42 protein-coding genes and 1 pseudogene are annotated in these 42,411 nt (G+C 73.6%); 23 read left to right on the top strand and 20 right to left on the bottom strand.

What is annotated here, in order from left to right; all coding sequences use genetic code 11:
* Together HCJ92_RS04875 and HCJ92_RS04870 are read right to left on the bottom strand one after the other, a co-directional pair.
* Positions 1–227: hypothetical protein (locus tag HCJ92_RS04875; protein ID WP_167932157.1), on the bottom strand; the 227-nt coding region annotated here is incomplete at its 3' end.
* Positions 228–576: 349 nt separating this feature from the next.
* Positions 577–756, bottom strand: a complete 180-nt coding sequence (locus HCJ92_RS04870) for a hypothetical protein (protein WP_167932156.1) — start codon at positions 754–756, stop codon at positions 577–579.
* A 183-nt stretch (positions 757–939) separates the two neighbouring features.
* On the opposite strand from HCJ92_RS04870, the gene HCJ92_RS04865 reads away from it, so the two are divergent.
* Positions 940–3,813 carry an SNF2-related protein gene (locus tag HCJ92_RS04865; protein WP_167932155.1) on the top strand — a complete coding sequence of 958 codons (2,874 nt, stop codon included), beginning with the start codon at positions 940–942 and terminating at the stop codon, positions 3,811–3,813.
* Positions 3,810–5,162, top strand: a complete 1,353-nt coding sequence (locus HCJ92_RS04860; protein WP_167932154.1) for an SWIM zinc finger family protein — start codon at positions 3,810–3,812, stop codon at positions 5,160–5,162. Before HCJ92_RS04865 ends, HCJ92_RS04860 begins: the two co-directional genes overlap by 4 nt.
* A 167-nt stretch (positions 5,163–5,329) precedes the next feature.
* Here HCJ92_RS04860 and HCJ92_RS04855 read toward each other — a convergent pair whose 3' ends face one another.
* The 4 genes from HCJ92_RS04855 to HCJ92_RS04840 all read right to left on the bottom strand — a co-directional run bounded on the left by HCJ92_RS04855 (position 5,330) and on the right by HCJ92_RS04840 (position 8,345).
* A complete protein-coding gene (locus tag HCJ92_RS04855; protein WP_167932153.1) occupies positions 5,330–6,133 on the bottom strand; it encodes an SGNH/GDSL hydrolase family protein in 804 nt (267 codons plus the stop codon).
* Positions 6,134–6,363: 230 nt separating this feature from the next.
* Complete coding sequence (locus HCJ92_RS04850) at positions 6,364–7,167, bottom strand: SAM-dependent methyltransferase (RefSeq protein ID WP_167932152.1); 804 nt, start codon at positions 7,165–7,167, stop codon at positions 6,364–6,366.
* A 71-nt stretch (positions 7,168–7,238) separates the two neighbouring features.
* Positions 7,239–7,475 carry a DUF397 domain-containing protein gene (locus HCJ92_RS04845; RefSeq protein WP_167932151.1) on the bottom strand — a complete coding sequence of 79 codons (237 nt, stop codon included), beginning with the start codon at positions 7,473–7,475 and terminating at the stop codon, positions 7,239–7,241.
* Positions 7,476–7,478: 3 nt separating this feature from the next.
* Positions 7,479–8,345: a helix-turn-helix domain-containing protein gene (locus tag HCJ92_RS04840; RefSeq protein WP_338054024.1), complete on the bottom strand. Its 867-nt coding sequence runs from the start codon at positions 8,343–8,345 to the stop codon at positions 7,479–7,481.
* Between the two features lie 135 nt (positions 8,346–8,480).
* On the opposite strand from HCJ92_RS04840, the gene HCJ92_RS04835 reads away from it, so the two are divergent.
* The 5 genes from HCJ92_RS04835 to HCJ92_RS04815 all read left to right on the top strand — a co-directional run bounded on the left by HCJ92_RS04835 (position 8,481) and on the right by HCJ92_RS04815 (position 12,852).
* Entirely contained in the window at positions 8,481–8,936 is a 456-nt protein-coding gene (locus HCJ92_RS04835; RefSeq protein ID WP_338054023.1) for an ATP-binding protein, read from the top strand.
* A gap of 231 nt (positions 8,937–9,167) precedes the next feature.
* Positions 9,168–9,482 (top strand): SGM_3592 family protein, encoded by a 315-nt coding sequence (locus tag HCJ92_RS04830; RefSeq protein ID WP_167932150.1) that lies wholly within the window; start codon positions 9,168–9,170, stop codon positions 9,480–9,482.
* Positions 9,483–9,764: 282 nt separating this feature from the next.
* Complete coding sequence (locus HCJ92_RS04825; RefSeq protein ID WP_167932149.1) at positions 9,765–10,538, top strand: hypothetical protein; 774 nt, start codon at positions 9,765–9,767, stop codon at positions 10,536–10,538.
* 39 nt (positions 10,539–10,577) lie between these two features.
* Complete coding sequence (locus HCJ92_RS04820; RefSeq protein ID WP_167932148.1) at positions 10,578–11,336, top strand: bestrophin-like domain; 759 nt, start codon at positions 10,578–10,580, stop codon at positions 11,334–11,336.
* Between the two features lie 253 nt (positions 11,337–11,589).
* Positions 11,590–12,852 carry an extracellular solute-binding protein gene (locus tag HCJ92_RS04815; protein WP_245240596.1) on the top strand — a complete coding sequence of 421 codons (1,263 nt, stop codon included), beginning with the start codon at positions 11,590–11,592 and terminating at the stop codon, positions 12,850–12,852.
* Positions 12,853–12,939: 87 nt separating this feature from the next.
* Here HCJ92_RS04815 and HCJ92_RS04810 read toward each other — a convergent pair whose 3' ends face one another.
* Positions 12,940–13,920: an acetylxylan esterase gene (locus HCJ92_RS04810; protein ID WP_167932147.1), complete on the bottom strand. Its 981-nt coding sequence runs from the start codon at positions 13,918–13,920 to the stop codon at positions 12,940–12,942.
* A gap of 181 nt (positions 13,921–14,101) precedes the next feature.
* Here HCJ92_RS04810 and HCJ92_RS04805 point away from each other — a divergent pair, with 181 nt between their 5' ends.
* The gene (locus tag HCJ92_RS04805) at positions 14,102–15,298 is read left to right on the top strand and encodes a thiolase family protein (RefSeq protein ID WP_167932146.1); all 1,197 of its coding nucleotides are present in this window, start codon (positions 14,102–14,104) and stop codon (positions 15,296–15,298) included.
* Between the two features lie 82 nt (positions 15,299–15,380).
* Here HCJ92_RS04805 and HCJ92_RS04800 read toward each other — a convergent pair whose 3' ends face one another.
* The 6 genes from HCJ92_RS04800 to HCJ92_RS04775 all read right to left on the bottom strand — a co-directional run bounded on the left by HCJ92_RS04800 (position 15,381) and on the right by HCJ92_RS04775 (position 22,204).
* Positions 15,381–16,370, bottom strand: coding sequence for an alcohol dehydrogenase catalytic domain-containing protein (locus HCJ92_RS04800; protein WP_167932145.1), 990 nt, complete (start codon positions 16,368–16,370; stop codon positions 15,381–15,383).
* On the bottom strand, positions 16,367–17,227 hold the full coding sequence (locus HCJ92_RS04795) for an ABC transporter permease subunit (protein ID WP_167932144.1): 861 nt from the start codon (positions 17,225–17,227) through the stop codon (positions 16,367–16,369). Before HCJ92_RS04795 ends, HCJ92_RS04800 begins: the two co-directional genes overlap by 4 nt.
* A complete protein-coding gene (locus HCJ92_RS04790) occupies positions 17,224–18,204 on the bottom strand; it encodes a carbohydrate ABC transporter permease (RefSeq protein ID WP_167932143.1) in 981 nt (326 codons plus the stop codon). The genes HCJ92_RS04795 and HCJ92_RS04790 overlap by 4 nt, the downstream gene beginning before the upstream one ends.
* Positions 18,204–19,559 carry an ABC transporter substrate-binding protein gene (locus tag HCJ92_RS04785; RefSeq protein ID WP_167932163.1) on the bottom strand — a complete coding sequence of 452 codons (1,356 nt, stop codon included), beginning with the start codon at positions 19,557–19,559 and terminating at the stop codon, positions 18,204–18,206. The genes HCJ92_RS04790 and HCJ92_RS04785 overlap by 1 nt, the downstream gene beginning before the upstream one ends.
* Before the next feature lie 137 nt (positions 19,560–19,696).
* Positions 19,697–20,458, bottom strand: coding sequence for a DeoR/GlpR family DNA-binding transcription regulator (locus HCJ92_RS04780; RefSeq protein ID WP_167932142.1), 762 nt, complete (start codon positions 20,456–20,458; stop codon positions 19,697–19,699).
* A gap of 753 nt (positions 20,459–21,211) precedes the next feature.
* Positions 21,212–22,204 carry an aldo/keto reductase gene (locus HCJ92_RS04775; RefSeq protein WP_167932141.1) on the bottom strand — a complete coding sequence of 331 codons (993 nt, stop codon included), beginning with the start codon at positions 22,202–22,204 and terminating at the stop codon, positions 21,212–21,214.
* Between the two features lie 53 nt (positions 22,205–22,257).
* On the opposite strand from HCJ92_RS04775, the gene HCJ92_RS04770 reads away from it, so the two are divergent.
* The 10 genes and pseudogenes from HCJ92_RS04770 (at position 22,258) to HCJ92_RS04720 (ending at position 30,276) form a co-directional block, all read left to right on the top strand.
* Entirely contained in the window at positions 22,258–22,686 is a 429-nt protein-coding gene (locus HCJ92_RS04770) for a MerR family transcriptional regulator (RefSeq protein WP_167932140.1), read from the top strand.
* A 207-nt stretch (positions 22,687–22,893) separates the two neighbouring features.
* The gene (locus HCJ92_RS04765; RefSeq protein ID WP_167932139.1) at positions 22,894–23,397 is read left to right on the top strand and encodes a cysteine dioxygenase; all 504 of its coding nucleotides are present in this window, start codon (positions 22,894–22,896) and stop codon (positions 23,395–23,397) included.
* On the top strand, positions 23,394–23,819 hold the full coding sequence (locus tag HCJ92_RS04760; protein WP_167932138.1) for a rhodanese-like domain-containing protein: 426 nt from the start codon (positions 23,394–23,396) through the stop codon (positions 23,817–23,819). The genes HCJ92_RS04765 and HCJ92_RS04760 overlap by 4 nt, the downstream gene beginning before the upstream one ends.
* A gap of 173 nt (positions 23,820–23,992) precedes the next feature.
* Positions 23,993–24,649 (top strand): prolipoprotein diacylglyceryl transferase, encoded by a 657-nt coding sequence (locus HCJ92_RS04755; protein ID WP_167932137.1) that lies wholly within the window; start codon positions 23,993–23,995, stop codon positions 24,647–24,649.
* A gap of 116 nt (positions 24,650–24,765) precedes the next feature.
* A complete protein-coding gene (locus HCJ92_RS04750) occupies positions 24,766–25,578 on the top strand; it encodes an alpha/beta fold hydrolase (protein WP_167932136.1) in 813 nt (270 codons plus the stop codon).
* Positions 25,579–25,604: 26 nt separating this feature from the next.
* On the top strand, positions 25,605–27,023 hold the full coding sequence (locus HCJ92_RS04745; protein WP_420824670.1) for a PP2C family protein-serine/threonine phosphatase: 1,419 nt from the start codon (positions 25,605–25,607) through the stop codon (positions 27,021–27,023).
* Positions 27,020–27,373 carry an STAS domain-containing protein gene (locus HCJ92_RS04740; RefSeq protein WP_167932134.1) on the top strand — a complete coding sequence of 118 codons (354 nt, stop codon included), beginning with the start codon at positions 27,020–27,022 and terminating at the stop codon, positions 27,371–27,373. Before HCJ92_RS04745 ends, HCJ92_RS04740 begins: the two co-directional genes overlap by 4 nt.
* Positions 27,374–27,672: 299 nt before the next feature.
* A pseudogene (locus tag HCJ92_RS25760) lies at positions 27,673–29,027 on the top strand (NAD(P)/FAD-dependent oxidoreductase).
* Positions 29,028–29,142: 115 nt separating this feature from the next.
* Positions 29,143–29,529 carry a DUF2795 domain-containing protein gene (locus tag HCJ92_RS04725; protein ID WP_167932133.1) on the top strand — a complete coding sequence of 129 codons (387 nt, stop codon included), beginning with the start codon at positions 29,143–29,145 and terminating at the stop codon, positions 29,527–29,529.
* 237 nt (positions 29,530–29,766) lie between these two features.
* Entirely contained in the window at positions 29,767–30,276 is a 510-nt protein-coding gene (locus HCJ92_RS04720) for a DUF5709 domain-containing protein (RefSeq protein ID WP_167932132.1), read from the top strand.
* Positions 30,277–30,375: 99 nt separating this feature from the next.
* Here HCJ92_RS04720 and HCJ92_RS04715 read toward each other — a convergent pair whose 3' ends face one another.
* From HCJ92_RS04715 to HCJ92_RS04705, 3 genes are read right to left on the bottom strand one after another with little or no spacing between them, the layout of a single operon-like run.
* Positions 30,376–31,404: an iron-containing redox enzyme family protein gene (locus HCJ92_RS04715; RefSeq protein WP_167932131.1), complete on the bottom strand. Its 1,029-nt coding sequence runs from the start codon at positions 31,402–31,404 to the stop codon at positions 30,376–30,378.
* Entirely contained in the window at positions 31,401–31,604 is a 204-nt protein-coding gene (locus tag HCJ92_RS04710) for a CDGSH iron-sulfur domain-containing protein (RefSeq protein WP_167932162.1), read from the bottom strand. Before HCJ92_RS04710 ends, HCJ92_RS04715 begins: the two co-directional genes overlap by 4 nt.
* A gap of 37 nt (positions 31,605–31,641) precedes the next feature.
* Positions 31,642–32,301: a HemK2/MTQ2 family protein methyltransferase gene (locus HCJ92_RS04705; protein WP_167932130.1), complete on the bottom strand. Its 660-nt coding sequence runs from the start codon at positions 32,299–32,301 to the stop codon at positions 31,642–31,644.
* Between the two features lie 313 nt (positions 32,302–32,614).
* Here HCJ92_RS04705 and HCJ92_RS04700 point away from each other — a divergent pair, with 313 nt between their 5' ends.
* From HCJ92_RS04700 to nrfD, 4 genes are all read left to right on the top strand, one after another.
* Positions 32,615–33,238 carry a flavodoxin family protein gene (locus HCJ92_RS04700; protein ID WP_167932129.1) on the top strand — a complete coding sequence of 208 codons (624 nt, stop codon included), beginning with the start codon at positions 32,615–32,617 and terminating at the stop codon, positions 33,236–33,238.
* A gap of 86 nt (positions 33,239–33,324) precedes the next feature.
* Positions 33,325–36,606, top strand: coding sequence for a formate dehydrogenase (fdh, locus tag HCJ92_RS04695; RefSeq protein ID WP_209310735.1), 3,282 nt, complete (start codon positions 33,325–33,327; stop codon positions 36,604–36,606).
* On the top strand, positions 36,603–37,592 hold the full coding sequence (locus HCJ92_RS04690) for a 4Fe-4S dicluster domain-containing protein (RefSeq protein WP_167932128.1): 990 nt from the start codon (positions 36,603–36,605) through the stop codon (positions 37,590–37,592). The genes fdh and HCJ92_RS04690 overlap by 4 nt, the downstream gene beginning before the upstream one ends.
* Before the next feature lie 101 nt (positions 37,593–37,693).
* Complete coding sequence (gene nrfD, locus HCJ92_RS04685; protein WP_167932160.1) at positions 37,694–38,605, top strand: NrfD/PsrC family molybdoenzyme membrane anchor subunit; 912 nt, start codon at positions 37,694–37,696, stop codon at positions 38,603–38,605.
* Between the two features lie 409 nt (positions 38,606–39,014).
* Here the strand turns inward: nrfD and HCJ92_RS04680 are convergent, their stop codons facing one another.
* The 4 genes from HCJ92_RS04680 to HCJ92_RS04665 form a co-directional block, all read right to left on the bottom strand.
* Positions 39,015–39,770: a polysaccharide deacetylase family protein gene (locus HCJ92_RS04680; RefSeq protein WP_167932127.1), complete on the bottom strand. Its 756-nt coding sequence runs from the start codon at positions 39,768–39,770 to the stop codon at positions 39,015–39,017.
* Entirely contained in the window at positions 39,767–40,780 is a 1,014-nt protein-coding gene (locus HCJ92_RS04675) for a glycosyltransferase family 2 protein (protein WP_167932126.1), read from the bottom strand. The genes HCJ92_RS04680 and HCJ92_RS04675 overlap by 4 nt, the downstream gene beginning before the upstream one ends.
* Positions 40,781–41,015: 235 nt before the next feature.
* A complete protein-coding gene (locus tag HCJ92_RS04670; protein ID WP_338054021.1) occupies positions 41,016–41,405 on the bottom strand; it encodes an aldo/keto reductase in 390 nt (129 codons plus the stop codon).
* Between the two features lie 131 nt (positions 41,406–41,536).
* A complete protein-coding gene (locus tag HCJ92_RS04665; protein ID WP_209310734.1) occupies positions 41,537–41,974 on the bottom strand; it encodes a VOC family protein in 438 nt (145 codons plus the stop codon).
* 171 nt (positions 41,975–42,145) lie between these two features.
* Here HCJ92_RS04665 and rpmF point away from each other — a divergent pair, with 171 nt between their 5' ends.
* Complete coding sequence (rpmF, locus tag HCJ92_RS04660; protein WP_167932158.1) at positions 42,146–42,316, top strand: 50S ribosomal protein L32; 171 nt, start codon at positions 42,146–42,148, stop codon at positions 42,314–42,316.
* Positions 42,317–42,411 lie beyond the last annotated feature (95 nt).

The following is a 42,411-nucleotide window of genomic DNA, read 5'->3' as shown; positions in this document are numbered from 1 at the left end:
AGCCACGCGACGGTGGCGCGGCGCTCGGCCTGGAGGGCGCTGACGACCGCGGCGGGGGCGTTGGCGGCCTCGGCCGCGTCGGCGGCGGCCCGGGCCCCGGCGATCTCGTCCAGCGCGGCCCAGGCGGTGTGGCCCCAGAGCAGCAGCAGCGCTGCGAGAGGGGGGACCAGCAGGGCGAGCAGGTGGTTCCGCAGGGTCCGCGGTGGGGGCGGTGGCTTGTCGGTCATGGGGGTGTCGTGGCTCCCGTGCTCCGGTGGCGCGCTCGCCGGAGACTCGTCCGGCGCGTGAGGGCGGCGTGCCTGGTGGGCGCGTCGCCACGGACGCTAGCCGTGCGGCCGTACCGTTTCTGCAGCTGTTTGCAGCTGGCTGGAAACTGGCGCGGAGGCGGTTACCAATGACCGTTCGCGATCGCGCAACGAACTGTGCCGCGCAACATTGATCGAAGACGTCGTCCGTCGATCGCGGGAAGCAACGCCCCTCGCGCGGCTCCCACGGAGAGCCCGGGGCCTGCCGGCGGTCGCCACCGACGCGCCCCACCCGGCACGACGGGCCGAGGGGGCGCGACGGGTCACATCGTCAGTTCAGCTCCTTGCGGGAGACTCGGCGCAACCGCCGCCGCTGGGAGGGGTCGAGCGTCAGGTAGGCCACGGCGGGCACCCCGAACATCACCACGGCGGCGATCCAGAAGTTGGTCAGCCACCACAGCACCAGGCCCACCGCCACGCCACCGACGGCGATCTTCGCACCCTTGGACATATCGCTCTCCTCTCCCGGCGGGAGGCCCCCGCGCACTGTTGAGGACGTACTTCCCCGTACGCCGGTTGCCTACCGCCTCGTCTGCCCTCAAGCCTCCCACGTCAGCGGCGCGCGGCTCCGGCGGCGGTGGGGTACGGTCGGCCACCGTCCACCCCCGCCACCCGTGAGGAACCTCCCGGAGCCGTGTCCCCCTCCCCCTCGCCGCCCGCCGGGACCCCGCGCACGCGGCTGACTCCCGCGCAGGTCACCGCCCTCGCCGCGTGTTCCGCGGTGCCGCTGCCGGCCGATCCACCGCGGCTCTCCGAGGTCGCGTTCTGGCGCGCGGACGGCGCCCCGCCCCTCGCCGAGCCACCGGAGCGGGGCTTCGACCCCCTGCAGGTCGTGCTGCCGACCGCGGACGGGGACGTCGGCGTCCGCGAGGTCACGTCGCTGCGACTGCCGGTCGGCGAGGCCGTCCCGGTCCTCAGCCGGGCACGGGTCGCAGGCGACGGCACGGCCGCCTACTGGGGCCACGCGGTGCTGCTGGCGTTGCAGCTGGCGGCACGGGGCAGACTGCTGCCGGGGCTCACCGCGGGCGACCACGATGCGTGGCGGCTCGGCCCGCTGGAGGCCGAGGACGCCCGGCGGCTGGCGGAGCTGGCGGATGCCATGCCGCCGCAGGCGCACGCCGTGCCGCTGCCCGCCTCCGCCTCGGACGACGGTCCCCGCCTTCCCGAGCCGGCCGGGCTGCTGCGGGACTTCCTCACCGCCGTGGCGGACGGTCTGCCCCGCTCCCCCGCCGCGGTGCCGGCCGCGGGCGGCGCCGCGTTCGCCGCCGTGCGACCCCGGCGGCTGCCGTCCCACCGGGAGTGGTCGGAGGCCGTGGCCGCCGGCCACGACGCCGGAGTCCGGCTCTCGCTGCGCATGGAACCGGTCGGCCCCGAGGACGACCCCGCCGGGCGCCTCCACGCCGTCCTCCAGGCGCACAGCCTCGCGGACGCGGGCCTCGTGGCGGACGCGGCACGGCTGTGGGACCCGACCCCGCCGGCGGGGTTCGGCACCGCGGCCCGGCGCGAGGCCCTGCTGGCGCTCCGCCGGGCCGCCGCCGCTTGGCCGCCGCTCGACCCGCTCCTGCGGTCCGCCGTGCCCGACACGATGGAACTGTCCGAGGAGGAGACCGCGCAGCTGCTCGGCGCCCCGGCGACGGCGGCGCTCCGGGCGGCGGGTGTCGAGCTCCACTGGCCGCGGAGCATGGTCCGCAGGCTCATTGCCCACGCGGAGGTGGGGCCCGGGCCCCAGGAACGGGGCGGCCCGCCCTCCCTGCTGTCCCCCGACGCCCTGCTGCGGTTCGACTGGCGGTTCACGCTCGACGGTGAGCGGCTGAGCCGCGAGGAGTTGCACGGCCTGGCCGAGGCCGGCCGCCCCGCGGTCCGCCTGCGGGACCGCTGGGTGCTGGTCGACCCGGCCGACGTGCGGCGCGCACTGGACCGGCGGGACTCCGAGGTGGCGGTCCTCCCGGCGCTTCGGGCGGTGCTCAGCGGAAGCACCGGGGAGGCGGCGGACGCCGCCGAGGTGCGGGCAACCGGCTGGCTCGCGACGCTCCGCGACCGCCTCACCGATCCCGACCGCGCCCCGACCGCCCAGCTGCCGCAACCGGCCGGGCTGGAGGCGACCCTGCGCGGCTACCAGCGCGAGGGGGTCACCTGGCTGCACCGCCTGACCTCTCTGGGGCTGGGGTGCGTGCTCGCCGACGACATGGGGCTGGGAAAGACCCTGACCCTGATCGCGCTCCACCTCCACCGTGCGGCGGAGGGGGTTCCCCCGGGACCCACGCTGGTGGTGTGCCCGACGTCGCTGCTGGCCAACTGGGAGCGGGAGATCGGCAGGTTCGCCCCGGGAACGGTTGTGCGGCGCCACCACGGCTCCGCACGCGACCTGGCCGCGCTGCCGGAGGACGGTTTCGTGCTCACCACCTACGGCACCATGCGCCGGGACGCGCAGCGGCTGGCCGAGGTGCGGTGGGGGCTGCTGGTCGCCGACGAGGCGCAGCACGTGAAGAACCCGCGGGCCGCCACCGCGCGAGCGCTGCGCTCCGTCCCGGCCGCCGCCCGGGTGGCGCTGACCGGTACCCCGGTGGAGAACAACCTCACCGAGCTGTGGGCCCTGCTGGACTGGGCCACGCCGGGCCTGCTCGGCCCGCTGCCCGCGTTCCGCTCCCGATGGGCGGAGGCGGTGGAGAGCGGCGAGGACCCGGAGGCGGCGCGGCAGCTCGCGGCTCTCGTCGGCCCGTTCCTGCTCCGGCGGCGCAAGGCGGATCCCGGTATCGCGCCGGAGCTCCCGCCGAAGACCGAGACCGACCGGGTGGTGGCGCTCGGTCCGGAGCAGCTGGCCCTGTACGAGGCGGTGGTACGGGAGGGGCTGGACGCGGTCGCCGGCGCGGCCGGCACGGCGCGCCGCGGGCTGGTCGTGAAGCTGCTGACGGCTCTCAAGCAGATCTGCAACCATCCGGCGCAGTACCTCAAGGAGAGCGAACCGGTCCTTGTGGGCCGGTCGGGCAAGCTGGAGCTGCTGGACGAGCTGCTGGGGACGATCCGGGCCGAGGGCGGCTCGTCCCTGGTGTTCACGCAGTACGTCGCGATGGCGAGGCTGCTGGAGCGCCACCTCGAGGAGCGGGGGACGCCGACGCTGCTGCTGCACGGCGGGACACCTGTCCGACGCCGCGAGGAGCTGGTGCGTGAGTTCCAGGACGGCGCGGCCCCGGTGTTCCTGCTGTCGCTGAAGGCCGCGGGCACCGGTCTCAACCTGACGCGCGCCGAACACGTCGTGCACTTCGACCGGTGGTGGAACCCCGCGGTCGAGGAGCAGGCGACGGACCGCGCGTACCGCATCGGGCAGGACCGCCCGGTCCAGGTCCACCGGCTGATCGCGGAGGGGACGGTGGAGGACCGCATCGCGGCGCTGCTGCGCCGTAAACGGCGGCTGGCGGACTCGGTGCTGACCGGGGGTTCGGCGGCGCTGACGGAGCTGAGCGACGCAGAGCTGGCCGACCTGGTGCTGTTGCGGGGTGACGGCTCGTGAGTACGACCGGCGAGGACCCGGCGGCCGGCGGCGAGGAGGCGCGGGTGACGGAGCGCGTGGTGTCACCGCCGCCCGTTCCCCGGGGCCGAGCGCTCACGACGACCTGGTGGGGGCGGCGCTGGATCTCGGCGCTGGAGGACAGCGCGCTGGACTCCGGTCGGCTGCCGGTGGGCCGACGGTTGGTACGGGGCGGGGCGGTCGGCGCGGTGATGCTCCGGCCCGGCCGCGTCACCGCGGTGGTCTCCGGCAAGGACGGCACGGCGCACCGGTCGGACGTACTGCTGCGTACCTTCGGTCCGGCGGAGTGGCAACGGTTGCTGGACGCGGTCGCCACCGAGGCGGGGCACCTGGCAGCGCTGTTGGACGGGGAGATGCCGCCGGGGCTGGTGGCCGACGCCGAGGCGGCGGAGGTGGAGCTGCTGCCGGGCGTCGGTGACCTGGAGCCGGAGTGCGAGTGCGGCGCCTGGGACCACTGCGAGCACACCGCCGCGCTGGGGTACCAGGTGGGAAGGCTGCTGGACGTCGACCCGTTCCTGTTGCTGCTGCTGCGCGGCAGGGACGAGCGTGAGGTCGTGGCAGGGCTGCGTCCGGCGCCCTCGACGGGCGCGGCGGGCGGGCGGGACGGGGTGGACGCGAGGTCGGCGTACGCGGCGCCGCGGCTGCCGCTTCCGACGCTGCCGCCGTGGCCGTCCGTGCCGGGCGGCGCTCCTTCGCTCCCACCGGAGACGTCGGTGGAGGGTGTCGACGCCGTGGGACTGGCCTACCTGGCGGCGGTGGCGGCTCGTCGGGCTGCCAGAACGCTGGACGCCGAACTCGGCCGGGCGGCGCCGCACTCCGGTGCAGGGCACGGGGACGGCGAAGGAGCCGGTGGGCGGGGGTCGGACGCGGTACGGGTCGACCCGTTGTGGCAGGACGCGGCGGCTATGGCCGCGGCGGTCCCCCCGGGTCCCGTTGTCGGTGACCGTCTCGCCGCGGGCTGCGGGAGGACAGCGGCCGAACTGGCGATGGCCGCCGCGGCCTGGTCGGTCGGGGGCGCGGTGGCGCTGGCCGTGTCGGAGACCGGCCACGGGCGCCCGGCGGCGTGGTCGGGGCCCCGCTCGGAGCCTGCGCTCGCGGATGCGGCGGAGGCCTGGGAGGAGGCGGGCGGTCGACCGGTGCTGCGGCGGTCCGGGGTGGCGTGGACGGCCGTCGGCGAGGGGGCGCAGATCCGCTACGGGCCCGACGGCCGCTGGTGGCCGTTCGTTCGGCGCGGCGGTCGCTGGTGGCCGGCGGGAGGGGCCGAGCCCGGACCGGCCGCCGCGACGGCGGTTGCGCGCTCGGTCGCGGCAGAGGCGGCGCAGGACCGGTGAGCTCGGCGTTCGGCACAGCGGGGACGGGTGAGCCGGGGTGTCGGACGCCGACCCGGTACCCGGGGCCGGCCGGTGCGCGGTGCGGGTTCACGGGCCGTGGCACGGGTCGCGGCCGTCGGTGCCGTGTGAGGACGGCACCGACGGGCGCGGCGTTCGCGACGGGCCGCTCAGGCGAGCCCGGCGAAGACCGGCAGGTAGCCGCTCCCCTGACCGGCGGCGTTGGGGTGGTAGGAGTTGCCGATGGGGAAGGTGACGCTGTGGAGCCACGGGCTCGACGAGCAGATCTCGTGGCCGGTGAAGGCCCCGCGGACGTCGCCGTAGCTGAACCCGTGGTCGGCGGCGCGCTTGGCCGTCACGTCGCTGAGCGTGTCGGAGGTGGCGTTGATCGCCGCACGGGCCTGCTCGCTGAGGCCGACCGCGCAGGAGCCGTTGAGCTGGTACATGCGCGGGTAGCCGAGGACGACGACCCGGGCCTGGGGGGCGCGTGCGCTGATCTCGTTGTACACGGCGTCGAGCTGGGCGGGCAGGTTGTTGTTGATGTAGTTGTTGGCCTGGCCCATGCGATTGACGCAGGACGCGGTGGACTGGAGGACGCAGGTCTGCATCGCGTCCGCGAACCCTGCGTCGTTGCCGCCGATGCTGATGCTGACCAGCGTCGTCGAGGAGTTCAGGGGGCCGAGCTGCCCCGAGAGCACGTCGCCGGTGCGCGCACCGGAGCAGGCGGTGAAGTGGAAGGCCGACGGCCCGTTGGCGTCGGCCCAGCGCTGCGGGTACGCGTTGTTGCTGCGGCGGCAGTCACCGCTGGCCGAGTCGTAGTTTCCGGCACCGACGCCGGAGGAGTACGAGTCGCCGAGGGCGACGTACACCTCCGCCGCTTGGGCTTCCTGGGCGGACGCGGCTGTGGGGATCACTGACACGCCGAGGGCCAGCACCGCGGTGGCGGCACCGGCGAGAAGACGACGGAGCTTCATCAAGCCTCCTGAACAGGCTGTGTGTGGGGGTTACCTGCTGTGTTACCAGCTGGTAATTCATTTGAGAAGTGTCCATGCCAATTAATTCTGGCCAACACACTCTCAGGAACGACTCACAACCGGACAGGTGACGCATCGTTCGCTGCGGCAGTCGAGACACGGCGGGGCGCCGGCATCCCCGAAGGACACCGGCGCCCCGCTCCGGCTCGGACCGCGACCGGGTACCGTCGTCAGCGCTTGACGGCCAGTCCGCCGTACACCGCGACGCGGCCGTCGTCCTCGTCGGGTTCGCGCTCGGGCCGCCAGTGCGAGACCTGCACGACGCCCGGCTCCTCCAGCTCGAACCCCTCGAACAGCTCGACCACCTCGCCCCGGCTGCGCAACCGCAGGTTGGCCGTGGCCCGCGAGTAGACCTCGGCCCCGCGCTCGCCCACCTCCCGGGGGTGGAAGTCCGCGGTGGCGTGGGAGATCACCAGCCGGCTCCCCGGGGCCAGCCGATCGGTGAGGGCGCGCAGCAGTCCCTTCGGGTCCTCGGCGTCGTCGACGAAGTGCAGCACCGAGACCAGCAGCACCGCCACGGGCTCGTCGAAGTCGATCAGCCCGTTCAGCGCGTCACTTCCCACGATGGCCGCCGGGTCACGCAGGTCGGCGAGGAGGAAACCCGTGCCCGGGGTGGCGGTCAGCTTGGCGCCCGCGTAGACCGAGACGATCGGGTCGTTGTCCACGTACACGACGCGGGTCGCGGGATCGACCGCGTGCGCCGCCTCGTGGGTGTTGGGCGAGGTGGGTATCCCGGTACCCACGTCGAGGATCTGCCGGACGCCCGACCGGACGACGTCCCCGACGACCCGCTGGAGGAAGGCGCGGTTGGCGCGCGCGCTGCGGCGCACGTCGGGGGTGGCTGCCATCAGCTGCTCCGCCGCCGCGCGGTCCACCTCGTAGTTGTCCTGACCCCCCAGGTAGTAGTCGTACATCCGCGCCGGGTGCGGACGGCTGGTGTCGATGCTCTCGGCGGTGAGGCCCTGCTCGGTCACTGCTGCTCTCTCTCGTCTGGTGAGGTGCTGCGGGAGGGCGCGCGGCGGATCACGGCGCGCCCGCGGGCGGGTCAGACCAGCAGGAAGTCGGCGTCGCCCGACTTCACCCCGGCGATGAACCGTTCCATCTCGTGCGGCGTGTAGATGAGCGCCGGGCCCTCGGGATCGGTGGACTGCCGCAGCGCCACGCGGCCGTCCCGCAGCCGCATCGCCTCCACGCAGCTGCCGCCGTTCCCACCGCTCCAGGGCTTGTGCCAGCCCTCCGTCCCCAGCAGTGCGGCGGGCATCCCGTTGTAAATGCGATCCATGGTTCAGATCTCCTTGCGAAGTTCACCGAGTATCGACTCGGTTTGGTGCACTGGTGCGGCCTGGGCGCACATGCGGTCCAGGGCCTCCCGGAAGACCGACACGTCGTCGCGCTGGTCGAAGTAGGCGGCGCCGACCAGGCTCTCCGAGCAGGCGACGTCGGAGAGTTCGGGGACCGGGAACCGGAAGAGGTGGAAGGGGCCGTACATCGCGGGGTGCAGCCCCGCCCCGAACGGCATCACCTGGAGACGGACGCACGACCGGGACGAGGCCGCCACGAGGTGGTCGAGTTGGCGCCGCATCACCCCGGAGCCGGGGACGGTGCGCCGCAACACGGTCTCGTCGATCACTCCCCAGAACAGCGGAGGCGTCGCGCGTTCCAGCAGCTGCTGGCGGGCCAGCCGCAGCTCGACCAGCCGGTCGACCTCCGCCGCCGGTGCCTGCGGCAGCCCCGCCCGGAGCACCGCCCGGGCGTAGTCGGCGGTCTGCAGCAGCCCGGGGACGTAGTGCGGCTCGTAGGCGCGGATCTGCTCCGCCTCGCCCTCCAGGCTGACGAACGCGCTGAACCAGCCGGGGAGGACGTCGCGGTAGTTGTGCCACCAGCCGGGCCGGTTGGCCTCGCGCGCCAGGCGGACGAACCCGTCGATCTCCGCCGGGTCGCGCACCCCGTAGAGGCGCAGCAGCTTCTCCACGTACGGGACCTTGAGTCCCACCTGCGCCTTCTCCATGCGCCGGACGGTGGCGTGGGTGACGTCGAGGTTCCGTGCGGCCTCCTCGAACGTCATGCCCGCCTGTTCGCGCAGATCGGCCAGGCGCCGCCCGAGGACCACTCTGAGCGCCGTCGCAGCCCCCGCGGGCCGGCTGCCGGGCACTACCGTCGGTCCTCAACTGCCGTCATGCGTACAGAGCTTGCCATGCACGCGGGCAATCCGACAGGCCGTACCGGGCATTCTGCAAATGACAGACTGCCCCTTGCCGTATGTGATCCGAACAACCACAGTAGAACCGTGGCTTCCTCCTCCCACGCTCAGCCTCTGGAGCGCTCCGACACCGCCGCGCCGTGGAGCGCCCGCGCCCGCTTCCTCCTGCCGGCGGTCGAGACCGCCGTCGCCGAGGCGCGAAGACGGACCCGCAGCCAGCTCTGCGAGTGGCACACCCCGGAGGACACCAGCGACAACGCGCAACTGGTGGTCTCCGAACTCGTCACCAACGCCCTGCGGCACACCCCCAGCCGCTCCGTGGGCTGTGAGTTGCGGGTCAGCGGCACCCTGCTGCGGGTCGCCGTGCTCGGGGAGGGCGCCGGGCCCCGGCGTGGCCCGACCGTCGCCACCGACGAGGACGAGGGCGGCCGTGGACTGCTGCTGGTGGTGGCGCTCTCGCTGGGCTGGGGCGTGCGACCCGCCGACGCGGGTCGACGCCACGTGGTCTGGGCGGACCTGCCGTTGCTCCCCCGGTCGGGCTGAGGGCGTGCTTGAGACACCGCCCACGGGCGCGCGTCCGCCGGGCGCGCGGGCGCGGAGCTGAACCAGGGGTCGCACACCGACCCCGTCCGCGCCCCGTGTCGGATACCGTTGCAGTGGGTGAGGGCGGCCGGGCCGCGGACCGCGCTGCCGGTCACCGCCGCCGGAGCAGTAAGGAGACGGCAGCCGCGGAGTCCCGTTCCGCGTGCCGCACGAGGCCGAGGGAGGCAGGCCATGGGGACCGAGCCGCACGACCGTGACGAGCCCCAGCGCGACGACTGGGACGACCTGGTGCTGGACGAGAACTTCGTCCGTGGGGCAGAGGTGAACGAGCCCACCGCGCGGACCCGCATGCTGACCGAGCGCTGGAAGAACGAGGCGCCGGCACCGCAGCCCTGGCGTTCCGACGAGCCGCCCGCCGGGTGGATCCACAGCACCTCTCCGAAGCAGGAGAAGCGGGAGAAGCGGGAGAAGCGCAAGCGGCGCGGCGGGAAACTGCGCGGCCTGTTCAGGAGACGGAAGGACGACGGCACCGACGAAGCGCGGTGAGTGCCGGCGGTAAGCGCGGGGCCCGGGAGCATCGAGCTCCCGGGCCCTTCGTCCGTGCGGCGGATGGGTGGGCGGGACCGTGCCGCCCGCGTCCGTCCGGTACCCGGCGCGCTCCCTGGGGTGAGCGCCTGCTCGCGCTCCCGCGCGTCAACCGCACCAGGCGCCCCGGCCCGCGCGCCAGAGGCGCGCGATCTGTCGTGACTCGCTTCTCTTTCACCCCATCAGGGCAGACCTTCCGCCAGTGGTCACGCGGGGGCGCCTGGGCACCACATTCTTCGAGGTGTGAAACCCAGCCCGGCGCCCGTGTGGCGCGCCGGCCGCGTGCGCCTCGCCGTGGTACCGGCCGTTGTGATCGTCCTGTTCGCCTCCACGGCTCCGGCCGGCGCCGCCGTGCACACACCGCCGATCCCCACGCCACCGCCGTACGACCTCGGTGCCGTCGGCGAGGCGGGCGGCCTCGGCGACGCCGCGGTTCCCTTCCCTCCCTTCCTGGGCGACGCCTCCCGGGTGGAGATCGTCGGGCCCGGGGGCCGGGTCTCCGCCGGCTTGGTGCCCGGCGGCTTCGAGGGTCGTGTCGAGGGGCCGGGCGGCTGCGTCGCGGGGGCCGTCACGGCGGAGGGCGTGGTCGGCCGGATCGGCCCGTGCGTTCCCGACGCCCCTCACCCGCCTCCCCCGGCTCCCCCGCCGCCCGCCGAACAGCCCCCGGAGCCACCGGCGACCCCCGCGCCGGAGCCACCGGAGCCACCGGCGCCGCCCGGGCCCGCCCCGGAGGTCGCCGCCCCGGTCAGGACCGCCCCTGAGCCGCCGGTCCCCCCGGCGCCTCGGCCCGAGCCGCCCCGTGAGGCCGACCGACCCGCACCCCGCCCCGGCCCGGAGCCCGATCCGCCGCCTGCGGAGGTCTCGTTGGCCATGGCACCCCCGCGGCCCACGCCCGGTACCGCGCCCCGGGAGAGCGGCTCCCTGGTCGGTCGCACCCTGCTGCTCCTCGCCCCGGCCGTGCTGGCCGCCGCCGCGCTGCGCCCGCGCGGGGGCGGCCCGCGGTCGCCCCAGGCCTGACACCGCTGTTCGCCTGCTTGCCCCGAGAGGAAACCCACCGTGCCGACCTGGCTGATTCTGACCCTGTGCACCGCGGGAACCTGCGCGGTCGTCCTGATCGTCGCGACGCTGCGCCGTCGCGGCGAAGAGGGCGAGGACACCTCGCAGACGCCGGACGTCATCGAGTACATCACCATGATGATCGGCGTGGTCTACGCGATCGTCCTCGGCCTGGCGATGGCCGGGGTGTGGGAGGAACGCGCCGCCGCCGAGGACTGGATCCGTGCCGAGGCCCAGGCGCTCCGCGAGGTCAGCACCCGGGCGGAGGCGTACCCGTCGCCGGTGCGTGAGGAGATCCGCGACCAGGTGGACGGCTACGTCACCCACGTGCTGACGGTCGAATGGCCCCACATGGTGGAGAACGAGGAACTGACCGAGGAAGGGGACGCGCTCCTCGCCGAACTCCGGCGCACCATCACGCTGCACGAGCCGGCCACCACGCTGGAGGCCCACGGGTACCACGGGCTGATGGACCGGGCCGCCGCGGTGGACGAGGCCCGGACCGCCCGCGCCCAGGCGGCGGAGCCCACGATGCCGGGCGTGGTGTGGTTCGGCCTGGTGGCGGGCGGCGTGGTGGCGCTGGGCATGATCTTCACGCTACAGATCCAGCGCTCCAAGCGGGAGTTGCTGCTCGCCGGGCTCTTCAGCGCCTTGATCGCCTTCCTGCTGTTCCTCATCTGGCACTTCGACGCGCCGTTCGCACGCGGCATCACCCAACCGACGGAGGCCTTCGAGATCCTCTTCCCCGAACTGGCCTGAAACAGCGGCGCGGACGGGCGTGGTCCGGCCATCGGCGGGTACTGCGACGGATGTCACCCCGGCTCCAGGGTGGACCCACGGCCGTATCGGGAGCAGACTCGTCGCCGTCCGTCAAGGTCAGCGGGGCCCGAGCCGGAACGCACCCCTCCGGTGAGGTGCGGCCGGACGGTCGCTATTGTCGATCACCCCCACACTTCGATCGTCAGTTCGTACGGGCGCCGCGGCGCCCGTACCTCTCTCCCGAGGGAAACCGTTGAAACCAACACTCACCGTCCGCGCCGTGGGGATCGGCGCGGCGGCGTCGCTTCTCGTCGGGTGCTCCAACCTCTCCTCCTCCGACGACGGCCGCGTCCTCGAGGTCTGGATGATGAACTACAGCGCCGGGGAGGAGTTCCTCGACCAGGTCGTGGCCGAGTTCGAGGAAGCCAACGACGGCGTCGAGGTCGAGGTCACCATCCAGGAGTGGGGCGGCATCGGTGAGAAGGTGACCGAGGCGCTCACCAGCGGCGACGGTCCCGACGTCATCGAGGTCGGGAACACCCAGGTGGCACAGTACGTCGCCACCGGAGGCCTCTCCGACCTCACCAACCAGGTCATCAGCCTCTCGGGCGACGACTGGATCCCCGGCCTGGCCGACCCGGGCCAGTTCTACGGCCACCAGTACGGCATCCCCTTCTACGCGGCCAACCGCGTGGTGATCTACCGCAAGGACCACTTCGCGGACGTCGGCATCAACGAGCTTCCGACCGACCGCGAGGAGTGGCTGGAGGCCACCACCCTTCTCAACGACGTCCCGGGCCGCCAGGGCATCTACCTCCCCGGAAAGAACTGGTACGTCCTGGCGGGCTTCATCTGGGACGAGGGGGGCGACCTGGCGGTCGAGAGCGCCGGCAACTGGACGGGCACGCTCGACACCCCCGAAGCCGCGGCCGGCATGGAGTTCTACGCCGAGTTGCAGGCACTCGGCAACGGACCCGCCGACGCGGACGAGGCCGACCCGCCCCACGAGGAGGTCTTCGCCGAGAACGAGGTCTCCCAGCTCATCTCGACGCCGGGTTCGGCGGCTGCGATCCTGAGCGCCAACCCCGAGCTGGAGGACCAGCTGGGCTTCTTCCCCGTCCCGGGCAAGGAGTCGGACACCCCCGGCGCGGTCTTCACCGGCGGTTCCAACCTGGTCATCCCGCACGCCACCGACGACCTGCGGCTGGCCTACGAGTTCGTCAAGCTGCTCACCGGCGACAAGTGGCAGAGCGAGCTGGCGACTTCCATGAACCTCGTGCCGAACCGCACCACCCTCGCCGACGTCGTCGCCGACGAGCCGGCTACCGCGGCCATGGTCCAGGGCGCGGTCAACGGCCGCGCCACCCCGCAGTCGCCCCACTGGGCGGCGGTGGAGGAGGAGGACCTGATCAAGGAGTACCAGGCCGCGGTCCTCCAGGGTGCCGACCCGATCGAGGCGGGCCGGGAGGCCTCGGAGCGCATCACCGAACTGCTCAGCGGTCGCGTCGAGGAGTAGCCGCGACGGACCGCGGAACGGGGCCGGGGCGGGGGTGCAGACCTCCGACCCGGCCCCGTTCGCACGCCGTGCCCGGCCCGCCCGGGGTCAGGGGGTGATGCCCCGCTCCGCGACCCATGCCAGCTGCTTGGCCAGCTGGGCGGTGCGACCGCCCGCGTGGTCGCCGAACGGCCAGACCGCCATGGCGCGCTCGCCCCCGTAGCGGTGGTAGGCGGCGTAGACCGTCGACGGCGGGCAGATCGGGTCCATCAGCGCGACGCTGAAGAGAGCCGGGGCCGTCGCCAGCGTGGCGAAGTGCAGGCCGTCGAAGTAGTCGAGGGTGCCGAAGGTCTGCTCGGGGTCGGCCATCTGGCGCTCGCCGAGGTAGGCCGTGAAGTCCGTGTACGGACCCTGCGAGGCCACCTGGGCACCGCGGCGGAAGTGGCAGAGGAACGGCACGTCGATCAGGGCGGCAACGGTGTCACCGCCCGCCAGGCCGGCGGTCGCCAGCGCCAGCCCGCCCCCTTGGCTGCGCCCGCTGACGACCACCCGGGCGGGGTCGACCGCGGGGTGTTCGCGGATCGCGTCCAGCGCGCGGACCGCGTCGGTCACGAGCCGCCGGTAGAAGTAGTGGTCACGGTCGGCGACGCCGCGGGTCATGAAGCCGCGGGGCGACTGCGGGCCGGGGGCCGGGTCGGGGTCCGGGGTGGCGTCGCCCATGCCGCGGGCGTCGACGACCAGGTGGACGTAGCCGGCGGAGGGCCACGCCAGGTGGTCGAGGTAGCTCCCCCTGCCGTTGTTGTAGGGGCTGTAGCGGACCACCGCGGGCAGTGCGTCTCCCGCGGTGGTGCCCTTGGGAAGTATCAGCCAGCCCGCCACCGCCTGCCCGTCCCACCCGGGGAACCGGACGTCGAACACGTCGACGGTGCGCAGCGCGGAGTCCGCGACCGGCCGGTAGGTCGCGGGACCGGTGGCGGCGGCGCGGGCCGCGGCGAGCGTTTCGTCCCAGAAGCTGGTGAAGTCCCCGGGCGTGGGGACGTCGCTGTGGTACTCCCGCAGCTTCTCCAGCGGCATGTCGGTCAACGGCATCGCGAGCCCCGTTCTCGTGTCCGCGCCGCGGTGGGCGCGTGGTGGTGCGGCGGGGCGGTCCGGCAGTCGCGGTCCGGGCGACGGGCGCGGCGGGACGCGGTCTGGTCGGGCCCGCGGCCCGCTGACATGATCGGGTCGACTCTACCCACGGCACCGGCCGGGGACGGAAGGGTGATCGCACATGGTGGCGGGGACGCTGCGCGAGGTCTGGGTCGTGGACGCCATCAGGACGCCGTGCGGCCGGTACGGCGGGGCGCTCTCCGGGGTTCGCCCCGACGACCTGGCGGCACACGTGGTGCGGGCCTTGGTCGGCCGGAGCCCGGCACTCGATCCCGCGCGGGTGGACGAGGTCGTCCTCGGCACCGCCAACGGCGCCGGGGAGGACAACCGCAACGTGGGCCGCATGGCGGCGCTGCTGGCAGGGTTGCCGGTCTCGGTGCCGGGGAGCACCGTCAACCGGTTGTGCGCCTCCGGCCTGGAGGCGGTGGTCCAGGCGTACCGCGCCGTGGCGGTGGGGGACGCCTCGCTGGTGGTCGCGGGCGGCGTCGAGTCGATGAGTCGCGCCCCGTTCACCATGGAGAAGCCGGACCGCGCGTTCCCGGCGGCGCCGCCCCGGATCCACTCCACCGCTCTCGGGTGGCGGCAGGTGAATGCGGCGATGGACCCGGCGTGGACGGTCTCGCTGGGCGAGGGGGCCGAACTGCTCGCGGACCGGCACGGCATCGACCGTGCCGCGCAGGACCGCTTCGCGCTGGAGTCGCACCGGCGCGCCGCTGCCGCGTGGCGCGCGGGCGCCCACGAGGCGGAGGTGGTGGCCGTCCCGGGCGTGGAGCTGGAGCGGGACGAACCGATCCGCGACGACGGTGACACGGCGTCCCTGGCACGGCTGCGCCCGGCCTTCCGCGAGGAGGGCGGGACGGTCACGGCGGGGAACTCCTCGCCGCTGAGCGACGGCGCGGCGGCGCTGCTGCTGGCGGACGAGGCGGGGGTGGCGGCGACGGGACGGGAGCCGTTGGCGCGGGTGACGGCGTCGGCGGTGACCGCGCTGGAGCCGCAGTACTTCGGGCTGGGGCCGGTGCGGGCCGTGCGCCGTGCGCTGGAGCGGGCGGGCAGGGGGTTCGACGCGCTGGGGGTGGTCGAACTCAACGAGGCGTTCGCCGCCCAGGTGCTGGGGTGTCTGGCGGAGCTGCCGGAGCTGGACCCGGCCCTGGTCAATCCGCGCGGGGGCGCGATCGCGGTGGGGCACCCCCTGGGCGCCTCGGGGGCGAGGTTGGCGGGTGCGGTGGCGCACCAGCTGGCGGCAGCCGGCTCCGGGGTGGGGGTCGCCTCGCTGTGCGTAGGCGTCGGACAGGGGCAGGCGCTGGTGCTGGAGCGGTGAACGACGCGGCGCCGCGCACCCCGGTGCGGGGAGCGCGGCGCGCGGTGGGTCGGTGCGCCCCTCTCGGGGCACGACGACGGTGTCAGGGCACGACGACGATCTTGCGGCCCTTGCCGGCCTTGAACTGGTCGATCGCGGCCGGGTACTCCGCCAGCGGCACGCGGTCGCTGATGAAGACGGCCGGGTCGATCACCCCGTTGGCGAACAGGTCGGCGGCACGCTCGTAGCTGTGCAGCACCGCCATGGAGCCGGTGATGGTGATCTCCTGGTTGTAGATCTTGTACGGCTCGATGGTGGCCGTCGTGGCGTAGTCGGAGACGCCGAACTGCAGGAAGGTGCCCGCCTTCGCGACGCGGTTGATGCCGTCCTGGATGGCGGCGGCGTTGCCGGTCGCGTCGATCACGATGTCCCAGCCCTGCGGACGGCCCAGTTCGTCGGCGCCGGCCGCGGCGTTCGAGCAGCCGAGGGTGCGCGCCGTGGCCAGGCGGTCGGGGTTGAGGTCCACCACGTCCACCGAGGCGGCGCCGGTGAGCTTGGCGAGCTCCAGCATCATCAGGCCCATGGTCCCCGAGCCGTAGATCAACACGCGGGAGGCCATGCGGGCGGAGAGGATGTCGTAGCCGCGCACCGCGCAGGAGAGCGGCTCGATGAGCGCCGCGTCCGCGACGTCCACGTGGTCGGGCAGCTTGACGCAGTTGGCGACCGGGGCCACCGCGAACTCGGCCGCGCCACCGGCCACGGAGACGCCGATGGCGGCCCAGCGCTCGCACATGTTGGCGCGGCCCTCACGGCAGAACCGGCACTCGTGGCAGTACAGCGAGGGGTCCACCGCGACCTTGTCGCCGACGGCGACCTCGGTGACGTCCTTGCCGACAGCCGCGACCGTGCCCGCGAACTCGTGGCCCGGGACGATGGGCAGCGTGGGGGCGAACTCGCCCTCCAGGATGTGCAGGTCGGTGCCGCACAGGCCGCACGAGGCGACCTCGACCACCACGTCGCGGGGGCCGGGGGTCGGGTCGGGCACCGTGGTGACGGTGACCTTGCCGGGCGCTTCGATGACGGCGGCTTTCACTTGACGGCTCCTAGCGACAGGCCCTGGACCAGCTTGTCCTGGGCGGCGAATCCCGCGGCGAGCACCGGCAGGGAGATGGCGAACGAGGCCGCACACATCTGGGCGAGGAAGAGGCCCTGGCTGGTGATGAAGCTGGTGAGGAAGACCGGGGCGGTCTGCGCCGTCACACCGGTGAGCACCCGGGCGAACAGCATCTCGTTCCAGCTGAAGATGAAGCAGATCAACGAGGTCGCCGCGATACCGGGTCCGGCGATCGGCATGATCACCCGGTAGAGGATGACGGGGAGCCGGGCACCGTCGATCTGCGCGGCCTCGATGACCGAGGCCGGTACCTCCGCCAGGAACGACTGCAGCATCCAGACCGCGATCGGCAGGTTCATCGCGGTGTACAGGATGATCAGCAGCCAGATGTTGTCCAGCATCCCGAGGTTCTGCGCGATCAGGTAGATCGGGAGCAGCGCGGCGACGATCGGCAGCATCTTGGTGGACAGGAAGAAGAACAGCACGTCCCGCCACGCCTTGACCGGCCGGATCGACAGCGCGTACGCGGCCGGCAGGGCGAGCACCAGCACCAGGAGGGTGGAGAGCAGCGAGGCGGTGAGCGAGTTGATCAGCGGGGGCCAGGGGCTGGCGCCGCCGCCGAAGAACTCGCGGTAGCTGTCGAGCGTCAGCGGCGCCGTCAGCGACGGCGGGTTGGTCGCCGCGTCGGACTCCGAGCGGAAGCTCGTCAGCACCATCCAGGCGACCGGCAGGAAGAACAGCAGGCCGACGGCCCACGCGAGCAGGCCGAGGAAGGCGCCCTTGCCGCGCTGGGCGAGATTGGCCGACGGGGCGGCGGTGGTGGTCACAGCGCTCACCGGGAACCCTCCTCGCTGAACAGGGACGACACGACGCGCAGCGCGAAGGTGGCCAGGATGATCGAGCCGATGACCACCAGGACGCCGGCAGCGGAGGCGAGGCCGTACTCGTGGGCCTGGTAGAAGGTCTGGTAGATGCTGAACGGCAGGTTGGCCGTGCCCAGACCGCCCTGGGTCATGATGAACACCGCGTCGAAGTTCTGCACGATGTAGATCGAGCCGAGCAGACCGCCGAGTTCGAGGTAGCGGCGCAGGTGCGGCAGCGTGATGTAGCGGAACATCTGCCAGTTGCCGGCGCCGTCGAGGCGGGCCGCCTCCATGACGTCGCCCGGGCGGCTCTGCAGGCCGGCGAGCAGGATCAGCATCATGAACGGCGTCCACTGCCAGACCAGCGAGATCTGCACCGCGAGCAGCGGCATCTCGGAGATCCAGTCCGGCTGGATCGGGTTGTCGATGCCGAAGAGCCCCGCGAACCAGTTGATGGAGCCGTTGAGCAGCCCGTACTCGGGGTTGAACAGCATGTGCTTCCACAGCAGCGCGGCTGCCACGGGCACCACCAGGAACGGCGCGATCATCAGCGTGCGGACGATGCCGCGGCCTCGGAACGACCGGTCCAGGAGCAGGGCGATGGCGAGGCCGAGCACCAGGGAGGCGAGCACGACCGTCGTGGTGAGGATGATCGTGGTCAGGACCGAGGACCGCAGGTCGGCGTCGGAGAGGACCTCGCCGAAGTTGGCGAGCCCCGCGAAGGCGCGGTCGTCGGGGTAGAGCGAGTTCCAGTCGAACAGCGAGATGACCAGCGTGGCCGCGAACGGCAGCTGGGTCATGATGATCAGGAATATGAGGGCCGGCAGCAGGGGCGCCCGGCGGGCCCACACGCTTGCGCGGCGGGCCGCGGCCGGCCGCCGGGCGGAGTCGTTCCGCCCGGCGTCCGCGCCCGACGACTGCGGCGGCGCCGCGGTCGGGGAGGTGCTCATCAGTCCTGGTACCCCTCGCCGACGCGCTCGGCAGCGGCCTGGGCCTTCTCCAGGGCCTCCTCGACGCTCTGCTGACCGGCGATGGCGGCGCTGATCTCACGGGAGACGCGGGTGCCCAGGTCGGTGAACTCAGGGATGCCGACGAACTGGATGCCGGCGGCGGGACGGGGCTGGACGCCCGGGTCGTCCGGCTTGGCCTCGCTGATGGCACGGAAGGTCACGTCGTAGAAGGCCTCGGCGTCCTTCTGGTAGTCCGCGTTCTCGTACGTCGAGGCGCGCTTGCCGGCCGGGACGTTGGACCAGCCGCTGGTCTCGCCGACCAGTTCCTCGTAGCCCTGGCTCGACGCCCAGGAGATGAACTCCCAGGCGTTGTCGGTGTTCTCAGACGCCTTCTGCATGCCCCAGGCCCAGGTGTAGAGCCAGCCCGAGGACTCGGTCTCCTTGACGGGGGCCGGCACGTAGCCGATGTCGCCCTGGACCGGGGAGCCCTCGGCCTCCAGCGAGCCGGCGCCGGCGGTGGCGTCATACCACATGGCGGTGTTGCCCTGGGTCATGTTGTTCAGGCACTCGGCGTAGCCGGACTGGGCGGCGCCGGACTGGCCGTGGTCGCGGACCAGGTTGACGTAGAACTCGGTGGCCTCGACGAACTCCGGGGCGGTGAGCTGCGCGTTCCAGTCCTCGTCGAACCAGGTGCCGCCGAAGGTGTTGACGACGGTGGTGAGCGGCGCGATCAGTTCGCCCCAGCCGGGGAGACCGCGCAGGCAGATGCCCTTCATGTCGGAGACCTCGTCGTCCACCGTGGCGGCGAACTCGGCGACCTCGTCCCAGGTGGGCTGCTCGGGCATCTCCAGGCCGAGCTCCTCGAAGACGTCCTTGCGGTACATCAGGAAGGAGGACTCGCCGTAGAACGGCTGGGCGTAGGTCTTGCCGTCCTCACCGGTGAGGGAGAGGCGCATCGGCTCCAGGATGTCCTCCTCGTTGTAGTCCGAGTCGTCGGCGAGGAAGGGGTCCAGTTCGTGGAGCCAGCCGTTGCGGGCGTAGATCGGCGTCTCGTAGTTGGAGATCGTCGCCACGTCGTACTGGCCGGACTGGCTGGCGAAGTCCTGGCTGATCTTGTCGCGGACGTCGTTCTCGGGGAGGACGGTGAAGTTCACCTCGATCCCCGTCTCCTCGGTGAAGTTGTCGGCGGTCAGCCGCTGGAGCTCCACCATCTGGGGGTTGTTGACCATGAGGACGTTGACGCTCTCGCCGTCACCCCCTGACGATCCACCGGCTCCGGCGCATGCGGTGAGCAGCATGCCGCCCGCGAGGGCGGTGGCTATCGCTGCGCGGGTGCGTCGACTCTGACTGCGCATCATTGGGCTCCAGGGGGTACAGGGGCAACGGGAACCAGCCGTCCGCCCGTTTTCGGGGTGAGAAGGGGTGAGAAGGTGTCGGTCGTGTACGTCTGCGCGAAAGTCTGTGCGGGTGCCTCGGTCGTGATCGGCCGCGGTCACACCCTGATGATCTGCGGCCCCAGCAGGGAGTAGCGGTGGGCCTCGGCGAGCGGTAGCCCGGTGGTGGTCACGATGGCCTCGAAGTCGGCTACCTCGGCGAACCGGCAGAAGCTCACCGCGGCGAACTTGGTGTGCATGCCGACCAGTACGCGCCGCCGGGAGACCCGGATCGCCTGCGCCTTGACCTCGCTCACCGAGGGGTCGGGGGTCGTGAGCCCCAGGTCGCGGGAGATGCCGTTGGCGCCGATGTAGGCCAGGTCGATGACGAAGCCGGAGAGCATCGACACGGCCCAGTGGTCGACCGTCGCGAGGGTTCCGCCGCGCACGCGCCCGCCGGCCAGGAGCACGGTGCAGTTGTCGCGCTCGGCCAGGACCCCGGCGGTCGCCAGCGACGTCGTCACCACGGTCAGCGGTCGCTCGACGGGCAGCGCCTCGGCGATGAGCTGCGGGGTGAAGCCCTCGTCGAGGAAGACGGTCTCGGCGTCCCCCAGGAGCCCGGCGGCGGCGGTCGCGATCCGCCGCTTCTCCGGTACGTGCATCGTGGTGCGGAACGCGAGCGTGGTCTCGAACCCCGCGCTCTCGACCGGGTAGGCGCCACCGTGGGTGCGGCGGACCAGGCCGTGGTCCTCCAGCAGCCGCAGGTCCCGCCGCACCGTCTCCTTGGCCACGCACAGGCTGTCGGCGAGCTCCGCGACGTCCACCGCTCCCGAGCGTCGGGCAGCCGCGACAATGGCCCGCTGTCGTTCCTCCGCGCTCATGTCTCCCGCACGCCCTTCGCCCTCGATGCCCGTTCGGGCCCTGAGGAGAAGTTCTACAGCCCGCAGCCCACGATCTCCAGGCCGCCCGCTGGGGAGATCGTGACCGCATATGCCCGTTCGACCACGGCCTCCGCGACGCGGAGGCCGCTCATGACTGCGGTGAGGCGGATCGCTCATCGACGGCGACGCCCGTTCGACTGCCCGCTTCGCCCGGTCCGGATCCGCGCCCCGGCGCGGTCGAAGCTCCGGGCAAGAGCCGAGTCGGGCGCCAGCCGGGCAGATCAGCGGGTTCCGCATGTCCGTCCGGTCACCTTCGGGCACCGTCCGGGCACGCTGCGGCGTGACGTGGCACACACGGGGTGACAGCGCGACGCGGCAGAGTGACGGGAGACGCGGATGCCGACCGGCCGCCGCACCCGCGCGCACGCGGCTCCCCGAGCGGCCCGGGGCTTCCGGGTCGGGCGTCGTTCCGACCGGCCGCGGCGCCGTGCCCGTCATCCCGGAGGCGCGCCCTCGGCGGGCGGCGAGGCGACCGACGAGCGGGCACCGCCGGGCCGCTCAGGATCTGCCGCCGGCGGGGCCGAGCGGGGCGCCGCACCGTCGGGACCTGCGAGCACGCCCCGGCAGGCGTGCTCGGAGACGGGTACGGACCGTCAGTCGGACGGTCGGCTGCCCGAGGCGGGTGCCCGCCCGCTGCCCGGTCCGCCCCTGGGCGCCCGGGGGAGGCCACCGCTGGCGCCGACCGGGCGCGCGTCACTCCCCCCGGACCGTGCCCGCCTCGTCGAGACGCCTCCGGAGTTCGAGCGGCAGGGGCGTCGTCACCGCGTCGAGCGCCGCATCGAGCTGCCAGAGGCGGGAGGCGCCCAGGATCGGCAGGACGGGCACCGCGCCGCCGGCGAGCCAGGCGAGCACCACCTGTCCGGCCGTGAGCCCGAGTTCACCGGAGACCGCGGCCAGCGCCGCCAACCGGTCCGTCGTGCCCGGGTGGTGGTAGGCCGGCGGCAGCGCGCGCTCCGGCACGTCGTACGCCCCGCGCAGCAGCGGGGTGTAGGCCCAGATGTCCATGCCGTTCACCGCCGCGTGGTCGAGCTGTTCTCCGCTCAGGTCACCGAAGGAGTGCTCGGTCGTCAGCGCCCCGGGACGGGGCCGCAGATAGCTGTGGCTCAGCTGGATCGCGTCCAGCGGACGGGAACCGCGCGAGACGGCCAGTCCGCGGGCGCGCTCCACGCGCCAGGCGGGGTGGTTGGACGCCCCGACGCGGAGTGCCCGACCGGAGTCGGTGAGTTCGGCGAGTGCGTCCACGGTCTCGGTGAGGTCGGTGGCCCGGTCCTCCATGTGTGCCCAGAACAGGTCCACGGTCCCGACGCCCAACCGCCGGAGGCTCGCCTGCGCCGCAGCCCCGATCGCGCGGGCCGAGAGGCCGGTGCGGGACCCCTCCGCCACGCCGGGGACCGCGGGCTCGGCCCCCGTCTTGGTGGCCAGCAGCACGCGCTCGCGCATCCCCGGGCGCGCGGCGAGCCATCGACCCAGCACCAACTCGCTGTGGCCACCGCGGCCGGACTCGCCCTGCCAGAAGGCGTAGCAGTCCGCCGTGTCGATCCAGCGTCCGCCGCGTTCGACGAAGCGGTCCAGCAGCGCGTGCGCGTCGGCCTCCGGGACGGTGGTGCCGAAGTGCATGGTGCCCAGGACGAGGGAGTCGGGCCCGGGGGCGGTCTCGTGGTGCGCCGGGTGGCGTGGTGTGGTCATGGCACGAGCCTGGGACCTGGAGCGTGCTCCAGGTCAAGTGCAGACTCGATGCCATGACGTACTACACCCCGGCGCAGGCCGCGCGACGGACCGGGCTCTCCCTGGACACCCTCCGGTACTACGAGAAGTCAGGTGTGATCGCGCCGGTGGCTCGGACCGGGGCCGGGCGCCGCGTCTACAGCGAGCAGGACCTCGACCGGCTGGAGTTGGTCCGCTGCCTGCGGCAGACCGGCATGCCCGTCGCCGAGCTGCGGCGGTACGGCGCCCTGGGCACCGGTGAGGAGGCAGCGGCGGAGCGGCTGCGGCTCCTGGAGGAGCACGACGCCCGGCTGCTCCGCGCGGTCGAGCTGATGCTGGCCGCCCGGCGCGACCTGCTGCTGGGGAAGATCGACCGCTACCGGTCCGAACTCGGGCTGCCGCCCTACCCGGACGGGGCGGATGGCGCGGATCGGTCCGGGCGGGACGACACGCCGAGGTGTTGACCGGCGGTGGTGGCGGCTGAGAGTGTTCCGCCATGCTGACCGGCACGCGCCTCGTCGTACGACACCACGTGGACTTCGTCCGCGTGGCCAGCGCGCTGTGTCGCCGCGGTCGTCCCTGACGGCCGCGCCCGGTCCTCTCCTCGGGTGCGGCGGATATCTTCCGCCCTCCGCACGGTCTTCGTGCGCCACCCCAGCGAGGTTTCTCCCATGCCCGCCGTACAGCGCCCCGCCGCACCCGCCGCCCGCATTCCGCACTCCCCCGCGTCGCTCGCCGCCCTGGCGCGCCGGTTCGCCGCCGACCCCGGGAGCTGGGAGCGGGTCGTCCGGTTCACCGCCCCCGAACGCTTCTACACCCGGTTGAGCGTCGAGGCCGACCACGAGGTCTGGCTGCTCACCTGGCTTCCCGGGCAGGGCACGGAGATCCACGACCACGGCGGGTCCTCGGGTGCCTTCACCGTCGTCCGGGGCGAACTCACGGAGGGAACGTTCCTCCCGGGCGCCGTGACGCCGCAGCGGGTCGAGCCCCGGCGGCTCCCGGTGGGCGGCCTGCGCTCCTTCGGCCCCCGCTACGTGCACGAGGTGGTCAACCGGGGCACGGAGCCGGCCGCGAGCATCCACGCCTACGCCCCGGCACTGACCGCCATGTCCACCTACCGCCGCCGCGCGGACGGCATCCTCGTGCTGGACCGCACCGAGGAGGTCGACCGATGAGCGACACCGCGAACGGGACGTCACCGCTCGGCGTCGACCGCCACCTCGCTGAGGCCCGCCGCCGCCTCGACCGTGTCACGCCCCGGGAGGCGTACACGGAGGTCGCCGCCGGGGCACGGCTGGTGGACACCCGCCCGCGGCTCCGCCGCGAGGAGGAGGGCGGCATCCCCGGCGCGCTGGTCATCGAACGCAACCACCTGGAGTGGCGGCTGGACCCGTCGAGCGAAGGCGTGATCCCCGAGGCCGACGACCACGGCCTTCGCTGGATCGTCTTCTGCGACGAGGGGTACGCCTCGTCGCTCGCCGCGGCCTCGCTGCGTGCGATCGGCCTCCACCGTGCCACCGACCTCGTCGGCGGCTTCCGGGCGTGGCACGCCGCCGGCCTCCCTGTGCTGCCGCCCACCGGACGTCCCACGAGCTGATCCGCGCGCCGCTCCGCGCCGGGTCGGGGCGGCGGCCCGACCCGGCGGCGACCGTCGGTTTCCTGCCGTGTTCAGGTCACCGCCGCGCGTCGTCCGCCCCCCGACCGGCCCGCCGCGCGACAATCGGCGGGCCGCTCAGCCGGCGGCCCCACGGCGACGACGAAGGCGGCAGCATGCGAATAGGTGGAAGAGTGACCGGGCCGGTGGTCGCGACGATCCTCGGTGGCGCGCTGCTGACGGGCTGCGGGGACCCCGGTACCGCGGACGGCGAACCCGGCGAGATCAGCGCCTCCCCCACGGACGACGCCGAGCCCACACCCGATGACAGCTCGCCCTCGGCCGAGCCGGAGGACACCGTGCCGGACGCCACTGCGGAGCCCGGCACGGACGCCGACGAGGCCGCGGCCACGCCGGGCGCGTGGCGGTACGCGGAGACCGAGGAATCGGACGGCACGCTGCGGGTGGCCGAAATCGACAGCGAGTCCCCGGTCGACATCGACGGCGGCGACGACCCCGCGGTCCTCTCCGTGGCCGAGCACTCCGTCCACGGGGGCGAGTCGTGGCTGGACCTGCCCGCCGGTTCGGTCGACTGCCGCGGGGAGTGCACGGTACGGGTCACCGTCGACGACGCCGACCCGCTGGAGCTGCCCGCCTCGCGCGACGGCGAGGACGAGACGCGGCTGCGGCTCGGCGGAGCCGAGGATCTGTACTCCGAGCTCCGCACCGCCTCGACGGTGTCGGTGGAGGTCCCGGTCACCGGCGTCGGCACGGTCCAGGTCTCCTTCCGGGTCACCGGCTTCGACCCCGAGCACTTTCCCGGCCGCGCGTGAGAGCGCCGATACCCGCCGACTGCGGCCTCCCCCCGCCACCGGCGGTCGGCGCGCCACACGACTCCCCGGTGCCCCTGCGGGGCTTCCCCGGGCCCGGCGGGTGGCAGGATGGACGCATGGATGTCCGCCGCAGGAACAACGTCGTCGTCACCGGGCGCGCGGACGGACCGGTGCTGCTCCTCGCGCACGGTTTCGGCTGCGACCAGAGCATGTGGCGGCTCCTCGTTCCCGCGCTCGCCGACGAGTTCCGCCTCGTGCTGTTCGACTACACGGGATGCGGCGCCTCCGAACGCGGGGCCTGGAACGCCGAGCGGTACGGTTCGCTCCAGGGCTACGCCGCGGACGTCACGGAGATCTGCGAGGAGCTGGGCCTGGAGGACGTGACCTTCGTCGGCCACTCCGTCAGCGCCATGGTGGGGGTGCTGGCGTCGCGGAGCGAGCGGAACCGCATCGGCTCGCTCGTGCTGCTGGTGCCGAACCCCCGCTACCTCGACGCCCCCGAGGAGGGCTACCGGGGCGGTTTCTCGGCCACCGACGTCGAAGAGCTGCTCACGTCGCTGGAGGCCAACCCCGGCTGGCCGCAGTGGCTCGCGCCCGTGGTGATCGGGGACCCGGACCGACCCGAGCTCAGTTCGGAGCTGGAGGAGGTCTTCTGCGCCGCGGACCCGGAGGTGGTGCGGGTCTTCGCCCGGGCGACCTTCCTGACCGACTCCCGCGCCGATCTGCCCGGGGTGTCCGTTCCGACCCTGGTGCTGCGCACCGCCCAGGACGCGATAGCACCGCTCGCGGTGAGCGACCTGGTGCACAGGGAGATCCCCGGGTCCCGGTTGGTCACCCTTGAGGCCACCGGACACTGTCCGCAGCTGAGCGCTCCGGAGGCCACCGCGCGGGCCGTCCGGGAGTTCGCAGGGGCTGTGAAGCGTCGATGAGCGCGCCTGGCGAGGAGCACGAAACAGTGAGAGAAGCCGGGCCGACCCCGCTGCCCCCTAACGGGGCGTCCCACCCGTCGGCGTGCGAGAACGGCTCGCGCCGCGGACCGGGCGCCGAGTCCGCAGACCGCCGCCGCGCCGCCCGGGGCGGTGACACCGCGACGGACGTCGCGTTCACCGCCCTGCTGGAGGACAGTGCGGAGGAGCTGTACGAGAAGGCGCCCTGCGGCTACCTCTCCACGCTGATGGACGGGACCGTGGCGCGCATCAACGGCACGCTGCTGGAGTGGCTCGGACTGAGCCGCCAGGAGGTGGTGAGCCGTCTCACCTTCCCCGACCTGCTCACGGGAGCGGGGAAGCTCTTCTTCGAAACGCGGTTCTTCCCCCTGCTCCGGCTGAAGGGCGAGGTCAACGGCCTCGCCATGGACCTCGCGCTGCGGGACGGCCGCCTGCCGGTGATGGCGAGCGCGACGCTGAAGACGAGTGCCGACGGCCAACCGCTGCTCATGCGCATCACCCTCTTCGACGCCCGCGACCGCCGCGCCTACGAAGCGGAGCTGCTGCGCGGCAAGACGGCCGCCGACGAGGCGAGGGCACGGGCCGAGGCGGACAGGGAGCGGCTCCAGTCCGCTCTCGCCGTGCTCCAGCGCAGCCTGCTCCCCGACGACCTGCCCCGGGTACCGGGGATGGAGGTCGCCTCCTACTACCACACCGCCTCCCGTGACCAGCTCGGCGGCGACTTCTACGACCTTTTCCAGGTGGACGGGGCCCGGTGGGCGTTCTTCCTCGGGGACGTCTGCGGCAAGGGCCCCGAGGCAGCAGCGGTGACCTCGCTGGTGCGGTACACGCTGCGGGCCGCCGCACTGCACGACTCGGAGCCGGAAGCAGCGCTGGCCACGCTCAACACGGTCCTGTACGAGCGGTACACCGGTAGCGACCCCCGGTACTGCACCGCGGTCTTCGGAGTACTGCGGCCCCGCGCCGAGACAGGGGAGGTGGAGGTCTCCCTCGCCTCCGGAGGCCATCCGCCCGCCATGGTGGTGCGCAGTGACGGCGAGGTGGAGCAGTTGCGCACGCCGGGAGGGCTGCTGATCGGCATCCTGCCCACGGCCAACTTCACCACGGCGGGTACTGTGCTGCGTGCCGGGGACACGTTGTTGCTCCACACCGACGGGCTCACCGAGGCCCGCACCGGGGCGGACCACGGGCTCTACGGTGACGCGGCGCTGGCCGCGTTCGCCCGGGAGCGCGCCCCGGTGAGCGCCCCCGCGCTGGTCGAGTCCCTGACGGAACTGCTCCACGGTTTCGGCGCCGGGCTCGACGACGACACCGCCCTCCTCGCCCTGGGCGTCCCGACGGCGGGAGCCGGAACAGCAGCCGGCACGGCCCAGCACTTCACCGCCGACACAGACAGCCGTTCGAGCAGCCACGAGACCCCCGCATGAATCAGCTGACCATCTCCCCCGTCGACGCCGACTCCGGCCCCGTGCTGGAGGTCGGCGGCGATCTGGACTACGCGACCGCGCCCGCGCTGCGGGCCGCGGTCAAGGCGCTGACGCCAACGGCAGGGCAGATGCTCCTGCTCGACCTCGGCGGCCTGACCTTCTGCGACTCCTCGGGCATCGCCGTCTTCGTCGCGGCCCGCAACCACGCCGCCGCGCACGGCGCCGAGCTGGCCCTCGCCGCCGTGCCGCCGCAGACCGTCCGCGTGCTCGGCGTTACCGGGCTGGCGCAGGTGCTGTCGATGTACGAGCACGTCGAGGGCGCTGTCGCAACGCACCTCTCCCGCGGCTGAGCCCCGAACCTCCCACGGGGGGGGGACGCGGGGCCACAGGCGTGCACCCGGCGGCGGAGTCGCCGGAGGCCCGGGTCACCCGGGCCGGCGCCCGCTGTTTGGAACCCACCGCGCCCGGTAACCCGACACCGCTGAGGCCGCTGCGACGGGTGCTCCACGACCGGAACGGACCGGGCGGGCGGGCGGACGAGTCGCGGTCGACGACAGCCATCCGTCGGTGACGGTGACGGCGCCGGCGGGCGTCGGCCGGCCACCGCCCGACCGAGGAGGTCCTGTTGACCACCCGACGACCCCGCATCGTGATAGTCGGCGCCGGTTTCGCCGGATACCAGTGCGCGCGCTCGCTGCTGCGGCGCGCCGACGGCGCCGCGGACATCGTGATCATCAACCCGCACGACTACTTCCTCCATCTCCCACTGCTCCCGGACGTGGCGGGCGGTGCGCTGGAGCCCCGCCGGGTGACCGTCTCCCTGACCGGGACGCTCAAGGGCGTCCGCCTGGTGCTGGGCGAGGCGGACGGCATCGACCTGGACGGCCGCACCGTCAGCTGGGTCGACCCGGAGGGCAACCGCGGCCGGCTCGGCTACGACCGGCTGGTCCTCACCGTCGGAAGCGTCAACAAGCTGCTGTCGGTCCCCGGGATCGGCGAACACGCCGGTTCGCGGCATCGCCGAGGCGCTGCACCTGCGCGACCACATCACCCGGCAGGTCGAGATGGCGAGCGCCGCCGCCTCCGCCGCCGAACGCGAGGCGCGCACCACGTTCGTCGTGGTCGGCGCCGGCTACACCGGCACCGAGGTCACGGCGCAGGGGGTCCGCCTGACGGACGCGCTGCACCGGCACGACAGCGTCCTGCGAAGGTGAGCGACCCAGTTCGAGACACCACTCGAAGCCGAAAGAAAAAGAACAAGCTCAGAGCGTGTTTGAGACCCCACGTCGGCTCAGCTCGCGGCGCCAGATGCGGTCAGCTGCAAGGCGGAGGGGCACCCTCATACCGGGTTGTATTCGGGTGTTCCTGACAACGCAGCAGATGGCCGTAGCTGGCGTCGCGGGCCCGGCGTGGGGTCTCAAACACGCTCTCCGTGACGGCACCGTCGTTCCCAGCCGCACCCTTGTGTGGTGCGTGGGGGTGCGGCCCGATCCCTTCGTCGAGTCCCTGGGGCTCGCCACGGAGAAGGGGCGGCTGTGCGTCGAGTCCACGCTGCGCGTCCCCGGGCGGCCGGAGGTCTTCGCCTGCGGTGACGCAGCGGCCGTCCCCGACCTCACCCGCACCGGCGAGGTGACCGCCATGACGGCTCAGCACGCACACCGGCAGGGGAAGTTGGCGGCGCACACCATCGCGGCCTCCTTCGGGCACGGCCGGGAACGCGAGTAGGTCCATCACGACCTCGGTTTCATGGTGAACCTCGGGGGTCGTGACGCGGCGGCCAACCCGCTGAAGCTGCCCTTGTCCGGCCTTCCCGCCGTCGTCGTCACCCGTGCCTACCGTCTGCTGTCGCAGCCCGGGAACCGGGCGCGCGTCGCGGCGGACTGGGCGTTGGACGCCGCGCTCCCCCGGCACGGCGTGCAGCTCGGCCTGGTCCCCCCGGACGCGGTGGCGCTGGAGACGACGCCGCCCGCCGGCCGGACCGGGGAGCGAGCAACGGAGACGTGACACGGAGCGAAAGACCCGGGTCACTCGGCGAAACCCCCCGTTTCCGAGCACGGGTCACGGGAACCCGGCAGGCCCCGGCCCCTGCCGGAAAGATCAGCGACCGCCGGGAGGCGACATGAGTGAGAGCAGCGACAAGAACGGCCCCCTCCGGGACGACGAGCTGAAGCGTGAGCTCCAGGGCCACCTCAAGGCGACGTCCTCCCCTCGCGCGGAGGAAGGGCTGCGCGCCGAACCACCGGCCGACGACGACCCCGAGGTCGCGGAGGACACGGTGAGCGGCGCGGGGAGCGACGGCCCGCCCGAGCGGCTGCGTCTGGAGCTCGCCCGATACCTCAGCCGGACCTCGTTCCCCTCGGACCGGGACGGACTGGTGAACGAGCTGCGGAGTCGGCACGCGCCGGACCAGCTGGTCGAGTCGCTCGCCGAGCTGCCTCGCGACCAGCGGTTCGGCACCGTCCACGAGCTGACCTCGGCGCTGGGCCCGGAGCCACGCACCCGGTAGTCCCAGCGGACCGCCGGGGGGCCGGACCACCGCGGGGGCGGCCCGGGGCGAGGAGGAGCACCGGCCCCGGGCCGCACCGACGGTGGTCGGACAGCGAGTGGGTCCCGGCTCGCGGGACGGCACCGCCGGACGGATGATCGCCTTGCGGCACCCGGAAGGCACGCGGCGACGCGAAACGGCCGGACCCGGGCACGCCGACCCGTACGGCGACGGGACATCGACACCGAGGAGCGAGTGATGACGGACGAGGCACGCGGCGACGACGTCTACCAGCCCCAGCAGGACGACGGTGGCCTGCCGTCCGACGACCAGCCCGACATGGAGAACACGCTCGACGAGCGGAGTGCCGACGACCGGATGGCGGAGGGGTACTCGCCGCCGGAACGCCCGCTGGGGGTGGAAAAGTTCGGCACGACCGCGGCGGAGGAGCGGGAGGGCGAGACCCTCGACCAGCGGCTGGCGCAGGAGGTCCCCGACGTCTCCCCGGCCGTGGGCGACGGCATCGGGGACCTGCGCGAGGGCGAGGGTGAGCCCCGCGAGCGGGAGTCGGGCGCGGAGCGGGCGGGACGGTTGGCCGAGGTGGACGACACCACCGGACGGGAGACCGACGTCCTCGCGGCGGACGTCGGCATCGACGGCGGCGCCGCCTCGGCCGAGGAGGCCGCCGTCCACCTCACCGGCGAGCCCGACACCGGCGAGCCCGACACGGACTTCGCCACGGGGTCGGGCTCGGACTCCGACCGCTGAGACGCACGGCGTCCGGAGGCACCCGGGCAGACCCGGATGCCTCCGCCGGGTCCGTTCGGGGCGTCGCTCCCGACGCACCCGGCGGTGTGCCGCGCCCTCTCAGCGGCGCCGGTCGCGCAGTGCGGTGCGGCCCGCCCGCCAGCAGGACAGCAGGTGGTCGGCGAGCCGGTTCTCCAGGTACTCGGTCGCCTCGACGCCGAAGACCACGTCACCGGCCAGCCCCGGCTCCTCCGCGAGGAGGCCGCCGATCACCTCGCGGCGCACCACCTGCTCGTGGACGGCGTCGGCCTCCACGTGTTCTTCGTAGAACCGCGCCGCGGCCGGCCCTGCCCCGCTGCGCCGCATCGCCGCCGCCAGCCTTCGCGAGCCCGGGGAGGAGGTGATCTCGACGGTGGCGAAGTGCCCGACCAGCGCGCCCCGGAGCCGCCGGTGGAGACCGAGGAGCGACATCACGTTCACCACCGCCAGGGCCGGGGCGGGCGCGGCGTCCAGGTATCCGCCGTACCGCGCGTCCAGCCCCAGGTCGGCCATGAGCTCGGCGAAGAGGTGGGCGTGGACCGCGTCGGCCCGGCCGGCGCCGAACTCGTCGAACTCCACCGCCACCATGGCGGCCTTGGCCCGCCCCCGCAGTCTCGGGACCACCCAGAGGTGCGGGTCCGCCTCCTTGAGGTGGTAGAGGGAGCGGAGCGCGGCGTACTCCCTGAGCTGCCAGAGCTCGCCCGCGCGCCGGAGGTGGTGGCTGACGCTGCCCCCGTCGTCGGTGGCGGGCTCCGCCAGGAGGCCCGCCACGACGGTCGACACGTCCGACGACCCCGTGCCGGCGTCCCGCCGCAGCGCGCGGAGGAAGACCTCCTCGGCCGCGGCGCGCACCCGCAGCAGCTCGGGGTCCCATTCGAGCGTGTCGGCGACGCCCTCGAACCCCCGGTAGTGCAGCTCGTAGAGGACATACAGCACCAGCTGCAGGTCCTCCCCGTACGCCTCGGCTGCGGCGACGGCCGCCTCGTCAGGCAGCGGCAGCCCTCGGCCCGAGAGGACCGCGAGGACGGCGCGGCTGAGCTCCCCGCGCGCCGGGGGCAGCCGGGGCGGGGCCTCGGTGTTCTCCTCGCGTCGGGCGGGCGGGGCGCTCACCGGGGCCCCTCCCGCTCGTCGCGCGGGGCCGGTTCGTGCTCGTGGTGCTGTGCGCGGTCGCGGCGGCGGCGGCGGTGGCTGGTGTCGCACCAGGGCTGGGTCCGGCTCCGACGGCAGGTGCACAGGGCGACGACGAACCGGTCGGACTTGCTGACGGTGCCGTCGTCGGCGACCACTTCGACGGGCCCCTCGACGAGCATCGGCCCGTCCCTGTCCACCGTCACCCGACGCGGTGTCTCATCCCTTGCGGCCACGGATCACCACCAGTTCCTCGCCCTCGACGGCGTGCGAGAGAAGCCCCTGTGCGCGGAGCCACCGCGCACGGCCGCGGAGCACTGGGCCGAAGGGCACGGTCACCCGTTCGCAGACCACCGCGCGGATCCCCGCGGTCGCGAGGCGGTCCAGCGTGGCCTCCGGACCGGAGAGGTGGGACTGCACCAGCAGCAGCAGCCCGCCGGGCCGCAGCACGGCTGCGGCGCCGTCGCAGATGCGGTCGAGCACGAGTCTGCCGTCGGGCCCCGCGTCCCACGCGCGGCCCGTTCCCAGCCGGGGCGGCGTGTCGGTGGGGGCGGGAACGTAGGGCGGGTTGCTGATCAGGGCGTCGAAGGCGCGGTCGCGCAGCACCGAGAGGAGGTCACCGCGACGTACCGAGACCGGCAGCCGCGCGAAGGCGGTGTTCAGTCGCGCGGAGGCGACGGCACGGCGGCTGATGTCGACGGCCGTGACCCTGGCGCCGAGCCGCGCTGCGTGCAGCGCCAGCGCACCGGTCCCGGTGCAGAGGTCGAGCACCTCCATTCCCGGGCTGATGCCCTCGCGGCGCATGGCTCCCGCGAGCAGCAGCGTGTCCGCCTGGGGGCGGTACACGCCGGGCAGCCTCAGCAGTCGTGCCGTGCGCATCGGCGCGGTGGGCGGTCGTCGGAGTGCTTCCGGGTGGGCCACGGGGCTCTCCCCCTGTCGGGTGGTCGGCGGGGCGGGGCGGTCACGGGCGCCGGTGCGGGACGGTTCTCATCGCGGGGTGCAAGTGCTCGTCGCGGGTCGGTGCCGGCGACCGGCCCGGCCCCCACCGGTGGCGCAGCGACGGCAGGCGGGGTGCGGTGTCCCAGTGACCAGGATCGCCTCGGGCGAAGGTCGGGGCGCGCTGGTGAGGCGTTCGGGTGAGTCCTCGGGCGGCGCCGGTTCAAACCGCGGTCCGCGGGTGACCCGGCGGCGTATGACAAGCACTCCGCCTCTGCGCGCACTCGCGATCGTCTGCACCCTCAACCGCTCCCCCGCCCCGTCCAGCAGTCAGTTGCTCGCCGAGCAGGTCCTGGAGCTGCTCGCCGCCGAGGGTGCGACCACCGAGCTCGTCCGCGCCGCCGACCACACCATCCCGCCGGGCGTCGCGGCGGACATGGGCGAGGGAGACGACTGGCCCGCGCTACGGGAACGTGTCCTCCGCTGCGACATCCTGCTGCTGGCCACGCCGATCTGGCTGGGCCACCCCTCCAGCGTCGCCCAGCGCGTGCTGGAACGGCTCAATGCCGACATCTCCGAGACGGACGACGAGGGGCGCCCCCTGATGGCTGGCCGGGTCGGTGCCGTCGCGGTGGTCGGCAACGAGGACGGGGCGCACAAGGTGTCGGCCGACCTCTTCCAGGGACTGAGCGACATCGGGTTCACCCTGCCGCCGCAGGCCGTCACCTACTGGGTCGGCGAGGCGATGCAGGGCACCGACTACCAGGACCTGGAGCGCACGCCCGAGAAGGTCGGTGCGACGTCGGCCGCGCTGGCCTCGACCACCGCCCACCTCGCCCGCGTGCTGCGGGAGCGCCCCTTCCCCGCACCGCCCTCCTGAGGCACGCCTTCGACACACCGCGCCCCGCGACTCGGGGCGCGACCCGGCTTCCTCCGCTGCGACGATCGGAGACCCCCGTGCGTGACCTGCGTCGGCTGCTCGGCGAGTGGCCCGTGTACCGCCAGCTGACCGGCGGTGATCCGACCGGAAGGGGAAGTGCGGTCTCCTCCCCCCGCACGCGCGGCGTCGAACCTCGCACCGCCGCCGCCGACCGGGTGGTGAAGTCGGTCTGCCCCTACTGCGCCGTGGGCTGCGGACAGGAGGTGCACGTCAGCGGCGACCGGGTGGTGCAGATCGAGGGCGACCCCGACTCGCCGATCAGCCGCGGACGGCTGTGTCCCAAGGGCGCCGCCACCCTCCAGCTCACCACCGGGAGCGCGCGCCGCCACCAGTGCCTGTACCGGGCACCGGGGGCGCGGGACTGGGAGCCGATCGACCTGGAAACGGCGATGGACATGGTGGCCGAACGGGTGGTGCGCACCCGGCGGGAGAGCTGGGAGTGGGAACACGAGGGGACCCGCACGGCGCGGACCATGGGCATCGCCAGCCTCGGTGGCGCCACCCTCGACAACGAGGAGAACTACCTCATCAAGAAGCTGCTGACCGGGCTGGGCGTGGTCCAGGTGGAGAACCAGGCCCGCGTCTGCCACAGTTCCACGGTCGCCGGGCTGGGCACCTCCTTCGGCCGGGGAGGTGCCACCACCTTCATGCAGGACCTGCAGCACGCGGACTGCATCGTGATCCAGGGTTCCAACTTCGCCGAGGCGCACCCGGTCGGCTTCCAGTGGGTGATGGAGGCCAAGGCGAGAGGCGCCCGCGTCATCCACGTGGACCCCCGTTACACCCGGACGAGCGCCCTCGCCGACTGCCACGTGCCGCTCCGCGCCGGTTCGGACATCGCCTTCCTCGGCGGCATCATCCGGTACGTGCTGGAGAACGAGGCCGACTTCCGCGAGTACGTCACGGCCTACACCAACGCCGCCCACCTGGTCAGCGAGGAGTTCCGCGACACCGAGGACCTCGACGGCGTGTTCTGCGGCCTCGACGAGGAGACGCACACCTACGACCCCGCCGGCTGGCAGTACGAGGGCTCCCCGGTGCGGGCCTCCGCGGGGAGCAGGGAGTCGATCGCGGACCGCAGGGCCCAGGACTCCAGCGACGACCCCTCCACCCAGGGAGCCGGCGGGGCCGAGACCCACGGCTCCGGCGGCGCGGTCTCCGCGCCCCGGCCGCGCCGGGACGACACCCTCCGGCACCCGAGGTGCGTCTACCAGGTGTTGAAACGCCACTACGCCCGCTACACACCGGAGATGGTCGAGGAGATCTGCGGAGTGCCCCGGGAGCTGTTCCTGCGGGTCTGCCGCGAGCTGACCGCCAACTCCGGCCGGGAGCGGACCTCGGCGTTCGTCTACGCGGTGGGCTGGACGCAGCACACCACCGGGAGCCAGTACATCAGGGCGGCGAGCGTTCTCCAGCTGCTGCTGGGCAACATCGGCAGGCCCGGAGGGGGGATCCAGGCGCTCCGAGGCCACGCCTCGATCCAGGGGTCCAGCGACATCCCGACCCTCTACAACCTGTTGCCCGGCTACCTGCCGATGCCGCACCACCGCTCGCACCAGAACCTGGACAGCTGGGTCGACTCCACCCGCACCGGCAAGGGCTACTGGCACGAGATGCGGTCCTACGCGGTGAGCCTGCTCAAGGCGTGGTACGGCGACGCCGCGCAGCCGGAGAACGACTTCTGCTTCGACCACCTGCCGCGCCTCACGGGGGCCCACGACACCTACGCGACGGTGCGAGCGCAGCTCGACGGGGTCTGCAAGGGCTACTTCCTGATGGGCGAGAACCCGGCGGTCGGCTCCGCCAACACCCGGATGCAGCGCCTGGGCATGGCGAAGCTCGACTGGCTGGTGGTCCGCGACTTCTCGCTCATCGAGTCCGCGACCTGGTGGCAGGACGGCCCGGAGACCGAGTCGGGCGAACTACGCACGGAGGACATCGCCACCGAGGTCTTCTTCTTCCCGGCCGCCTCCCACACCGAGAAGTCGGGATCCTTCACCAACACCAACCGGTGGCTGCAGTGGCACGAGGCAGCGGTCGAGCCGCGCGGGGACGCGCGTAGCGACCTGTGGTTCATGTACCACCTGGGGCGCCGCCTGAAGGAGTCGCTGCGCGACTCGACGGACCCGATGGACCGGGCGCTGCTCGACCTCACCTGGGACTACCCGGTCTCCGGACCGCACGACGAGCCGTCGGCGGAGGCCGTCCTCCGGGAGATCAACGGGACCGGGCGGGACGGCGCTCCGCTCGCCGACCCCACGGGGCTCCGGGACGACGGCTCCACACGCTGCGGCTGCTGGATCTACAGCGGCGTGTTCCGGGACGGGGTCAACCAGTCCGCGCGGCGGCGCCCCCACGACGAGATGGAGTGGACGGCGCGGGAGTGGGCGTGGGCGTGGCCGGCGGACCGGCGCATCCTCTACAACCGGGCCTCCGCCGCGCCGGACGGCAGCCCGTGGAGCGCACGCAAGGCGTACGTGTGGTGGGACGCGGAACGTCAGGAGTGGACGGGACACGACGCCGCGGACTTCCCGGCCGGTCTCGCCCCCGACCACGTCCCCGACGAGGACGCTGTGGGCGTCGCAGCGCTGCGGGGCGACGACCCGTTCGTCATGCAGGCCGACGGGAAGGGGTGGCTGTACGCCCCGTCGGGGCTGTTGGACGGCCCCCTGCCGACCCACTACGAACCGCAGGACTCCCCCGTACCCAACGGCCTCTACCCGCGACGTGCCCGGTCGCCGGTGCTGCTGCAGAGCAGCCGGCCGGAGAACCGCTACCACCCGGGGCCGGAGGAGCCCGGCGCGGCGGTCTACCCGTACGTGCTGACCACGTACCGGCTGACCGAGCACTTCACCGCGGGCGGTATGAGCCGCTGGTCTCCCTACCTCAGTGAGCTGCAACCCGAGCTGTTCTGCGAGGTCTCGCCGAGCCTGGCGGCGGAGCGGGGGCTGGAGCACGGCGGTTGGGCGACGCTCGTCACCGCCCGCAACGCCATCGAGGCCCGGGTGCTGGTGACGGAGCGGATGAGACCGCTGACGGTGCTGGGCCGGACGGTGCACCAGATCGGCATCCCCTTCCACTGGGGACCGAACGGGCTGTCCACGGGTGACGCGGCCAACGAGCTGATGGCGGTGGCCCAGGACCCGAACGCGCACATCCAGGAGGACAAGGCCCTCACCGCGGACATCCGCCCCGGTCGCCGACCGCGCGGGCCTGCGCTGCCGGCGCTCGTCGCGGAGTACCGACGCCGGGCCGGGGTCACGTCGAGGACGGGCAGCCTGTCCGCGCAGGAAGGGGAGAACCGATGAGCTCGGCAGCAGCAGGAGCACACCGACCGCACGGAGAGCCGGCCGCGGAGGTGCCCGACCCCGCGTCGGACAGTGGATACCCCGACCCCCCGGACAGGGTCGGCTTCTTCACCGACACCTCCGTCTGCATCGGCTGCAAGGCGTGCGAGGTCGCCTGCAAGGAGTGGAACGCGCTGCCCGCCGACGGGTTCTCGCTGAGCGGGATGTCGTACGACAACACCGAGGCGCTGGGTGCCTCCACCTGGCGGCACGTCGCCTTCGTCGAACGGCAGGTGCCCGCCGCGCCGGCGGACGGCGCGGTCGACCCCGGCGGTCGCCCGTTGCTGGGACTCACCCCGGTGGTGCCCGGCGGGGAGGCCGACGCGGGTGCGGGGACGGACGCCGGGGCCGGCCCGGCAGGGTCGGAGATCCGCTGGCTGATGTCGTCCGACGTCTGCAAGCACTGCACCCACGCGGCCTGCCTCGACGTGTGCCCGACGGGGGCGTTGTTCCGCACGGAGTTCGGGACGGTGGTGGTGCAGGACGACATCTGCAACGGCTGCGGCTACTGCGTTCCGGCCTGCCCCTACGGCGTCATCGAGCAACGGCCGGACGACGGCCGCGCGTTCAAGTGCACCATGTGCTACGACCGACTCGGCGCGGGCATGGAGCCGGCCTGCGCGAAGGCATGCCCGACCGAGTCGATCCAGTTCGGGCCCCTGGACGAGCTGCGGGCCGGTGCCGCCCGGCGGTTGGACGCGCTGCACGAGGCGGGGGTGTCCGAGGCACGTCTCTACGGTCACGACCCCGAGGACGGAGTCGGCGGGGACGGCGCGTTCTTCCTGCTGCTCGACGAACCGGAGGTCTACGGCCTGCCGCCGGACCCGCGGGTACCGACCCGCGACCTCCCCAGGATGTGGCGGCACGCCGCCGCGGCCGGTCTCGCGCTGCTCGGCGCGGTCGGCGCCTCGGCCGCCACGGCGGCCCGACGAAAGGGAAGCGCATGACGGAGGACGCCGGACTCGCACCATCCGAAGGCTGCCGGTCCCGGCCCAGCGACGGCGACCACCGGGAACCCGGCCGCCGACGCCGCGGCGGCGAGCAGCTCATGGTGGAGCGCGCCGACTTCGAGAGCTACTACGGCCGCCCGATCGTGAAGGCCCCCGCCTGGGAGGCGACGGACATCGCGGGCTACTTCTTCCTCGGCGGGCTCGCCGGTGCGGGGTCGGTACTCGCCGCCGCGTTGCAGGCCGGTGGGGCGCACCGCACGGCGGCGGCGCTGAAGGTGACCTCGGTCGGCTCGGTCGGGCTGGCCACCGCGGCCCTCATCCACGACCTCGGGGTGCCCTCACGCTTCACGCACATGCTGCGGGTGGTGAAACCGACCTCCCCCATGAGCGTCGGGTCGTGGCTGCTGGCGGTGTACGGGCCGGTGGCGGGCGCCGCCGCGGCGTCGGCCGTCACGGGGCGGGCACCGCGCGCGGGTGCGGTCGCCACCGGCGGCGCGGCCGTCCTGGGCCCGGCGGTCGCGACGTACACGGCGGTGCTCGCGTCGGACACGGCCGTTCCGGCCTGGCACGGCGCCCATCGCGAGCTGCCCTACCTCTTCGCAGGCTCGGCGCTGGCCGCCGCCTCGGGCGCGGCGCTGCTCCTCGGACCGTCCGCCGAGACGGGCGTGGCACGCGCCACCGCGGTGCTCGGCGCTCTCGGGGAGACCGCGGCGGACCATGCCGCGCGTCGCCGCCTGGGGCCGGTGGCCGCGACCCTGCGTGAGGGCCGGGCGGGGGGCCTGATGCGGTCGGCGCGCGTGCTGACCGCGACGGGTGCCGCGCTGGCGCTGCTTTCGGGACGTTCCCGCGCGGCCGGTGTCGGGGCGGGTGTCGCGCTGCTGGCGGGGTCGGTGTGCACCCGTTTCGGGGTGTTCGCCGCCGGAATCGCCTCCGCGCGGGACCCGGTGCACACGGTCGGCCCCCAGCGCGCCCGGCTCGCGGCGGACGGCGCGTCGGCGGCGCCCGACTGATCGTTCCGCACGAGTTGCGGGTCCTGTGATCGACGAGCCGGGTCGTCAGGGTGTCTCGGGTCCGTCCTGGATCCTGTCCCGGACTTGTGGAAGCGTGGATGGCTCCGCTTCTCCCGCATGCTGCCCTACGGCACCATCGCCATCCCGGCCGGATGTGCGTTCCCGACCGTGTGGCACTGGCTGGTGCGATGTACGTGCTGCGTACCGGTGGCGCGTGGCGTGATGTCCCGGCGGCGCCGGCCGCAGGTCGGCCGCGTCGGCGGATCCGCGCCGGCACGGGCTCCGGGGCGGGGCGCGGCGGCGGTCGGACTGTTCGGGGAACGCCGCCGCGGCCGGTGCCCCGGGGGACGGGCCGACCGTCGCCCTCCGGACCGGGCCTCCGACCCGCAGCGGCGGCACGGGACGCCCTTCACAGGACCCGGAACGCGACCCCCCGGTGGCGGAGCCGTCCGAGCGCGGCGTCGAGGGCGGCGACGGTCCCCGAACGGTCCCCGCCGCCGTCGTGGCACAGCACGATGTCGCCGTGGCGGGCTCCGAGCACGACCCGCGCGATCCGCCCCGGCGGCGGGGAGCGCCAGTCCTTGGGGTCCACGCTCCAGTCCACCGGTGTGAGCCCCTGCCCCCGGGCGGTCTCCAGCACCCGCCGTGACCAGCCGCCGGCCGGCGCGCGGAAGAGCTGCGGTGGCTCACCCGTCGCGTCGACGACCGCCCGCTGCGTGGCGGCCAGCTCCGATTCGATCGCCTCCGGCGGCAGGGCGGCGAACGGCTGGGGGTGGCTGTGGCTGTGGTTGCCCAGGGTGTGCCCGGCCGCCCGGATCCTCCGGAGCAGTTCAGGGTGGCGGGCCGCTCGCTCGCCGATCACGAAGAACGTGGCCCGCACGTCGTGGGTGTCGAGCACGTCCAGCAGCCGGGGCGTCCACCTGGGGTCGGGGCCGTCGTCGACGGTGAGCGCGACCTCCGGTGCGTGCGCACTCCCGCCCGGCGCGGCGGGGAGGCGGAAGACGGGCCCGCCGGCGAACAGCGGCGAACCCGCCCGCCCGCCCGGCCGCAGGGACTCGGTGCGCCGGACCAGGCTCCACGCGGTCTGCGCCAGCCGGGCCCGCAGTGGACCGGCGGCGGCCTCTCCCCCGTTCGTGCCCGGGGTCGCTCCTGTTCGGCCGGTCACGCCGCGCTCGTTCCGGACCGCTCCGCGACGGACGGGGTGTGCGGAGCACCGCCTGCCGCCCCGAACCCGCGGTCGATCCGGCTGCGTATCCATCCCGTGGCGGCGCCGAGGCCGATCTGCACATTGACCAGCAGGTGCAGACCGACGAACAGCGGCACGAACCCCAGCCCCCGCTTGCGGCGGACGAATCCGATCAGGGAGGGGTCGGCGGCGGCGAACACCAGCGCCGCGGCGACGGGGACGACCGCGAGCGCGGGGTGGAGAACCGCGGCCGGGAGGGTCGCGACGGTCAGGCAGGCCGTGGCGACCCCCAGTCCGCTGTTGGCCCGCAGCGCGCCGGGCCGACGCCGGTGCTTCGCGGCGAACGGCAGCAGGTACTGGGCGCGCCGGAACTGCTCACGCAGCATCCGGCCGAGGCGGTGCTCCTCGTCGTGCGCCGCGACGATCAGGTCGGTCAGGCGGATGTCGTACGCGGCGGACAGCCGTTCGCTGTACTCCACGTCCTCGCTGTCCCGCAGCGCCGTGTCGAACGGGCCGACGTCCTCGAAGACCTGGCGCGGCACGGCCGCGGCGGCGAAGTACGCGGTGGGGGTGGGCCCGACGCCGCGCAGCCGCCAGTGGTGCGCGTGCAGGGTCCGGTACCACTCGACCGGGCCGTCGTCGACGAGTGGTTCGGCGGCGATGATGCCGTGGACGCACCCGAGCCCGGGGTCCGTGCGGAGCAACCGCACGGCGTTCTCCAGGGAGTCGGGGGACAGCGCCTGGTCGGAGTCGAGGAAGAAGAGGATGTCGCCGCGTGCGGCGGCGGCTCCCCTGTTGCGCGCGGCGGAGACGCCCTCGTTGCGTTCGGCGCGCAGCACGCGGCAGTCGAACCGTTCCGCGACCGCCACCGAGCCGTCGGTGCTGGCGTCGTCGGAGACGATCACCTCGAAGGGCTGGAGGGTCTGGGCTGCCAGCGAGGTGAGGCAGAGCTCCAGCGTCCTGGCGTAGTTGTAGTTGGGGACGACCACGGAGACACGGGCCGGGGGGGGCACGGGTCGTCGGCGGGCTCGGCGGACGTGGTCACGGTGACCTCCTGGGGAGTGTGCGGTCGGGCCGCCGGCACGGGCCGACCCGCCGGCCGCGCGCCGGAGGCGGCCGACGGGTCGGAGGCGGCCCGACGGGTCGGGACGGGGCGGAGGTACGAGGCAGGGTCGCGGCGGGTCGGGGCTCCGCGGCGGGCGTGTCCGCGGGGTCGCGGCTCGGTCAGACGGCTTCGTCCAGCAACTGCCGCAGTTCGGAGGGGAGTTCCAGCTCGGCTGCGGCCAGGCACTCGTCGAGCTGTGCCACGGAGCTGACGCCGACGATCGGTACGACGGCGGGGTGTCCACCGATCAGCCAGGCGAGGACGACCTGGACGGGGCTGGCGCCCAGTTCCTCGGAGACCTTGGCCAGGGCTCGCAGCCGCCGGTCGGTGCCGGGGTGGTCGTAGTGCTCGGGGAGCGGCTCCGCCGGTCGGCTGTAGGCGCCCCAGAGGAGGGTGGTGTAGGCGAACATGGTGAGACCGTGGGCGGAGACGTAGTCCAGCAGTTCGTCGGAGGCGTGGACGTGCCCGCCCTCCGGCAGGGTGGTGCCGGGGCGGACTGGGCTGCGCAAGGCCGTCGCGGCCGGGTTCATCGAGTCGGCGCGGCAGGAACGCCCCGGCCCACCGCAGGCGGTGCCCCGATCCGCTCCCAGGTGACCGGGGCGTCAGGGAGGCGGCGCTCCGGGTGGCGTGCCGTCCCCACTCAGTCGATCCGTTCGGCCAGCGCGACGACGATGCCCTCGGGCCCCCGCAGGTAGCACAGCCGGAACACCCCGCTGTAGTCCGCGACTCCTCCGAGCAGCTCCGCGCCGTGGGATCGGAGCCGACTGATCGTGGCGTCGATGTCGTCGACGGCGAACATGATCCGGTGCAGACCGGCGGTGTTGGGAGGCGCCGGGCCGATGTCGGTGGCGGCCGGGGGGTGGTGGTACTGGGTCAGCTCCACCCTGCCGGTGCCGTCCGGGGTGCGCACCATGGCGATCTCGCTGCGCACCCCGGTCAGGCCGACCGTCTCGTCGACCCAGGGACCCTCGACCGACGCCCGGTCCTCCAGCTCCAGGCCCAGCTCCATGAAGAACGCGAGCGCGGCGTCGAGGTCCCGGACGACGATCGCGACGTTGTCCATCCGCAACACAGTCATGTGGCGAGGATAGGGAGCGGGCCGGCCCACCGCCTCCCGAGCCGCCGACCGCCCCGCCCCCGGGTCGTCGTCGAGCGCGCCGCCGAGGCGTCGGGAGGCACCCCACCCCAACCATAATGGAAGTCATTTTCATGTACGGTGGTGCTCCGACACCTCGACCAGGAGAGCGCCATGGCCGTCCCCAAGCGGAAGATGTCCCGCAGCAACACCCGCCACCGCCGTGCACAGTGGAAGGCGAGCACGCCGCAGCTGACCCCGGTCACCATCGACGGCGTGACCCACCGCGTCCCGCAGCGCCTGGTCAGGGCGTTCGAACGCGGCCTGCTCCGCCCGGACGGCTGACCGGCGTGGGCCGAGCGGGACCGCGCTCAGTCGGCGCGGTCCCGCTGCACCGGCCGCGCCGCCGTCGCGCAGCCCCGCGCCGACCGCCGGCCGGG

It is taken from the genome of Streptomyces spiramenti, assembly GCF_012034385.1.
Classification (GTDB): domain Bacteria; phylum Actinomycetota; class Actinomycetes; order Streptomycetales; family Streptomycetaceae; genus Streptomyces; species Streptomyces spiramenti.
This window is presented reverse-complemented; position numbering and strand designations above follow the sequence as displayed.

What these genes read in the sequence shown, in the direction of transcription:
- HCJ92_RS04700 (WP_167932129.1), top strand. Translation starts at nt 32,615, where the DNA reads ATGACAAGCACTCCGCCTCTGCGCGCACTCGCGATCGTCTGCACCCTC.
- HCJ92_RS04870 (WP_167932156.1), bottom strand. Translation starts at nt 756, where the DNA reads ATGTCCAAGGGTGCGAAGATCGCCGTCGGTGGCGTGGCGGTGGGCCTG.
- HCJ92_RS04785 (WP_167932163.1), bottom strand. Translation starts at nt 19,559, where the DNA reads ATGCGCAGTCAGAGTCGACGCACCCGCGCAGCGATAGCCACCGCCCTC.
- HCJ92_RS04845 (WP_167932151.1), bottom strand. Translation starts at nt 7,475, where the DNA reads ATGGATCGCATTTACAACGGGATGCCCGCCGCACTGCTGGGGACGGAG.
- HCJ92_RS04690 (WP_167932128.1), top strand. Translation starts at nt 36,603, where the DNA reads ATGAGCTCGGCAGCAGCAGGAGCACACCGACCGCACGGAGAGCCGGCC.
- HCJ92_RS04665 (WP_209310734.1), bottom strand. Translation starts at nt 41,974, where the DNA reads ATGACTGTGTTGCGGATGGACAACGTCGCGATCGTCGTCCGGGACCTC.
- HCJ92_RS04720 (WP_167932132.1), top strand. Translation starts at nt 29,767, where the DNA reads ATGACGGACGAGGCACGCGGCGACGACGTCTACCAGCCCCAGCAGGAC.
- HCJ92_RS04770 (WP_167932140.1), top strand. Translation starts at nt 22,258, where the DNA reads ATGACGTACTACACCCCGGCGCAGGCCGCGCGACGGACCGGGCTCTCC.
- HCJ92_RS04765 (WP_167932139.1), top strand. Translation starts at nt 22,894, where the DNA reads ATGCCCGCCGTACAGCGCCCCGCCGCACCCGCCGCCCGCATTCCGCAC.
- HCJ92_RS04750 (WP_167932136.1), top strand. Translation starts at nt 24,766, where the DNA reads ATGGATGTCCGCCGCAGGAACAACGTCGTCGTCACCGGGCGCGCGGAC.
- rpmF (WP_167932158.1), top strand. Translation starts at nt 42,146, where the DNA reads ATGGCCGTCCCCAAGCGGAAGATGTCCCGCAGCAACACCCGCCACCGC.
- HCJ92_RS04760 (WP_167932138.1), top strand. Translation starts at nt 23,394, where the DNA reads ATGAGCGACACCGCGAACGGGACGTCACCGCTCGGCGTCGACCGCCAC.
- nrfD (WP_167932160.1), top strand. Translation starts at nt 37,694, where the DNA reads ATGGTGGAGCGCGCCGACTTCGAGAGCTACTACGGCCGCCCGATCGTG.
- HCJ92_RS04810 (WP_167932147.1), bottom strand. Translation starts at nt 13,920, where the DNA reads ATGCCGTTGACCGACATGCCGCTGGAGAAGCTGCGGGAGTACCACAGC.
- HCJ92_RS04725 (WP_167932133.1), top strand. Translation starts at nt 29,143, where the DNA reads ATGAGTGAGAGCAGCGACAAGAACGGCCCCCTCCGGGACGACGAGCTG.
- HCJ92_RS04790 (WP_167932143.1), bottom strand. Translation starts at nt 18,204, where the DNA reads ATGAGCACCTCCCCGACCGCGGCGCCGCCGCAGTCGTCGGGCGCGGAC.
- HCJ92_RS04705 (WP_167932130.1), bottom strand. Translation starts at nt 32,301, where the DNA reads ATGCGCACGGCACGACTGCTGAGGCTGCCCGGCGTGTACCGCCCCCAG.
- HCJ92_RS04780 (WP_167932142.1), bottom strand. Translation starts at nt 20,458, where the DNA reads ATGAGCGCGGAGGAACGACAGCGGGCCATTGTCGCGGCTGCCCGACGC.
- HCJ92_RS04775 (WP_167932141.1), bottom strand. Translation starts at nt 22,204, where the DNA reads ATGACCACACCACGCCACCCGGCGCACCACGAGACCGCCCCCGGGCCC.
- HCJ92_RS04805 (WP_167932146.1), top strand. Translation starts at nt 14,102, where the DNA reads ATGGTGGCGGGGACGCTGCGCGAGGTCTGGGTCGTGGACGCCATCAGG.
- HCJ92_RS04710 (WP_167932162.1), bottom strand. Translation starts at nt 31,604, where the DNA reads ATGCTCGTCGAGGGGCCCGTCGAAGTGGTCGCCGACGACGGCACCGTC.
- HCJ92_RS04830 (WP_167932150.1), top strand. Translation starts at nt 9,168, where the DNA reads ATGGGGACCGAGCCGCACGACCGTGACGAGCCCCAGCGCGACGACTGG.
- HCJ92_RS04855 (WP_167932153.1), bottom strand. Translation starts at nt 6,133, where the DNA reads ATGAAGCTCCGTCGTCTTCTCGCCGGTGCCGCCACCGCGGTGCTGGCC.
- HCJ92_RS04740 (WP_167932134.1), top strand. Translation starts at nt 27,020, where the DNA reads ATGAATCAGCTGACCATCTCCCCCGTCGACGCCGACTCCGGCCCCGTG.
- HCJ92_RS04755 (WP_167932137.1), top strand. Translation starts at nt 23,993, where the DNA reads ATGCGAATAGGTGGAAGAGTGACCGGGCCGGTGGTCGCGACGATCCTC.